The 53257-nt window shown below is 72.1% G+C and carries 41 protein-coding genes (1 of these 41 running past the window's edge); 21 read left to right on the top strand and 20 right to left on the bottom strand.

The window, feature by feature from the left end; genetic code table 11:
• Both ACFYST_RS27980 and mce read right to left on the bottom strand, forming a co-directional pair.
• The coding region (locus tag ACFYST_RS27980) for a hypothetical protein (protein WP_387866256.1) at positions 1-2913 on the bottom strand (2913 nt) is incomplete at its 3' end.
• A 388-nt stretch (positions 2914-3301) separates the two neighbouring features.
• Positions 3302-3736, bottom strand: a complete 435-nt coding sequence (gene mce, locus ACFYST_RS27975; protein WP_387637227.1) for a methylmalonyl-CoA epimerase — start codon at positions 3734-3736, stop codon at positions 3302-3304.
• A 251-nt stretch (positions 3737-3987) separates the two neighbouring features.
• Here mce and ACFYST_RS27970 point away from each other — a divergent pair, with 251 nt between their 5' ends.
• Positions 3988-5178, top strand: coding sequence for an acetyl-CoA C-acetyltransferase (locus tag ACFYST_RS27970; protein WP_387637225.1), 1191 nt, complete (start codon positions 3988-3990; stop codon positions 5176-5178).
• A gap of 77 nt (positions 5179-5255) precedes the next feature.
• Positions 5256-6209 (top strand): methylmalonyl Co-A mutase-associated GTPase MeaB, encoded by a 954-nt coding sequence (meaB, locus tag ACFYST_RS27965; RefSeq protein WP_387637222.1) that lies wholly within the window; start codon positions 5256-5258, stop codon positions 6207-6209.
• Positions 6210-6219: 10 nt separating this feature from the next.
• On the opposite strand, the gene ACFYST_RS27960 is transcribed toward meaB, so the two are convergent.
• Positions 6220-6735: a MarR family winged helix-turn-helix transcriptional regulator gene (locus ACFYST_RS27960; protein WP_387637220.1), complete on the bottom strand. Its 516-nt coding sequence runs from the start codon at positions 6733-6735 to the stop codon at positions 6220-6222.
• Positions 6736-6929: 194 nt separating this feature from the next.
• Between ACFYST_RS27960 and ACFYST_RS27955 the strand changes: the two genes are divergently transcribed.
• The 6 genes from ACFYST_RS27955 to ACFYST_RS27930 are packed head-to-tail and all read left to right on the top strand — an operon-like array spanning position 6930 to position 11956.
• Complete coding sequence (locus tag ACFYST_RS27955) at positions 6930-7922, top strand: MBL fold metallo-hydrolase (protein ID WP_387637217.1); 993 nt, start codon at positions 6930-6932, stop codon at positions 7920-7922.
• A gap of 43 nt (positions 7923-7965) precedes the next feature.
• On the top strand, positions 7966-9417 hold the full coding sequence (locus tag ACFYST_RS27950; RefSeq protein ID WP_387866253.1) for an ATP-binding protein: 1452 nt from the start codon (positions 7966-7968) through the stop codon (positions 9415-9417).
• Entirely contained in the window at positions 9414-9833 is a 420-nt protein-coding gene (locus ACFYST_RS27945) for a roadblock/LC7 domain-containing protein (RefSeq protein WP_387637212.1), read from the top strand. The genes ACFYST_RS27950 and ACFYST_RS27945 overlap by 4 nt, the downstream gene beginning before the upstream one ends.
• Positions 9830-10189, top strand: a complete 360-nt coding sequence (locus ACFYST_RS27940) for a DUF742 domain-containing protein (protein ID WP_387637210.1) — start codon at positions 9830-9832, stop codon at positions 10187-10189. Before ACFYST_RS27945 ends, ACFYST_RS27940 begins: the two co-directional genes overlap by 4 nt.
• Complete coding sequence (locus ACFYST_RS27935; protein WP_387866250.1) at positions 10167-10784, top strand: ATP/GTP-binding protein; 618 nt, start codon at positions 10167-10169, stop codon at positions 10782-10784. The genes ACFYST_RS27940 and ACFYST_RS27935 overlap by 23 nt, the downstream gene beginning before the upstream one ends.
• The gene (locus ACFYST_RS27930) at positions 10781-11956 is read left to right on the top strand and encodes a cytochrome P450 (protein WP_387866248.1); all 1176 of its coding nucleotides are present in this window, start codon (positions 10781-10783) and stop codon (positions 11954-11956) included. Before ACFYST_RS27935 ends, ACFYST_RS27930 begins: the two co-directional genes overlap by 4 nt.
• 169 nt (positions 11957-12125) lie before the next feature.
• On the opposite strand, the gene ACFYST_RS27925 is transcribed toward ACFYST_RS27930, so the two are convergent.
• From ACFYST_RS27925 to ACFYST_RS27910, 4 genes are all read right to left on the bottom strand, one after another.
• Positions 12126-12926, bottom strand: coding sequence for an AIM24 family protein (locus tag ACFYST_RS27925; RefSeq protein WP_387866245.1), 801 nt, complete (start codon positions 12924-12926; stop codon positions 12126-12128).
• A complete protein-coding gene (locus ACFYST_RS27920; protein WP_387637204.1) occupies positions 12926-13576 on the bottom strand; it encodes an AIM24 family protein in 651 nt (216 codons plus the stop codon). Before ACFYST_RS27920 ends, ACFYST_RS27925 begins: the two co-directional genes overlap by 1 nt.
• A complete protein-coding gene (locus tag ACFYST_RS27915) occupies positions 13576-14214 on the bottom strand; it encodes an AIM24 family protein (protein WP_387637201.1) in 639 nt (212 codons plus the stop codon). The genes ACFYST_RS27920 and ACFYST_RS27915 overlap by 1 nt, the downstream gene beginning before the upstream one ends.
• 82 nt (positions 14215-14296) lie before the next feature.
• Positions 14297-15070 (bottom strand): DUF2127 domain-containing protein, encoded by a 774-nt coding sequence (locus ACFYST_RS27910; protein ID WP_387866269.1) that lies wholly within the window; start codon positions 15068-15070, stop codon positions 14297-14299.
• Positions 15071-15231: 161 nt separating this feature from the next.
• On the opposite strand from ACFYST_RS27910, the gene ACFYST_RS27905 reads away from it, so the two are divergent.
• Positions 15232-15561: a DUF3817 domain-containing protein gene (locus ACFYST_RS27905; protein ID WP_387638829.1), complete on the top strand. Its 330-nt coding sequence runs from the start codon at positions 15232-15234 to the stop codon at positions 15559-15561.
• A gap of 83 nt (positions 15562-15644) precedes the next feature.
• Here ACFYST_RS27905 and ACFYST_RS27900 read toward each other — a convergent pair whose 3' ends face one another.
• Positions 15645-17294: a M4 family metallopeptidase gene (locus tag ACFYST_RS27900; RefSeq protein ID WP_387637199.1), complete on the bottom strand. Its 1650-nt coding sequence runs from the start codon at positions 17292-17294 to the stop codon at positions 15645-15647.
• Positions 17295-17751: 457 nt separating this feature from the next.
• Here ACFYST_RS27900 and ACFYST_RS27895 point away from each other — a divergent pair, with 457 nt between their 5' ends.
• From ACFYST_RS27895 to ACFYST_RS27880, 4 genes are all read left to right on the top strand, one after another.
• Positions 17752-18291 (top strand): MarR family winged helix-turn-helix transcriptional regulator, encoded by a 540-nt coding sequence (locus ACFYST_RS27895; RefSeq protein ID WP_387866242.1) that lies wholly within the window; start codon positions 17752-17754, stop codon positions 18289-18291.
• A 20-nt stretch (positions 18292-18311) separates the two neighbouring features.
• Complete coding sequence (locus tag ACFYST_RS27890) at positions 18312-18644, top strand: DUF3817 domain-containing protein (RefSeq protein WP_387866239.1); 333 nt, start codon at positions 18312-18314, stop codon at positions 18642-18644.
• 190 nt (positions 18645-18834) lie between these two features.
• Complete coding sequence (locus ACFYST_RS27885) at positions 18835-20520, top strand: methylmalonyl-CoA mutase (protein ID WP_387637192.1); 1686 nt, start codon at positions 18835-18837, stop codon at positions 20518-20520.
• Positions 20521-20700: 180 nt separating this feature from the next.
• On the top strand, positions 20701-21570 hold the full coding sequence (locus tag ACFYST_RS27880) for a sigma-70 family RNA polymerase sigma factor (RefSeq protein ID WP_387866237.1): 870 nt from the start codon (positions 20701-20703) through the stop codon (positions 21568-21570).
• A gap of 7 nt (positions 21571-21577) precedes the next feature.
• Here ACFYST_RS27880 and ACFYST_RS27875 read toward each other — a convergent pair whose 3' ends face one another.
• Positions 21578-22243: a TetR/AcrR family transcriptional regulator gene (locus ACFYST_RS27875; protein WP_387637187.1), complete on the bottom strand. Its 666-nt coding sequence runs from the start codon at positions 22241-22243 to the stop codon at positions 21578-21580.
• A 341-nt stretch (positions 22244-22584) separates the two neighbouring features.
• Here ACFYST_RS27875 and trxA point away from each other — a divergent pair, with 341 nt between their 5' ends.
• The 4 genes from trxA to ACFYST_RS27855 all read left to right on the top strand — a co-directional run bounded on the left by trxA (position 22585) and on the right by ACFYST_RS27855 (position 26693).
• Positions 22585-23565 carry a thioredoxin gene (gene trxA / locus ACFYST_RS27870; RefSeq protein ID WP_387637184.1) on the top strand — a complete coding sequence of 327 codons (981 nt, stop codon included), beginning with the start codon at positions 22585-22587 and terminating at the stop codon, positions 23563-23565.
• Positions 23566-24131: 566 nt separating this feature from the next.
• On the top strand, positions 24132-24758 hold the full coding sequence (locus ACFYST_RS27865; protein ID WP_387637182.1) for a DUF6230 family protein: 627 nt from the start codon (positions 24132-24134) through the stop codon (positions 24756-24758).
• A gap of 145 nt (positions 24759-24903) precedes the next feature.
• Positions 24904-25467, top strand: a complete 564-nt coding sequence (locus ACFYST_RS27860; RefSeq protein WP_387637179.1) for a DUF6114 domain-containing protein — start codon at positions 24904-24906, stop codon at positions 25465-25467.
• On the top strand, positions 25464-26693 hold the full coding sequence (locus ACFYST_RS27855) for a hypothetical protein (RefSeq protein WP_387866234.1): 1230 nt from the start codon (positions 25464-25466) through the stop codon (positions 26691-26693). The genes ACFYST_RS27860 and ACFYST_RS27855 overlap by 4 nt, the downstream gene beginning before the upstream one ends.
• An 87-nt stretch (positions 26694-26780) precedes the next feature.
• Here ACFYST_RS27855 and pyk read toward each other — a convergent pair whose 3' ends face one another.
• The 7 genes from pyk to ACFYST_RS27820 all read right to left on the bottom strand — a co-directional run bounded on the left by pyk (position 26781) and on the right by ACFYST_RS27820 (position 39766).
• Entirely contained in the window at positions 26781-28208 is a 1428-nt protein-coding gene (gene pyk / locus ACFYST_RS27850) for a pyruvate kinase (RefSeq protein ID WP_387637174.1), read from the bottom strand.
• 112 nt (positions 28209-28320) lie between these two features.
• Positions 28321-29526 carry an acetate kinase gene (locus ACFYST_RS27845; protein ID WP_387637172.1) on the bottom strand — a complete coding sequence of 402 codons (1206 nt, stop codon included), beginning with the start codon at positions 29524-29526 and terminating at the stop codon, positions 28321-28323.
• Positions 29523-31652, bottom strand: a complete 2130-nt coding sequence (gene pta / locus ACFYST_RS27840; protein ID WP_387637169.1) for a phosphate acetyltransferase — start codon at positions 31650-31652, stop codon at positions 29523-29525. The genes ACFYST_RS27845 and pta overlap by 4 nt, the downstream gene beginning before the upstream one ends.
• A 124-nt stretch (positions 31653-31776) precedes the next feature.
• A complete protein-coding gene (gene glgB / locus ACFYST_RS27835) occupies positions 31777-34254 on the bottom strand; it encodes a 1,4-alpha-glucan branching enzyme (protein ID WP_387637166.1) in 2478 nt (825 codons plus the stop codon).
• Positions 34255-34343: 89 nt separating this feature from the next.
• Positions 34344-35831 carry a maltokinase gene (locus ACFYST_RS27830; protein WP_387637164.1) on the bottom strand — a complete coding sequence of 496 codons (1488 nt, stop codon included), beginning with the start codon at positions 35829-35831 and terminating at the stop codon, positions 34344-34346.
• A 267-nt stretch (positions 35832-36098) separates the two neighbouring features.
• Positions 36099-37814 (bottom strand): maltose alpha-D-glucosyltransferase, encoded by a 1716-nt coding sequence (gene treS, locus ACFYST_RS27825; RefSeq protein WP_387866232.1) that lies wholly within the window; start codon positions 37812-37814, stop codon positions 36099-36101.
• The gene (locus ACFYST_RS27820; protein ID WP_387637159.1) at positions 37811-39766 is read right to left on the bottom strand and encodes an alpha-1,4-glucan--maltose-1-phosphate maltosyltransferase; all 1956 of its coding nucleotides are present in this window, start codon (positions 39764-39766) and stop codon (positions 37811-37813) included. The genes treS and ACFYST_RS27820 overlap by 4 nt, the downstream gene beginning before the upstream one ends.
• 963 nt (positions 39767-40729) lie before the next feature.
• Here ACFYST_RS27820 and glgP point away from each other — a divergent pair.
• Positions 40730-43405, top strand: a complete 2676-nt coding sequence (gene glgP, locus ACFYST_RS27815) for an alpha-glucan family phosphorylase (protein ID WP_387866229.1) — start codon at positions 40730-40732, stop codon at positions 43403-43405.
• Between the two features lie 170 nt (positions 43406-43575).
• Here the strand turns inward: glgP and ACFYST_RS27810 are convergent, their stop codons facing one another.
• Both ACFYST_RS27810 and ACFYST_RS27805 read right to left on the bottom strand, forming a co-directional pair.
• Positions 43576-45297, bottom strand: a complete 1722-nt coding sequence (locus tag ACFYST_RS27810; RefSeq protein WP_387866227.1) for an ABC transporter ATP-binding protein — start codon at positions 45295-45297, stop codon at positions 43576-43578.
• Positions 45294-47015 (bottom strand): ABC transporter transmembrane domain-containing protein, encoded by a 1722-nt coding sequence (locus ACFYST_RS27805; RefSeq protein ID WP_387866225.1) that lies wholly within the window; start codon positions 47013-47015, stop codon positions 45294-45296. Before ACFYST_RS27805 ends, ACFYST_RS27810 begins: the two co-directional genes overlap by 4 nt.
• A 217-nt stretch (positions 47016-47232) precedes the next feature.
• Between ACFYST_RS27805 and pnuC the strand changes: the two genes are divergently transcribed.
• Positions 47233-47808 (top strand): nicotinamide riboside transporter PnuC, encoded by a 576-nt coding sequence (gene pnuC, locus ACFYST_RS27800; RefSeq protein WP_387637149.1) that lies wholly within the window; start codon positions 47233-47235, stop codon positions 47806-47808.
• Positions 47805-48866, top strand: a complete 1062-nt coding sequence (locus ACFYST_RS27795) for an AAA family ATPase (protein WP_387866222.1) — start codon at positions 47805-47807, stop codon at positions 48864-48866. Before pnuC ends, ACFYST_RS27795 begins: the two co-directional genes overlap by 4 nt.
• Positions 48867-48971: 105 nt before the next feature.
• Here ACFYST_RS27795 and ACFYST_RS27790 read toward each other — a convergent pair whose 3' ends face one another.
• Both ACFYST_RS27790 and ACFYST_RS27785 read right to left on the bottom strand, forming a co-directional pair.
• Positions 48972-50804 (bottom strand): ABC transporter ATP-binding protein, encoded by a 1833-nt coding sequence (locus ACFYST_RS27790; RefSeq protein ID WP_387866219.1) that lies wholly within the window; start codon positions 50802-50804, stop codon positions 48972-48974.
• The gene (locus ACFYST_RS27785; protein WP_387866216.1) at positions 50801-52645 is read right to left on the bottom strand and encodes an ABC transporter ATP-binding protein; all 1845 of its coding nucleotides are present in this window, start codon (positions 52643-52645) and stop codon (positions 50801-50803) included. Before ACFYST_RS27785 ends, ACFYST_RS27790 begins: the two co-directional genes overlap by 4 nt.
• A gap of 308 nt (positions 52646-52953) precedes the next feature.
• On the opposite strand from ACFYST_RS27785, the gene ACFYST_RS27780 reads away from it, so the two are divergent.
• On the top strand, positions 52954-53257 hold the beginning of the coding sequence (locus ACFYST_RS27780; RefSeq protein WP_387637140.1) for a family 2B encapsulin nanocompartment shell protein. The gene runs 1106 nt beyond the window's last position; only the first 304 of its 1410 coding nucleotides appear in the window; it begins with the start codon at positions 52954-52956; the stop codon falls past the right edge of the window.

Below are 53257 nucleotides of genomic sequence, written 5' to 3'. Positions count from 1 at the left end.
GCGGTCGTAGGTGGCGGCGCTCTCGCGCAGTTCCTGGTCGAACGCGGTTGCGGCTTCGCGGAGTTCGGTGGTCTCGCGGTCGGCGACGGCCCGGAGCTCGGCCACCTCGCGCTCGGCGACGGCGCGCAGCTCGGCGGCGTCCTGTTCGGCGTCGGCCCGGAGTTCGGTGGTCTCGCGTTCGGCGACGGCGCGGAGCTGGGCGGCGTCCTGTTCGGCGTCGGCGCGGAGTTCGGTGGTCTCGCGGTCGGTGGTGGCGCGCAGCTCGCGGTCGTAGGTGGCGGCGCTCTCGCGCAGTTCCTGGTCGAACGCGGTTGCGGCTTCGCGGAGTTCGGTGGTCTCGCGGTCGGCGACGGCCCGGAGTTCCGCCACCTCGCGCTCGGCGACGGCGCGCAGCTCGGCGGTCTCCCGGTCGGCGACGGCGCGGAGTTCGGCCGTCTCCTGCTCGGCCGTGGCGCGCAGCTCGCTGTCGTAGGTCTCGGCGTCGGCGCGCAACTGCGCGGCCTCGGACCGGTCGGCGGCGGCTTCGGCGGCCAGCGCCTCGGCCTCGCCGCGGGCGGCGGCGAGCTGCTGGTCGGCTTCGGCACGGACCCGCTGGGCGTCCTGGGCGGCGGCCTTGCGGACGGCGGCGGCCTCACCGTCGGCGGCCTCGCGGATCGCGGTGGCCTCGGCCAGCTTCTCGGCGGTCTGCGCCTGCTCGCTCTCCAGGTCGGCGCGAGCTGCCTCGCGGGCGGCGGTGGCCTCGTCGCGGAGCGCCTGGGCGGCGGCCTCGGCCTGTTCGGCGAGGGTGCGGGCGGCGTCCTCGGCGGCGGCGCGGACGGCCCGGCCGGCCTCCTCGGCCTGCTCGCGGTGCTGCTCGGCCCACTGGGCGGCGTCGGCGCGGGTGGCTTCGGCGATGGCGTCGGCCTCGGCGCGGACGGTCTGGGCGGCGGCCTCGGCCTGCTCGCGGGCCAGGGCGGCGTCGCGTTCGGCGGTGGCCCGCTGCTCCTCGGCGGCGGTGTTCGCGGCGGCGAGCAGTTCGTCGCGGGCCTGCGCGGCGGTGGTGGTGAGCTTCTCGGCCTCGGCGCGGGCCCGGGTGAGGGTCTGCTCGGCGCGGCCCTGGATGGCGGCGGCCTGTTCGCGGGTCTCGGTTCGCAGCCGTTCGACCTCGGCGGCGGCGCCGGCGCGCAGCGCGTCCGCGTCGGTCTTGGCGCCGGTGAGCAGCTCCTCGGCCTGCTTGGCGGACTCCTCGATCTGGACGGCGGCCTGCCGGCGGGCTTCGGCGCGGACCCGGCCGGCCTCGGCCTCGGAGGCGGAGCGGTGTTCCTCGGCCTGCTCGCGGGCCTTGGCCGCGTCGGCCTGCATCCGTTCCAGCTGCTCGCGGATGGAGGCGGCGTCCTCCATGGCGGCGTTCTGCGCCTGCTCGACGGCCTCGCGGGCCTGCTCCAGCAGCGTCGTGGCCTCGGACTTGGCGTGCTCGACCAGCCGTTCGGCCTCGGCGGCGGCCTCGCCGCGGGTGTCCTCGGCGGCGGTGTTCGCGCGGGCGAGCACCTCCTCGGCCTGCTCGGCGGCCTGGGCCAGGCGCAGCGCGGCGTCCTTGGCGCCCTCGGCGCGGCCGGTCTCGGCGGCTTCGGCGTGCAGGCGTTCGGCTTCGGCGGCGGCCTGTTCGCGCAGTTCGGACGCGTTGCGTTCGGCGGTGGCCCAGTGCTCGGCGATCTCCTTCTCGGCGTCGGCGCGCAGCTCGTTGGCGACGGACTCGGCGGCGCCGCGCAGGCGTTCGCTCTCCTCGGAGGCGGCGGCCTTGGCGGCGTCGGCCTCGGCCTGGGCGGTGGAGGCGGCGGCCTTGATCAGTACGGCTTCGCGGGTGGCGGCGGCCACCATCTTGGCGATCTCGGCCTTGGCGGTCTGCGAGCGCTGTTCGCTGGCGGCGTCGCCGTCGGCGACCTTGCGTTCGGCTTCGGCGGCGGCTTCGGCCTGCAGGCGTTCGGCGGCGGCGAGGGCCTCCTCGCGCATCCGGGCGGCCTCGGTGCGGGCCCGTTCGGCCTCGGCGAGGGCCTCGGCGCGCAGCCGCTCTATCTCGGTCTGGGCGCCGACCAGGGCGGCTTCGGCGCGCTCCTGGTCGGCGAGGGCCTGCCGCTTGAGGGCGGTGATCTCGGCTTCGGCGGCGGCGAGCTTCTGTTCGGCGGCGGCGTGCGCCTCGGCCAGCTGCTGCTGGGCGGCGGTGGCGGCGGCGACGCGTTGTTCTTCGGCCTGGGCGCCGGTCTGCTGGGCCTGCTCGGAGGCGGCGCGCAGCAGGCGTTCGGCGTCGGACTGGGCGCGCATCAGGGCGGCTTCGGCGCGGGCCTGGGCCTCGCCGCGGGCGGCGTCGACGTCGGCGGCGGTCTGCGCGCGGGCCTGGTCGGCGAGGGCGGCGGCCTCGGCGCGGACGGCGGCCATCATCCGGTCGGCCTCGGCGCGGGCCTCCTGGAGCAGGCGCTGGGCCTCCTGCTCGGTACCGGCGCGGGTCTGCTCCGCCCAGTTGACGTTTTCGTTGACGTGGCGTTCGGCGGCGGCCCGGAACTCGGCGAGTTCCTCCTCCAGCCGGCGGCGCCGGGCGTTGAACTCGGCCTCCAGCTGGGAGGTGCGTTCGGCGGCCTCGGCCATCATCCGCTGGGTCGCGGCCTGGGATTCGCGGAGCTGGCGTTCGGCGTCCGCGCGCAGCGCCTCGGCCTGCATCTCGGCGTTGCGCAGGAGTTGTTCGGCCTGGCCGGAGACGGAGTCGAAGGCACGCGGCTGGGCGAGCTGCCGGCGGGCCTCGTGGAGCTTGGCCCGGAGCACTTCGACCTGGTAGGCGAGGTCGTCGGCGTGCTCGATCGTCTTGTCCCGCTCCTTGCGGGCCTTCTCCAGCTCGGCCTCGAACTTGGAGAGGTGATCTTCAACGCGGTCGTAGCCCCGCACTCCGCGGTCCCGCCCATCTCCTGGTCGCGTCCTCGACCGCTCCGTTCCGCCCCCTGGCCTTGCCGGGGCCGGACCGGCTCGGTCCTTGCCATCGCTCCGCCGTCCGGGTGGACTCCTGAGCGATCTGTTGCCTCTGGAGAATGGTGACAGATCCGAACGGCGACCGTTCGGCCGTGCCCGCGTCGTGGACTCCCCTGCGGTGCGCGGACCGGAGGTACCTGCGCACCTGGGCATTGTAGTGGGAGCGGTGGCGGGGGGAATGGGGGCGAGGTCCTTTTCGGAAGTTACCGCCCAGTTCGTTACCGCCCCGTCAGGTTCCGTACGGGCGTCGGCCGGGCCCTGTACCAGCCCCGTTCGGGGTCGTACGGCTCAGAGCCCGTCTGCCCGTTCAGTGCTCGCCCGGCTCCGCGCTGGTGACCAGCTCGGTCAGCACGCCGCCGCAGTCCTTGGGGTGCAGGAAGGTGATCCGCGAGCCCATCGAACCGCGCCGGGGCTCGTCGTACAGCACCCGCACGCCCTTGGACTTGATGTCGGCGGCATCCCCATCGACATCCGCCGTCCCGAAGGCGATGTGGTGCACGCCCTCACCGTTCTTGGCCAGCCACTTGGCGACCGTGGAGTCGTCCCGGGTGGGCTCCAGCAGCTGCAGGTAGGAGGCGCCGCCGTCCCCGGTGTCGTTGATCTTCAGCATGGCCTCGCGGACGCCCTGCTCCTCGTTGACCTCGGAGTGGAACACCTCGAAGCCGTAGGTGCTGCGGTAGAACTCGACCGTCCGGTCCAGGTCGAAGCAGGCGATGCCGATGTGGTCGATGCGGGTCAGCACGGGGGCCTCCGAAGGCGTTGAGGGGTGGCACTCAGTGCAGCGCATGGCGGCGACCGCACGCCAGCAGCACGCCTTGCGAGTCTGCTCACATCGGAGTTTCCCGTGGTGGAACTTCCCGGAACTGGCACGGTGTTCACTGGAAGGTGCCAGTAGCGCTGATCACATCCTCGCGGCGGTGACGCGGCGGTAACGGATCAGTACATTGACCGCATCCCCATACCCTCTGGTCCGACGCGCGAAGGGGCTCGTCCATGACTACTTCTGTGATCGTCGCAGGTGCGCGCACTCCAATGGGCCGCCTGCTCGGCTCGCTCAAGGGTTTCTCCGGCGCCGAACTGGGCGCCTTCGCGATCAAGGCGGCGCTGGAGCGGGCCGGTGTCTCCGGCGAGCAGGTCCAGTACGTGATCATGGGCCAGGTGCTGCAGGCCGGCGTCGGCCAGATGCCCGCCCGCCAGGCCGCCGTGAAGGCCGGCATTCCGATGAGCGTGCCCGCGCTCAGCATCAACAAGGTCTGTCTGTCCGGCCTGGACGCCATCGCACTGGCCGACCAGCTGATCCGGGCCGGCGAGTTCGACATCGTGGTGGCCGGCGGCCAGGAGTCGATGACCAACGCCCCGCACCTGCTGCCGAAGTCCCGCGAGGGCTTCAAGTACGGCGCCATCGAGATGCTCGACGCGATGGCCCACGACGGCCTGACCGACGCCTACGAGAACATCCCGATGGGCGAGTCCACCGAGAAGCACAACACCCGTCTGGGCATCGGCCGCGAGGTGCAGGACGCCATCGCCGCCGCCTCCCACCAGCGCGCCGCCAAGGCGCAGGCCGACGGCGTGTTCGAGGCCGAGATCGTTCCCGTCGCGATCCCGCAGCGCAAGGGCGACCCGGTGCTGTTCAGCCAGGACGAGGGCATCCGCGCCGACACCACCGTCGAGGGCCTGGCCAAGCTGCGCCCGGCATTTACCAGGGACGGCACGATCACGGCCGGCACCTCCTCGCAGATCTCCGACGGCGCCGCCGCCGTCGTGGTGATGAGCAAGGCCAAGGCCGAGGAGCTGGGCCTGACCTGGATCGCCGAGATCGGCGCGCACGGCAACGTCGCGGGCCCGGACAACTCGCTGCAGTCGCAGCCGTCCAACGCGATCAAGCACGCCCTCGCCAAGGAGGGCCTGGAGGTCGTCGACCTCGACCTGATCGAGATCAACGAGGCGTTCGCCGCCGTCGCCCACCAGTCGATGAAGGACCTGGGCGTCAGCGACGAGATCGTCAACGTCAACGGCGGCGCGATCGCGCTCGGCCACCCGATCGGCATGTCCGGCGCCCGCGTGGTGCTGCACCTGGCGCTGGAGCTGCAGCGCCGCGGCGGCGGCGTCGGCGCGGCCGCGCTGTGCGGCGGCGGCGGCCAGGGCGACGCCCTGATCGTCAAGGTCCCCGCGCAGGGCTGACCGATCCTCAAGTCCCCGTGAGGCGGCGCCTGCCGCTTCACGGGGCTCCCGTCTTTTGTGCTGCGAGGAGCAACCCGATGGCCGATGTGGCGACGCTGGTCGAGCAGGCCCGGCAGGGCCACCCCCGGGCGGTGGCCCGGCTGATCACCTTGGTGGAGAACGCCGCCCCCGAGCTGCGCGAGGTGATGGCCGCGCTGGCCCCGTACAGCGGGCGGGCGTACACGGTGGGCCTGACCGGCTCGCCCGGCGTGGGCAAGTCCACCTCGACGTCCGCGCTGGTGACCGCCTACCGCAAGCTCGGCAAGCGGGTCGGGGTGCTCGCCGTCGACCCGTCCTCGCCGTTCTCCGGCGGGGCGCTGCTCGGCGACCGGGTGCGGATGCAGGAGCACGCCACCGACCCGGAGGTGTTCATCCGCTCGATGGCCACCCGCGGCCACCTCGGCGGCCTGTCCTGGGCCGCCCCGCAGGCGCTGCGGGTGCTGGACGGGGCGGGCTGCGACGTGATCCTGGTGGAGACCGTCGGCGTCGGCCAGTCCGAGGTGGAGATCGCCGCGCAGGCCGACACCTCGGTGGTGCTGCTGGCGCCCGGGATGGGCGACGGGATCCAGGCCGCCAAGGCGGGCATCCTGGAGATCGGCGACGTGTTCGTGGTCAACAAGGCCGACCGGGACGGCGCGGACGCCACCGCCCGGGAGCTCAACCACATGCTGGGCCTGGGCGAGTCCCGGCAGGCCGGTGACTGGCGGCCGCCGATCGTGAAGACCGTGGCCGCCCGCGGCGAGGGCGTGGACGAGCTGGTCGAGGCGCTGGAGAAGCACCACGGCTGGCTGGCCGAGACCGGTGAGCTGGCGGCCCGCCGCCGGCGCCGGGCCGCCCAGGAGGTCGAGGCGATCACGCTGGCCGCGCTGCGGGCCCGGATCGGCGACCTGCGCGGCGACCGCCACCTGGACGCGCTGGCCGGTCAGGTCGCCGACGGCACGCTCGACCCGTACACCGCCGCCGACCGGCTGGTCGCCGAACTGACCGGCTGAGCGAGGCTGTTCAGCTCCGGCCGCGCAGCGCCCGCAGGTGCTCGGCGATCGGGGCGAGGGCGGCGTACATCGCGTCCAGCTGCTCGTCGGTGAGCCGGTCGACGAAGTGCTCGCGGACGCTGCGCACATGGTCGGGGGCGACCTTGCGCAGCGTCTCCCAGCCGTGCTCGGTCAGGTGTGCGTAAAGACCGCGGCGGTCTCCGGGGCACTCCTGGCGCAGCACCAGGCCGGCCGTCTCCATCCTGGTGATCTGGTGGGAGAGGCGGCTCTTGGACTGCATGGTGGAGGTGGCCAGGTCGGTCATCCGCATCCGGCGCTCGGGGGACTCGGAGAGGACGACGAGGATCTCGTAGTCGTTGATGGCGAGGTTGTGGGCCTGCAGTTCCCGGCTCAGCTGGTGTTCCAGCAGCTTGCCGACCTCCAGGTGGGCGCGCCAGAACCGCTGCTCACGCGCGTCCAGCCAGGGCGCGTCCTCCTCCGTGGGGGAGGCGGGGACCGCCGGCGCTTCGGTCACAGGAGTATTCATGTGATCGAGTATAGCCGACATTGTTCAATGTTGTACAAATTCACCCGTGGCGGAAGCGTGTAAGGACGGTGTGCTGCGGGCGGACTGATACGTACCCGCACCACCGCCCTGCCGCCTGGCCGGGGTTGAAACGAACATGCTCAATTACCGGGGTGCACTCGGCCGGTGACGGCATGTTAGGCATAATCGCGCCCATGACGACGCGGAGCGCGAACTTCCATTCGATAGCCGACGGCGTGTACGCCTGGCAGCCCGAGCAGCGCGGATGGGGCCTGGCCAACTGCGGCCTGGTCGCCTCCGGCCGCACCGCGCTGTGGATCGACACCCCGTACGACCGCAAGCTCGCCGGCCAGTTCCTGGACCGCACCCGCGGCGTCCTGCCCAAGGGCGTCACCGTCGACCGGATCGTCGTCACCCACGCCAACGGCGACCACATGTGGGGCGCCGGCGTCCTGCCCGACGCCGAACTCATCACCACCCACGAGGCGCTGCACCACATCGCCTACGAGCCGAGCCCCGAGCAGCAGCACGCCCTGCTGCAGAGCCTCGACCCGGCCACCGACACCGGCTCCTACCTGCACGAGCACTTCGGGTGCTTCGACTGGGCCGACACCCCGCCGATCCAGCCCGACACCGTCTTCACCGGCGAACTCGAACTGCGCGTCGGCGACATCCCGGTGCAGATCAGCAGCCTCCCGCCGGCCCACACCAGCGGCGACCTGATCGTCCACCTGCCCACCCGCTCCACCGTGTTCACCGGCGACATCGTGTTCGGCTCCACCGCCGACCGCCCCGGCGACCACCCCGTGCACTGGGCCGGCCCGCTCGGCAACGTCATCGACGCCGTCGAACGCGTCCTCGCCACCGGCGCCGAGACCATCGTCCCCGGCCACGGCCCGCTGCTCACCCGCTACGACCTGCGCGCGCACGCCGAATACCTCGGCCACGTCCGCGACCGCGCACACGCCCTGCACGCCGCCGGCATCCCGGCCGGCGAGGCCGCGCGCACCGTCATCGACGAACGCCGCTACCCCGAACTCGGCCTGCCCGAACGGCTGCTGATCACCATCGCCACCGAATACCGGCACCTCGACGGCAGCGAACCGCCCGCCATGATGGAGGTCTTCGGCCGGATGGCCGGCTTCGCCCGGCAGCGCGGCGCCGAAACCGCCGCCAGCACCGCCTGACCCCCGCCCCGCGCCGACGACACCCCCCGAGGACCCGATGGTCGTGATCCTGTACGTCCTGGCCGGCGCCGCCCTGGCCGCAGGACCCCTGCTCTGGCTCCTCCGCCGCGCCGCCCAGGACACCCAGGCCGCCGAACGGCGCGCCACCGAAGCCGACACCTCGGCCCGCGCGGCCACCGCCCGCACCGAGACCGCCGAACAGCGCGCCCGCGCCGCGGACAGCACCGCCCGCGCCGCCGACGCCGTCGCCTCGGCCGCCGAAGCCCGCGCCGAGGCGGCCGAGGAACGCGCCCGCGCCGCCGACACCTCGGCCCGCACCGCGGAGGCCCAGCGCACCGTCGCCGAGACCCGGTACGCCGCCGCCCTGCGCGAACTCGGCCACCTCGCGCACGAGCGGCTGCCCGCCGCCACCACCGCGCTCACCCACCCCCGGACGCCCGTCCCCGGGCCGCTCGACACCACCGGCGGCACCGAGGAACTCCACCACGCCCTGGACACCGCGCTCACCGCCGCCGTCCGGGCCGTGCTCGCCGAACGCGACCGCACCGACGCCGCCGCCCGGGCCGCGCTGCGCGGCGCCGCGTCCAAGATCCAGGCCCTGCTGATCCAGGTCCGCTCGCTGCTGGAGGAGATCCAGCTCAGCGTCGACGACCCGCGACTGCTGGCGCTCGACTTCCGCAACGAACTGACGCTGCGCCGGGTCCAGTCCCTCGCGGTGCTCTCCGGCGCCTGGCCCGGCATGACCCGGGAGGCCTCGCCGCTCGCCGAACTCTGCGTCGGCGCGCAGTCCCGGGTGGCCGGCTACGCCCGCATCGAGATCACCAACCACCTGCGCGAACCCCGCCTCGCGGTGGCCGCGCGGGCCGCCGAACCCGTCGCCATCGCGCTCGCCGAGATCCTCGGCAACGCCACCGCCTACTCCCACCCCGAGACCCGGGTGGTGGTCTCCATCGAACAGGGCAGCTCCGGCGCCCTCGTGGTGGTCGACGACATGGGCGTCGGCATGGAACCCGACCAACTGGAGCGGTCCGGCGACCTGCTGGACGGCCAGGCCGAGGTCCTGCTCACCGAACTCGGCGACCCGCCGCAGGCAGGCTTCGCCGTGATCGGCCTGCTCTGCCGACAGTTCGGCTTCGGCTGCCGGGTCGAACCGTCCCCGTACGGCGGGGTGCGCGCCATCCTGCGACTGCCCGCCGACCTGCTCACCCTGACCGACCCGGCCGCCCCGCTCTCCGCGCTCGCCCCCCGCCCGATCACCCAGACCACACCGGTGTTCGACGCCGGCGACGCGCTGCCCACCCGCAAGCGCCGCAGCCCGCGCGTCCCGCAGCAGGACGCGCCGTCCCCCCTCCCGTCCCCGGCGGGCAGCACCCCCGACCGGGCCCGATCCGCGTGGTCGGCCCTGCAGTCCGGCACCCTCGCAGGCCGCAGCGCCGTCCACCACAACCCGGGCCCCGACGGACCCGCCGCACCCGAAGGAGTCGAAGCCCCGTGACCACCCAGCTCCGCCGCCACACCGAGGACCTCTCCTGGGTCCTCACCCCGCTGCTCGACCTGCCCGGCGTGCAGAACGCCGTCATCGCCACCGGGGACGGCCTGGTCACCGGCCACTCCGCCGACCTCGGCCGGGACAGCGCCGACCGGGTCGCCGCGATGACCGCCTCGCTGCACGCCGCCGCCCGCGCCTTCACCGTCGCCTTCACCGAGGCCGACCAGGTCCGGCTCACCCAGACCGTCGTCGAGTCCGACCTCGGCTACGCCGTCGTCACCCCGGCCGGCGCCAACTCCTCGCTCGCGGTGTTCGCCGTCCCCGGCGCCGACCTCGGCACCATCGCCTACCAGATGCAGGTCCAGGTCGCCGCGCTCGCCAGAGCCCTCGCCAGCCCCGCCCGGGAGGCGAGCGGGACATGACCACACCCAGCGGACCGCACCGCCGACTCGTTCCCGCCTACCTCGCCACCCAGGGCCGCGACCTCGCGCCCGGCAAGCACAGCCTGGACCGGCTCAGCATCCTGCACGCCGCCGCCGACCTCCCCGCCGGACTCGGCGGCGAACACCGCCAGTTATGGGAACTGGTCCGCCCCGGCGCGCTGACCGTCGCCGAGGCGGCCGCCCACCTCCGGCTCCCGGTCAGCGCGACCGTCTTCATCGTCGCCGACCTGGCCGAGCGCGGCGCCCTCAAGGTGCGCGCGCCGATTCCCTCCGCCCAGCCGGTCAACCGGGACCTCGCCGAAAGGCTCCTCAGTGGACTTCGCGCCCTCAAGTAGCACGGGCAGCAGCCCCGTTTACCTCCCCGCCACCGACCCGATCCTGATGAAACTCATGGTCACCGGGCCGTTCGGGGTCGGGAAGACCACCTTCGTGCGCTCGCTGTCGGAGATCCCGACACTGCACACCGAGGAGACCATGACCGCCCAGGGCATCCCGGTCGACGACACCGCCCGGATCCCCGGCAAGACCGCCACCACCGTCGCCGTCGACTTCGGACGACTCACCCTGCCCGGCGGCGACCTCGTCCTCTACCTGTTCGGCACCCCCGGCCAGCGCCGCTTCCTGCCGCTCTGGGAAGACCTCGCCCGCGGCGCCCTCGGCGCACTGATCCTCGCCGACACCCGCCGCCTCGCCGACGCCTTCGACGCCATGGACCTCATCGAGGAAGCCGGCCTGCCCTACGCGGTCGCCGTCAACCGCTTCCCCGACACCCCGCCGATCGAACTCGACAAGATCCGCGCCGCGCTCGACCTCGACCCGGCCACCCCGCTGATCGAATGCGACGCCCGGGAACGCGCAGGCTGCCTGGACGCCCTGATCGCCCTCACCGAGCACGTCCTGGACCGCCTCCCGCAGGAGACCGCCCAATGACCCGCACCGCCCTCTACGGGCCGCAGTTCGCCGCCCAGCCGCACGCCCACTACGCCCGGCTGCGCGACCGCGGCCCGCTCGCGCCCGTCGAACTCGCCCCCGGCATCGACGCCTGGCTGGTCACCGACTACCACGTCGCCCTGGAAGTCCTCCGCGACACCGACACCTGGACCCGCGACTCCCGCGTCTGGCAGGCCACCCAGCCCGCCGACTCCCCGATCATGCCGATGCTCGGCTGGCGCCCCACCGCACTCTTCAACGACGGCGCCACCCACGCCCGCTACCGGCAGGTCATCACCGACAGCGTCGGCATCATCGAACCCCACCTGCTGCAACGCGACACCACCGCCGTTGCCGAACAGCTCATCTCCGAATTCGCGCACACGGGCAAGGCCGACATCCTCGCCCAGTACGCCTACCGGCTCCCGCTGCTCATCCTCTGCTCCTGGTACGGCATCCCCGACCAGGACCTCGACCGGATCAGCGCCGCGATGAACGACTCCTTCGAATCCTCCACCGGCGCCATTGCCGCGTACGCCGACCTGGTCGCCGTCATCACCGGCCTGGTCGCCGAACGCCGCACCGCACCCCGGCACGACCTGATCTCCGCCTTCATCAACCACCCCGCGCGACTCGGCGACGACGAGGTCGTCCGGCACATCACCCTCACCCTGATGGCCGGCCACGAACCCACCGCCAACCTCACCGCCAACGCGCTGCTCCGCATGCTCTCCGACGACCGCTACGCCGGCTCCCTGCACAGCGGCGCGCTCAGCGCGCACGACGCGGTCAACGAAGTCCTCTGGACCGACCCCCCGCTCTCGAACTTCGCCCCGCACTACACCCGGCGCAACATCGTCTTCCACGGCACGCCGATCGCCCCCGACCAGCCCGTGCTGATCTCCTACGCCTCCGCGAACGCGCAGGCCGCGCTCCCTCCCTCGGAGAGCGAGTCCCTCGGCGGCTCCTACGCCCACCTCGCCTGGGGCGCCGGCCCGCACCGCTGCCCCGCCCGCCAGCCCGCGGTCCTGATGGCCGTCACCGCGATCGAACACCTCATCAGCCGCCTCACCGACCTCCGGCTCGCCGTCCCCGCCGACCAGATCCTCTGGCGCCAGGGCCCGGTCCACCGGGCACTGGTCTCCCTCCCGGTCGAGTTCACAGCCCTGTAAGGGGGATGCACCACCAGGGGCGCGGGGAACTGCGCGAAGCGGAAGGATCCGACCGCGAGATCGCGACGCAGGACAGTGACTTGCACGTGCTCGCGACCTGACCGTGGGGCCGGCGCTTGTCGCGCAGTTCCCCGCGCCCCTGGTGGTGCTCTCCCTGGTTCTCGCGCCCTTACAGCCCGAATCGGCGGCCGAGCTCCCCGAGCCCCGGAATCGCCTGCGTGGTGTGCTGCTGGTGCGGGACCGCCGACTGTTCGCCGACGACGCCGACCGACTTCTCGGCCATCACCGTCTCCGACGATTGCATCAGCACCTGCCCGGCCCCGATGAACTCGAACTGGTGCTCCTCGCCGCTCGCGCCGCCGATCCCGGTCAGGTGCCGGATGCCGCCGAGGACGCCGTGCAGGTAGCTGTGGTCGTAGTGGTGGCAGGGGGCGGGGCAGTCGGCCCAGCCGACCAGGGCCTCGGGGTCGACCCGTAGCGGGGGTTCGACGAAGTGCACGGGGCCGTTGGACGCGGCGACGAACTTGCCGGTGCCGATCAGGGTGAGGAACCCGGGGATGATCGACTGCTTGAGTCGCAACGTCGGCTCGAAAGCCAGCAGGTTGCCGGACCGGACGGTCAGGTTGCCGTCCTCCAGGTCGTAGGAGTTGAGGTCGTACGCGCGGTCGGCGAGCAGCAGCTTGCCGCGTCCCTCGGCAACGACCCAATCCGACGCGTGCAGTGGGGAGTTGAAGTTCTGTTCGAGGACCCGGTCGAGGACTCCGCGGCCGATCCCGGAGAAGCGCATCTCGCCGTAGTAGGCGATCATCTTGCCCTTCTGCAGGTAGTACGCGCCGTTCAGGTCCACCGAGAAGCAGTACGGGTTGACGTTGTCGTTGACAGGCAGGGTGTGCGGGTCCCAGACCTGCGGGCCGTCGGCGCCGGGGGGCTGCATCAGCGGGGCGTGGGACGGGGGAGGGGGGTAGGACATCAGAGCTTCACCTCGCTGGCCTGCACGTACACCATGCCGTGTCCGGAGAGTTCGAGCTGGAAGGCCTCGCCGGAGCCGCGGCCGATCATGTCGCGCCAACCGAGCGCGCTGGAGAGCTTGTTGGTGACCTGGCCGCGGTGTGCGACGTAGGCCTGCGGGTCGACGTGGACGGGTGCTCCGGGGGAGATGGGGAGTTCGACGACGCCGCCGTGGGCGAGCATGGCGACCGCGCCCTTGCCGCTGAGCTGGGTGGTGAACAGCCCTTGCCCGGTGACCTGGCCGCGGACCACGCCCATCAGGCCGCCCTGCTGTCCCATGAACATGGTGGACTGCTGGAGGCTGCCCTCGAAGGCGAGCAGCCGGTCGGCCTCGACGTACAGGGTGTCGCCGGCCAGGTCGACGACGTGCACGTGGTGGCCGCCGTGGCCGAACATCACGGTGCCGTGGCCCTCGACGGTCATCAGTGGGGTGTCCTCGTTGGCCACCCGGCGTCCGATCATCGACATGACGCCGCCCTGGCCGCCCATCAGGTTGGGCTTGAAGGTGACTTCGCCGGTGTAGCCGAGCATCGCGCCGCGCTGGGAGAGGATCCGCTGGCCCGGGAACACCTGGGCGGAGACCATCTTGTGGTTGATCAGGGTGAAGGCCATCAGGCGTCGCCTCCGAAGGTCAGGCGCTCGGAGGGCTGGACGTAGACCAGCCCGTCGCCGGTGAACTCGACCTGCATGGCCTCGCCGCCGCCCTCGCCGATCAGCGTGGTCCAGCCGGCGCCGGACTTGAGGGCGCGGTTCAGGTTGCCGGTGTGCGCGACGTACGCGCCGGGGTCGACCCGCAGCGGCAGGCCCTGGGCGACCCGGAGTATCACCGCGGGGCCGTGCGAGGTGACGGCGGCCCAGCCGTGGCCCTCGACCTTGGTGGTGAACAGGCCGTTGCCGCTCGCCATCCCGTTCAGGCCGGTGAAGGAGGTGCCGGTGCGCAGCGACGCCTCGGTGCAGAGCAGGTTGTCGGACTCGACGAACAGCGTCTCGCCGTTCAGCCGGACCAGATTGATCTCGGTGGCCTTGTCGGCGAAGTAGCAGGTGCCCTGCCCCTTCACCTCCATGACCTCCATGCGCTCGCCGGTGAGCCGGCGGGTGACCATGCCGCGCAGGCCGTCGCCGCCGCCGGTGAGCTTCTTGAAGCCCATCTGCCCGGTGTAGGCGACCATCGAGCCGTTGCGTGCCTTGACGGTGTCCCCGGCGAGATCGACGGCGAGGACCTTTGACCCCTGGAGTCGGAACTGTGCCACGTTGGGGAATGTAGCGGCCCCCGCCCCGGTGTGGGGAGAGGGCCGGGCGAGCCGGTACGGAACCGGCACATCGGACGCGTCGTCAGGCGGCCTGCGGCAGCGCCCCGGCGGAGGTCTCGACCTCCAGCAGCGAGGCGGAGTGCCGCTCGGCCTCGAACGCGACGACGCCGCCGCGCAGGCCGAACAGCCGCTTGGAGAGCATGATCCAGAGCACCGCGGCGATGTTCAGCAGCAGCGTGCAGATCTTCAGCACGCTGACGTGCTCGGTGAGTTCGTAGACCTCCAGCGGCAGGAACGCGGCGGTGGCGACCACGGTCAGGTACTCGGCCCAGCGCTGCCCCCACCACAGGCCGAACGCCTCGACGATCTCGACCAGCGCGTAGACCACGAGCGCGGCGGCGACGTAGATCAGGGTGTTGTGCTGGTAGTCGAAGGTCTTGCGGATGGTGTCGACGATCGGCGAGTGGTCGAGGTCGTAGTGGAAGTGGTCGGTGACCGGCTTGAAGACGGTGAGGTTCTCGTCGAAGATCCGGCGCACCGCGTCCTGGCTGTTGGAGAACTTCCACACCGCCCAGGCGGCGATCACGATCAGCACGCCGCGCAGCAGCCGTTCGACGGCCAGGAAGCGCAGGATGAACAGGTCGCGCAGGGCCTTGCCGCGGGGCACCAGCGGCGCCTCGTCGGCGGGGCCGGAGCCGTGCGGCTCGCCGAGCGCGAAGTCACCGCAGCGCAGGCAGCGCCAGGCGGTGCCGAGGGCGGTGGTGGCGTGCAGCCGCTCGCGCAGGTCGGTCTCGTCGGGCGCGTAGGTGATGTGGCCGCGCCGGGCACAGGTGTGCCGGTCCCAGTCTCGTCTCAGCATAGTGTGCTTCCCCCCGTTGCTCTGCGGGCCTGCTGTTCAGGCCGCGCGCAGCACAGCAGGATAGGGGGTCCGGGGTCGGCCGCGACGGCGGGTCGGTGATAATAGGTCTGGTTTGTGCATCCGTTCACAAACCCAGCCGCCCGACGTGCCTGTGAGGAATCCCCGTGAAGAGCATCGCCGCCGTCCACCGTCTGCGCCTGGTCTCCGGCCCCGAGGGGCTGTCCTTCATCCTGCTGCTGATCTGCTCGGTGCTGAAGCGCACCACGAGCTTCAACGCGGTGCCAGTGATGGGCATGGTGCACGGCGTGCTGTTCGTGCTGTACGTGGTCTTCCTGGTGCAGGCGTACCAGGCCCGCCGCTGGGAGCCGAAGCGCGCCCTGCTGATGTTCGTGCTGTCGGTGCTGCCCACCGGCGGGTTCTTCGCCGAGCGGATGCTCGCCAAGGAGGAGCGCGGCGAGCTGGACGCGGCGAAGCCGGCCACCGCCTGACGTCAGGACAACGTGGTGCGCGGCGGTCGGGCCTCTTCGTGGGAGGCCCGACCGCCGCGAGCTTTTGTGCTACCCGGTGGGGGTCAGTTCACGTTGACGCCGGTCCAGGCCGCCGCCACCGCGTTGTACTGGGTGGAGGTGGCGCCGTACAGGTCCTTCGCCGCGTTCAGGGTCGCGGTGCGCGCGGCCTTGTAGTTGGTGGTGGAGGTCATGTAGACGGTCAGCGCCCGGTACCAGATCTGCGCGGCCTGGTCCCGGCCGATGCCGGTGACGGCGGCGCCGCTGTAGGTGGGCGAGTTGTAGCTGACGCCGTTGATGGTCTTGGCGCCGCTGCCCTCGGCCAGCAGGTAGAAGAAGTGGTTGGCGACGCCCGAGGAGTAGTGGACGTCCTTGCTGCCGACGGTGGAGGACCAGTAGTCGGCGGACGCGCCGTCCTTGGAGGGCTTGTCCATGTAGCGCAGCGGCGTGCCGTTGCCGTTGATGTTGATCAGCTCGCCGATCAGGTAGTCCGGCACGTCCTTCGACAGGTTGGCGTAGAACTCCACCATGGAGCCGAAGATGTCGGAGGTCGCCTCGTTCAGGCCGCCGGACTCGCCCGAGTAGTTCAGGCCGGCGGTGTTGGAGGTGACGCCGTGGCTCATCTCGTGGCCGGAGACGTCCAGTTCGGTCAGCGGGTGGGTGTTGGACGCGCCGTCGCCGTAGGTCATGCAGAAGCAGCTGTCGTCCCAGAAGGCGTTGACGTAGTTGCTGCCGTAGTGGACCCGGCTGTACGCGCCGACACCGTCGTTGCGGATGCCGTTGCGGCCGAAGGTGTTCTTGTAGAAGTCCCAGGTGACGGCCGCGCCGTACTGGGCGTCCACCGCCGCGGACTCCTTGTTGGAGGCCAGGCCGTTGCCCCAGGAGTTGGTGGTCTTCGAGTACAGGGTGCCGCTGCCGGAGGTCTTGCCCGCCAGCGTGGTCGTGTACTGGTTGCCGCGGGTGGCGTCCTTCAGCGTGTAGGTGCTGCCGGTCAGCGTGGTGGTCAGCGAGACGTTGCCGACGAAGACGCCGTTGCCGGTGCCGGTCGCGTTGGCGGTCTGGATCTCCTCGTGGGTGGAGAGGATCTCGCCGGTGTTCGCGTCGGTGACCAGCTTCTGGCGGCTCGGGGTGCCGTCGGCCCGCATGCCCTCGACGGTGGTGCGGTAGGCCAGGCGCGGGGCGCCGTCGGCGGCCCAGACCACCAGCTCGGAGTTGCCGGTGGCGCCGGAGACCGAGGTCAGGGCGGCCTCGTCGGCGTCCTTGGTGATGCCGACGGTGGACTGCACCGCGCCGGTCGCCTTGCCGGCGGCCTGGGCGGCCGTCAGCTTCGGGCTCAGCGAGGCGGGGGCCAGGCTGCCGGAGACGGCCTTGTCGGAGGAGCGGACCTGGCCCTTGGCGTCCTGGTGCACGACCAGGTCGCCGCCGAGCACGGGCAGCCCGTTGAAGGTGCGCTCGTAACGGAGGTGGCGGGTGCCGTCGGCGTCGACGATGGCGTCCTTGACCACCAGCTTCTCCTGGGCGCCGAGGCCGAGGGCCTTGGCGGCGGAGGGAGCCTGCCCGGCGGCCATCGCCAGCAGTTCGGCGCGCTGCTGGCCCGGGGCGTTCTGCGCGGCCGGGTTGGGGGCGGCCTGGGCGATCCCGGCACTCACCTGGATCGCACCGGCCAGCAGGGCAGAGGCAGAGAGAACGGCTCCGACAGCGAGCTTTCGCTTCACGTACGGGTTCCTTCCGGGATGAACCGCATGTGCGGTCGCACCACGTTCCGGGGCACTGGGGGTAGTGCCTGCTGGGGCGGAGGCGGGTGCTGACGTGCAGCTCCGTGCGGTCTGGCGACGTCGCCGGTGGGGTGGGCCGGCTTGTCGAACGGGGCTGGGCAGAAGCATGACAATCGTTCAAATCCCGGAACAGGACCCCGGCAACAATTGGCAAACTCTCGCCAGACCCCCGGCAATGGAACGGTCAGGAAATCGGAGGTTTCGCCGCGAACCATGCGGTGCGGGCTGGGACTCGGCCCAACTCCCGTGTTTTCACTGAATAGTGACGGATTATCCGGTGTTAATTGCGGGAGTACGGTGGCGGTTGTCTGTTTGGCGTGATCCCGCCAACGGGTGGCCTTGTTCAGCATCGTGGACACCTGCTACCCGCGCCCCGGACCGCAGGTACGGTGGGGTCGTGCCCAAGCCCCTCGCTCTCGACTTCGACCCGATCGCCCGCGCCGACGAACTCTGGACCCGCCGCTGGGGCAAGGTGCCGGCGATGGCGGCGATCACCTCGGTGATGCGCGCCCACCAGATCCTGCTGGCCCGGGTCGACGCGGTGGTCAAGCCCTACGGCCTGACCTTCGCCCGCTACGAGGCCCTGGTGCTGCTCACCTTCAGCCGCTCCGGCGAACTCCCGCTGTCCAAGATCGGCGAGCGGCTGATGGTGCACCCCACCAGCGTCACCAACACCGTCGACCGCCTGGAGCGCGCCGGACTCGTCGCCCGCCGCCCCAACCCGCTCGACGGCCGCGGCGTCCTCGCGGCCATCACCGGGCGCGGCCGCCAGGTCGTCGAACGCGCCACCCGCGACCTGATGGCCGTCGAGTTCGGCCTGGAGGGCTACGACGAGGACGACTGCCGCGAGGTGTTCGAACTGTTCCGCCCGCTGCGGGTGGCGGCCGGCGACTTCGACCTGCCACAGCCGCAGGGCCACGACCGGGAGCACCCGTAGGGCCGGTTACCCTCGATGGCATGAAGCAGAGTGTGCTCACCCGCTACCGTGCCATGGCCTACATCACCGGCGTCCTCCTGATCCTGCTCACCATCGGGGTGATCGCCAAGTACGCCCTGGACATGTCGGGCGCCGCCGGCTTCACCACCGCCGTCGGCGTCGCGCACGGCTGGCTGTACGTGATCTACCTGGTGCTCGCCTTCGACCTCGGTACCAAGGCCAAGTGGCCGATCGGCAAGCTCGCCTGGGTCCTGCTGGCCGGCACCATCCCCACCGCCGTGTTCTTCGTCGAGCGCAAGGTCAGCCGCGAGGTCGCCCCGCTGATCGCCGCGCCGGAGCCCACCGCCGCCTGACCGCCACCGCGCGCACCAGCTCTGCCGGGCGCCCCTCCCCACACCGGGAGGGGCGCCCTTTCGCGTTTCGGACTGCCGTTCGGAGGACGGGCATCGACAGGTAGTAGGACGTCCGAGTAAATTAGTAGGACATCCAAGTAGTTGTGCCGCCCACCCACCGGGGCGGCCGCACGGAGCGGAGTCGGAGCCGATGGACGCCGAGCAGATCGAAGCCGGCCGGCAGCGCTGGCAGCAGCGGTACGACAAGGCGCGCAAGCGCGACGCCGACTTCACCACGCTGAGCGGCGAGACCGTCGAACCCGTCTACGGCCCGCCCGCCGGTCAGGAGGTCGAGGGCTTCGAGCGGATCGGCTGGCCCGGCGAATACCCCTACACCCGCGGCCTGCACCCCACCGGCTACCGCGGCCGCGCCTGGACCATCCGCCAGTTCGCCGGCTTCGGCAACGCGCAGCAGACCAACGAGCGCTACCGGATGATCCTCGACGCCGGCGGCGGCGGCCTCTCCGTCGCCTTCGACATGCCGACCCTGATGGGCTACGACTCCGACGACGCCAAGTCGCTCGGCGAGGTCGGCCACTGCGGCGTCGCCATCGACAGCGCCGCCGACATGGAGGTGCTGTTCGCCGGCATCCCGCTCGGCGAGGTCACCACCTCGATGACCATCTCCGGCCCCGCCGTCCCGATCTTCTGCATGTACCTGGTCGCCGCCGAACGCCAGGGCGTCGACCCCGCCGTCCTCAACGGCACCCTGCAGACCGACATCTTCAAGGAGTACATCGCGCAGAAGGAGTGGCTCTTCGCCCCCGAGCCCCACCTGCGCCTGATCGGCGACCTGATGGAGCACTGCGCCAAGGGCATCCCCGCCTACAAGCCGCTCTCCGTCTCCGGCTACCACATCCGCGAAGCCGGAGCCACGGCCGCCCAGGAACTCGCCTACACCCTCGCCGACGGCCTCGCCTACGTCGAACTCGGCCTCTCCCGCGGCCTCGACGTGGACGTCTTCGCCCCCGGCCTGTCGTTCTTCTTCGACGCCCACCTCGACTTCTTCGAGGAGATCGCCAAGTTCCGCGCCGCCCGCCGGATCTGGGCCCGCTGGATGCGCGACCACTTCGGCGCCAAGACCGACAAGGCGCAGTGGCTGCGCTTCCACACCCAGACCGCCGGCGTCTCGCTCACCGCCCAGCAGCCGTACAACAACGTGGTCCGCACCGCGGTCGAGGCCCTCTCCGCCGTCCTCGGCGGCACCAACTCGCTGCACACCAACGCCCTCGACGAGACCCTCGCCCTCCCCAGCGAGCAGGCCGCCGAGATCGCGCTGCGCACCCAGCAGGTGATCATGGAGGAGACCGGCGTCACCAACGTCGCCGACCCGCTCGGCGGCTCCTGGTACGTCGAGGCGCTCACCGACAAGATCGAGGCGCAGGTCGAGGAGATCTTCCAGCGCATCCTGGACAAGGGCAGCGCCGAGCACCCGATCGGCCCGATGACCTCCGGCATCCTGCGCGGCATCGAGGAGGGCTGGTTCACCGGCGAGATCGCCGAGGCCGCCTTCCGCTACCAGCAGGGCGTCGAGAAGGGCGACAAGCGCGTGGTCGGCGTCAACTGCCACCCCCGCAGCGTCACCCCCGAACTCGAAATTCTCCGCGTCAGCCACGAGGTCGAACGCGAGCAGGTCCGCGTCCTCGGCGCCCGCAAGTCGCAGCGCGACGAATCCGCCGTCCGGGCCGGCCTCGACGCGATGCTCGACGCTGCCCGCTCCGGCACCAACATGATCGAACCGATGCTCCAGGCCGTCCGCGCCGAAGCCACCCTCGGCGAGATCTGCCACGCCCTGCGCGACGAGTGGGGCACGTACCGCGAGAACGCCAGCTTCTGAGTGGAGCAGGCAAACAGGGGCGCGGGGAACTGCGCGCAGCGGGAGGCACCCACCAGCAAGATCGCGACGCAGGACAAGGACCTGCACTTGCTCGCGACCTTGCGGATGTGACTTGCGCTTGTCGCGCAGTTCCCCGCGCCCCCGGTTGTGCTCCGGCTGCCTTCGGAAGGAACGTGACGAATGACCGCAGAAACACTTCTCGCCGCGCGTTTCGAGTCGCACCGGCCCAGGTTGCGGGCCGTCGCGTACCGGATGCTGGGCTCGCTGGGTGAGGCCGAGGACGCGGTGCAGGAGGCGTGGTTGCGGCTGGACCGCCATGCGGAGGAGGTGGAGAACCTCGGCGGCTGGTTGACCACGGTGGTGTCGCGGGTGTGTCTGAACGAGCTGCGCAGCCGCTCGCGGCGGCGGGAGGAGGAGCTGGACACCCAGGTGCCGGATCCGGTGCTGGCCGCGCCGGAGCGGGACGATCCGGAGACGGCGGCGCTGCTGGGGGACCAGGTCGGGTTGGCGTTGCAGGTGGTGCTGGGGACGCTGGGCCCGTCGGAGCGGCTCGCGTTCGTGCTGCACGACCTGTTCGCGGTGCCGTTCGAGGAGATCGCGGCGCTGTTGGAGAAGTCCCCGGCGGCGGTGCGGCAGCTCGCGAGTCGGGCGCGCAAGAAGGTGAAGGAACAGGCGCCGGAGCCGGACCGCGACCCGGCGGCCCAGCGCGGCGCCGTGGAGGCGTTCCTGGCGGCGGCCCGGGAGGGTGATTTCGACGGCCTGGTGCGGGTGCTGGCGCCGGACGCGGTGCTGCGTTCGGACGGCGGCGCGCTGGCGGAGCTGACCAGGGTGCTGCGCGGTGGCGCGGCGATCGCCGCCTCCGCGGTGGGGTTCCGGAAGCTGGCGCCGTTCGCGCGGCTGGTGCTGGTGAACGGCGCCTACGGCGTGCTGACGGTCCGGGAGGGCCGTCCGGTGTCGGTGATGGCGTTCACCGTGGTGGGCGGCCGGGTGGCGCGGATCGACGTGCTGATCGACCCGGAGCGGCTGGCGTCCCTGGAGCTGCCGGGCTGAGCGTCCGTCAACGCAGCAGCCCCGGGAAGGGGTTGAGCAGCAGGGTGGTGAAGCGGCGGATCCAATCCTCGGTGACGGGTTCGCCGCTGACCAGCAGCCGGTGTTCGACGGTGCCGGCGATGATGTCGAAGACGATGTCGGTCTCCTCGTCGGCGCTGGCCGGGTCCCGGTCGGGGTCCATCTCGCCGCGGGCCTGGGCGTTGGCCCGGCCGAGCTGGACGAGGACCTTCTGCGGCTGGACGATCCGTTCCCGGATGCGGCGGCGCAGTTGGAGGTCGCGGGAGCCCTCGGCGAACAGGGCGAGCAGGGCGGCCTGGGTCTCGGGGCGGTTGAGGAGCTCGGCGAACCGGGCGACCACGGCCTCGATGTCGGCCTGCAGGCTGCCGAGGTCGGCGCATTCGAGCTGGTCGAAGAGGCTGGCGATGGCGTCGACGACGAGTTCGCTCTTGGACGGCCAGCGGCGGTAGAGGGTGGTCTTGGCGACGCCGGCGCGCTGGGCGACGTCGCCCATGGTGAGTCCGCCCCAGCCGAGTTCGGCGAGTGCCTCGCGGGTGGCGTCCAGGATGGCCTGGTCGGCGGCGGCGCTGCGGGGGCGGCCCTTGCCGCGGGTGGGCGGCGGGGTGACGGCCGGTGGGTCCGGCTGCTCGGCGGGCTGCCGGGTGGTGGGGGCCACCGCGCCTCCTCAGCGAATTTACTCAGAAGTAACTTGGTGGCCCCACGGTAGCGACCTGCGGCGCTGCCCGATACCCGCCCCGGGTCGGAAAGTGGGGCAGCTCACGCTCCGGGAGGGCGGTTGGGGCTTGCGGGGGGAGCCCGTCCGGCAGATACGCTACGACCAGTAGCGAAAGAGCGACGACCAACGCGCCCTGCCCTCTGGGATCGGGCTGGCGCGGGGCGCGGATGGGGATCCGCGCCCGAACGGACCGGGCTCCGCCGGGAGAGGCGGGCGTCCCGGTTTCGGCATTTCCGGGCGGATGGCGTCCGGTACCGGCTCCGGCGGGGGAGGATAGAGCCATGCAGTCACGGAATTCGCGTCTCAACAGCTCCGCCCTGCGCGGTGCGGTGGACCTCGCCGCGGTGAAGGCGGCCGGAGAGGCCGCCCAGAAGGCGGAGCAGACCCGGGCCGAGCGGGCCCGGCAGGCGGCGGCGGGCGACGGCCCGGCGCTCGCGGACTACCCCCTGGTGCTGGACGTCACCGAGGACACCTTCGAGTCGGAGGTGGTCCAGCGCTCGGCCGAGGTCCCCGTGGTGGTGGACTTCTGGGCCGAGTGGTGCGGCCCGTGCAAGCAGCTCAGCCCGATCCTGGAGCGCCTCGCCGAGGAGTACGCCGGCCGGATCGTGCTCGCCAAGATCGACGTGGACGCCAACCCGCTGATCGCCCAGCAGTTCGGCATCCAGGGCATTCCGGCCGTGATGGCCGTGGTCGCGGGCCAGCTGGTGCCGCTGTTCCAGGGCGCCGAGAACGAGTCGAACGTCCGCAAGGTGATCGACCAGCTGATCGCGGTCGCCGAGCAGCGCTTCGGCATCGTCGGCGGCTCCGGTGCGGGCGCTTCGGACGCCGAAGCCGCCCCGCGGGTGCCGGCCGACCCGGCGCTGGAGGCCGCGCACGACGCGCTGGACCGGGGCGACCTGGGCGGCGCGGTGCAGGCGTACCGGAACGTGCTGAGCGAGCGGCCCGGCCACGTCGAGGCCAAGCTCGGCCTGGCCCAGGCGCAGCTGCTGCAGCGGGTGGAGAAGCTCGACCCGCAGCAGGTGCGCGCGGACGCGGCGGCCGACCCGAAGGACGTGCAGGCCCAGCTGCGGGCGGCCGACCTGGACCTGGTCGGCGGGCACGTCGAGGACGCCTTCGGCCGCCTCGTGTCCACCGTCGCGAAGACCTTCGGCGACGACCGGGACGCCGCGCGGCTGCGCCTGCTGGAGCTGTTCGAGGTGATCGGCCCCGACGACCCGCGCACCGTGGCGGCCCGTCAGGCGCTGGCCCGGGTGCTGTTCTGACAGCCGTTCCGACGGCACTGGGTGACACGTTCGGTGACCTGCGGTGTCGTCGGTGATTTGACGACTTTCACGGGTAATCCGGGCAGGTTTACCAAATCTTGATAACACCCCTCCTTCGTCACGGCGAGTGATGAAGGAGGGGTGTTTTGCCTTCGTTTGCCAGGGTCACGGCTCTGGCGGCCTGCGTCTTCCGTCACTCTGCGCAGTCGCGCCTTCGATCCCCTGAGCGAACGCGTTCACTGTTGGATTACCCGTCAGTAACGCACCCCTTGTGCTCCGCCCGGTATTCGAGCACGATCGGCGACGCCCGGTCCCTTCGTCACGAAGGGTCCCCACCGGGTGAGGGCAGGGGGGTAACCGCAGATCCCACGCGGCGGTTCCTGGCCTCGGCGGTCGCGCAGCCCGCGCGTTCGCACGGTTGTCGCTCGGGGGTGATCGCCGACGCCGTCCCCACGGCATCAGGCGCTCTCCGCTACCGAGGACGTAGCTCTCTCCCATTTCGGGCCGAACCATGTGCGGGACGCACCGGACCGGCCGGAGATGTACGTCCTAGAAGGAGGACTCGCATGTCCACGTCTTACGGCAAGACCCGCTGGAAGCGCTTCGCCCTGGTGATGGTGCCGAGCGTCGCGGCCACCGCCGCGATCGGCATCTCCCTGGCCAACTCCGCGCTGGCGGCCTCGTTCGCGGTCTCCGGCCAGCAGTTCAAGGTCACCGTCGACCAGCTGCACGGCGAGAACTTCTCGCAGTTCGGTGGCGTCGACATGGAGGCCAACCACACGCCGCACCCGGTCGCCATCTCGGCGTTCGACCACGCGACCCTGCAGAACCTGTGCCAGTCGGTCGTCACCGACCTCGGCCCGCTCGGCAAGTGGACCCTGGTCCTCAAGGCCGGCGACCAGAAGCCGGTCGACGCGCAGCAGCTGCTGATCGACATGAACCAGCTGAACGCCGACGCCGAGTTCCACAGCATCAACATCGGCCAGGACGCCAGCACCCTGCAGGGTACGGCCATCGACAAGCTGAAGAAGGACGGCGGCTCCCTGCCGTCCGGCGCGCAGGGCTTTGCCCAGTCCGCCAAGTCCGCGGACCTGTCCAAGGTCCAGCAGACCGCCTGGGCCACCTCGGCGGGCACCTTCACGCTGCCGAACCTGCACCTGAACATCAACCAGGGTGTCAACGAGTGCTACTAGTCCGTGACTGACGGCCCGTCAGTCGGGCCGGACGGCGGACCCCCGGTCCGAGGGAGCGGCAGCGCGCCGCTCCCTCGGGCCGCACCCCGGCATACCCGGGGCCATCCGTATTTCCCCCTCGGACCCACCATCGAGGAGTCGCACCATGTCCAGCGCAACCGTCGAGGCCTGGCCCGAGGGCCCGGCCGGCTTGGCCAGCCGAGGCCGGCGAGGGTTCCGCGCCTGGCGGCGCACCCGGCCGTTCTGGGGTGGCCTGCTGGCCGTGTTCGCCGGCGTCCCGATCCTGTACTTCCCGTACGCCCATCTCAGCCTGAACGGCCTGACGGTGGCGATGGCCACCACCGCCGGCGCCGGCTCGCTGCTGATCGGCATCCTGATGATGGTGCTCGGCATCACCGTCTGGTTCCAGCCGATGGTGCGGATCTTCTGCGGGGTGGCGACCACCATCCTGGCGCTGATCTCCATCCCGGTCTCCAACCTGGGCGGCTTCGGATTCGGCGTGGTGCCCGGCCTGATCGCCGGTGGCCTGCTGGCCTCCTGGGCGCCGCTGCCGGAGCCGGCCGCCGGGCCGGAGACCGCCGAGATGGCGGCCGAGGCGACCGTCGCGGACGCCGCGCCGACCGCGCAGCTGCCCGCGCAGGCCGTCGCCGAGCAGCCGCCGGCGCAGGGCACCACACCGACAGCGAGTCCGGAGGGGGAGCGGCCGTGACCGACTCGGAGAAGCCGGCGGTTCCCGGCCCGCGGCACGCGGTGCCACGGGAGGGCGTGCGGTCCCGGCTGCGCGGGCGGGCGCTGGCGATCGCCGCCGTGCCGACCGCGCTGCTGGTCGGCGCCGCCTACACGCCGACCCTGGCGGTCGCGGCCGACCCGCAGTCCGGCGCCTGCGCGAGCAGCCCGGACACCGTGCTCAAGGAGACGCCCGTCCCGAAGAGCGAGATCAAGGTGCAGCCGGACTCCTCGGTGAGCGAGGCGGCGGTCGTGCAGTCCGGGCAGGCGCCCGCGGGCAGCGCCGCCGCGGTGCCGGCGGTGTTCACCGGCTCGGCCGGTGTGCAGTCCGCCGCCTTCGTGACGCCCAGCACCGGCGGCGCGGCCGGCGGCGGGGTGCAGCAGGCCGGCGTGATCGACGACTGGTGGAACAAGCTGACCCACCCGAGCACCGCCCCGTCGGCCACGCCCGGGGCCGCGACCACCGCGCCCGCCACCCCGAGCCCCAGCGCGAAGCCGTCCGCCGAGCCGAGCCCCTCGGCGACCGGGCAGCCGGCCGCCGAGACGCCCGGCACGCCGGAGGCCCCGGCCACCGAGGGTTCGAAGGCGCCGACCAAGGCGCCGTCGACCAAGGCGCCGTCCACCAAGGCGCCGAAGCCGTCCAGCTCGGCCTCGGCCTCGGACGACCCGAACTGCCTGGTGAGCACCCGCGGCCTGGCCGCGAAGGCCGCGCCCAAGGGCCACGTGGTGCCGGACCAGAACTGGGTGCTGCACTCGACCCGGCTGGCGCTGCACGGCTCGGTGTTCAACGGCGTCTACGACGTCACCACGGAGAGCGGCACCAAGCGGGTGCTGAAGTTCACCACCGACAGCGTCGACATCGAGAACCTGGACATGTCGACCATCCAGATCCCGGGCCTGACCTTCCACGTGAAGAGCCGTCAGGGATCGACCTCCACCATGCGCAACGGCCCGATCACCATGTACGTGGAGAGCCTGTCCGGCCACCTGGCGGAGATCTACGGCCTGCCGATACCGATCGACCTGGGCCAGATCACGCTGACCCCGGACACCCTGCCGAAGTGGCTGTGGGACCTGCTGGGCGCGGTGCCGATCCCGCTGGACCTGACCCTCACCGGCGCCAAGACTGTGCAGGCCGGCCAGTTCGGTGGCGACCTGAACATTCCGGGCATGCGGCTCTTCAACGACAAGGAGCCGTACGACGGTTGAGCCGTCGTCACAGTTGTCGCGCGGACGCCCGCAGGGGCGGGACCCGGTCTCCCGGGTCCCGCCCCTGCGGGTTTTCCGCGCTGCGGCTCAGCGGCCGCGGGTGCCCAGGTGGTGGACCTGGACCATGTTGGTGGTGCCGGGGACGCCGACCGGCACGCCGGCGGTGACGATCACGGTGTCGCCCTCGGTGAGGCGGCCGAGCTTCACCAGCTCGCGGTCGACCTGCTCGACCATCGCGTCGGTGGTGGCCACCTGCTCGGTGACGTACGCCTCGACGCCCCAGCTCAGCGAGAGCTGGTTGCGGGTGGCGACGTCCGGGGTGAACGCGATCACCGGGATCGGCGAGCGGTAGCGGGACAGCCGGCGAGCGGTGTCACCGGACTTGGTGAAGGCGATCAGCGCCTGGCCGTTGAGGAAGTCGCCCAGCTCGCACGCGGCGCGGGCGACCGAGCCGCCCTGGGTGCGCGGCTTGCGGCCCGGGTTGAGCGGCTGGAGGCCCTGCGAGAGCATTTCCTCCTCGGCCTTCTCGGCGATCCTGCTCATGGTCTTGACGGTCTCGACCGGGTACTTGCCGACGCTGGACTCGGCGGACAGCATCACCGCGTCCGCGCCGTCCAGGATCGCGTTGGCGACGTCGGAGACCTCGGCGCGGGTCGGGCGCGAGGCGTGGATCATCGACTCCATCATCTGGGTGGCGACGATCACCGGCTTGGCGTTCCGGCGGGCCAGGGTGACCAGCTGCTTCTGGACCAGCGGCACCTTCTCCAGCGGGTACTCGACCGCCAGGTCGCCGCGGGCCACCATGATCGCGTCGAAGGCGAGGACGATCTCCTCCATCGCCTCGACGGCCTGCGGCTTCTCGATCTTGGCGATGACCGGCACACGAATGCCGACCTCATCCATGACCTTGTGGACGTCCTCGATGTCCGCGGCGTTGCGGACGAAGGACAGCGCGATCATGTCGACGCCCAGTCGCAGGGCGAAGCGCAGGTCGTCCTTGTCCTTCTCGGACAGCGCGGGCACGTTGACCGCCGCGCCGGGCAGGTTGATGCCCTTGTTGTTGGAGAGCACGCCGCCCTCGACGACCACGGTCTTCACCCGCGGGCCGTCGACGCTGACGACCTCCAGGGCGATGACGCCGTCGTTGATCAGGATCGGGTCGCCGGGCTTCACGTCGCCGGGCAGGCCCTTGTAGGTGGTGCCGCAGATGTGCTGGTCACCGGGGACGTCCTCGGTGGTGATGGTGAACGTGTCGCCGTTGTCAACGGTCACCGGGCCGTTGGCGAAAGTCGCCAGACGGATCTTGGGGCCCTGCAGGTCGGCCAGCACGCCGATGGTGCGGCCGGTGTCCTCCGACACCTGGCGGACGCGGCGGTACCGGTCCTCGTGCTCGGCGTGGGAGCCGTGGCTCATGTTCAGTCGGGCGACGTTCATGCCCGCTTCGACGATGGCCTTCAGCTGTTCGTAGGAGTCCGTGGCAGGACCCAGGGTGCAGACAATTTTCGCTCGGCGCATATCCGTCAGTCTATCCGTTCGTGTTATCGGTGTATTCGACTCGAATCGTCAGATATCGCCAACGAACATTCCGAGGGATGGGATACTGACGGGTAGTCATCCCGCGTCGGCCCTATACCTCGTGGACCAGCGCGAACGTCTGCTGGGCGATCTCCAGTTCCTCGTCGGTGGGCACCACGGCGACGGTCACCCGGCCGTAGGACGGCGAGATCGTCCGGGCCCGGCGCGAACGCGTCGCGTTCAGCTCCGGCTCCACCGAAATACCGAGTTCCTCCAGATTGGCACAGACCGCCGCCCGGACCTCCGCGGAGTTCTCCCCGACACCCGCCGTGAATGCCACCGCGTCCACCCGGCCCAGTACCGCGTAGTAGCCGCCCAGGTAGCGGCGGATCCGGTGCACGTACGAGTCGAAGGCCAGCTTGGCATCCTCATCGCCGCCCTGGGCGCGCCGCACCACCTCGCGCATGTCGTTGTCGCCGCACATGCCGAGCAGGCCGCTGCGGCGGTTCAGCAGGTCGTCGATCTGATCGATGCTCAGACCGCCCACCCGGTGCAGGTGGAACACCAGGCCCGGGTCCACGTCGCCGGAGCGGGTGCCCATCACCAGGCCCTCCAGCGGGGTGAGGCCCATGGAGGTCTCCACGCAGACGCCGCCGGCCACCGCCGACACCGACGCGCCGTTGCCCAGGTGCAGCACGATCACGTTCAGCTCGGCCGGGTCGCGGCCCAGCAGCCGGGCGGTGGCCCGGGAGACGTACTGGTGCGAGGTGCCGTGGAAGCCGTAACGGCGCACCCGGTGCTCGTCGGCGGTCCGCCGGTCGATCGCGTACCGGGCCGCGTACTCCGGCAGAGTGGCGTGGAAGGCGGTGTCGAACACCGCGACCTGCGGCAGGTCCGGGCGGATCGCGCGGGCCACCTCGATGCCGGTGATGTTCGCCGGGTTGTGCAGCGGCGCCACCGGGATCAGCCGGCGGATCTCCGCCACCACCGCGTCGTTGATCAGCGTCGGCCGGGTGAAGCGCAGCCCGCCGTGCACCACCCGGTGGCCGATCGCCGCCAGCTCGGGCGAGTCCAGGCCCATCAGGTCCGCGGCCAGCTCGTCGGCGACCGCCCGCAGCGCCCCGTCGTGGTCGGCGAACCGCCGCACCTGCTCGCGCGGCTCCCCGGCCAGCGGCAGGTGCAGCAGCCGCCCCTCGCTCTCGCCGATCCGCTCCACCAGGCCGGACGCCAGCCGGGCGCCGTCCAGCATGTCGATCAGCTGGTACTTCACCGAGGACGACCCGGCGTTCAGCACCAGGACACGGGTACCGGTGCTCACTGCGCGTCTCCCTCGGCGGACTGGGTCTGGGACTGGATCGCGGTGATCGCCACGGTGTTGACGATGTCCTCGATCAGGGCGCCCCGGGACAGGTCGTTGACCGGCTTGTTCAGACCCTGGAGCACCGGGCCGACCGCGATCGCGCCGGCCGAGCGCTGCACCGCCTTGTAGGTGTTGTTACCGGTGTTCAGGTCCGGGAAGACCAGCACGGTGGCCCGGCCCGCCACCGGCGAGCCCGGCAGCTTGGTCGCCGCGACGTGCGCGTCCACCGCCGCGTCGTACTGGATCGGCCCCTCCACCAGCAGGTCCGGACGCAGCGCGCGGACCAGCTCGGTGGCCTTGCGGACCTTGTCGACGTCCGCGCCGGAGCCCGAGGTGCCGGTCGAGTACGACAGCATCGCCACCCGCGGCTCCACCCCGAACTGGGCGGCCGTCTCCGCCGACTGGATCGCGATGTCGGCCAGCTGCTGAGCGTCCGGGTCCGGGTTGACCGCGCAGTCGCCGTACACCAGCACCTTGTCGGCCAGGCACATGAAGAACACCGAGGAGACGATCGACGCCCCCGGCGAGGTCTTGATCACCTCGAACGCCGGGCGGATGGTCGCCGCCGTCGAGTGCACCGCGCCGGACACCATGCCGTCCGCGATGCCCTCCTGCACCATCAGGGTGCCGAAGTACGAGACGTCGGTGACCACGTCGAGCGCCCGCTCCACCGTCATGCCCTTGTGCGCCCGGGCCTTCGCGTACAGCTCGGCGAACTGCTGGCGCAGCGGGCTGGCCGCCGGGTCGACGATCCGCAGCTGCGCGCCGGACTCGCCGGCCTGCGGGAACTCGATGCCCAGCGCGGCGGCCCGGCGGTGCACCGCCTCCGGCTCGCCGAGCAGGGTCAGGTCGCAGATGTTGCGGCGCAGCAGCACCTCGGCGGCGCGCAGCACCCGCTCCTCGGTGCCCTCCGGCAGCACGATGTGCCGGCGGTCGGCGCGGGCCCGCTCCAGCAGCGCGTGCTCGAACATCATCGGGGTCACCCGCTCGGAGCGGGTCAGCTCGATCCGGCTGGTCAACTCGGCGGTGTCGACGTGCAGTTCGAACAGGCCGAGGGCGATCTCCGCCTTCCGCGGGCTGTCCGGGCCGATCCGTCCCTCCAGGTGGGTGAGCGCCGCGGCGGTCAGCCAGGAGCCCTCCGTCACCTCCGCCACCGGCGTGCCGGGCGCGAGCCGGGACGCCAGCGCCATCACGTCCGGGCCCGGGTGCTGACCGAGCGTCAGCAGCACGCCCGCGATCGGCGGGGAGCCCGCGGCGTGCGCGGCCAGCGAGCCGATCAGCAGGTCCGCCCGGTCGCCCGGGGTCACCACCAGCGCGCCCTCGGTCAGTGCGTTCAGGAAGGTCGGCAGCATCGCGCCGCCGAACACGAAGCCCCGCACGTCCCGGGCCAGGCCCGCCGCGTCGCCCAGCAGCACCTGCGCGCCGGTCGCCTCCACCAGCTGCGCCACGGTCGGCGCGGCCAGCGCCGGTTCCTCCGGGACGACGTACACCGGCACCGGCAGCTTCTCGGTCAGCGCCCGCTGCACCTGCTGCTTGGCGCCCGGCGCGACCCGGTTGGCGATCATCGCCAGGATCGAGCAGCCCAGGTCCCGGTACGCCCGGTGCGCGTTGCGGACCTCCGCGATCACCGTCTGCGGGTCGTCGTGCTGGCCGCCGACCACCGGCAGCACGGCCGCCCCGAACTCGTTCGCCAGCCGCGCGTTGAAGGCCAGCTCGTCCGGGATGTTGGTGTCCGCGTAGTCGGTGCCCAGCACCAGCACCGCCTGGCAGCGGCGCGCCAGCTGGTGGAACCGGTCGACCAGGACGGAGACCAGCTCGTCCTGGCCGCGGGCCGCCTGCAGGGCCGCCGCCTCGTCGTACGTCAGCCCGTACAGTTCGGCGGTCGGCAGGTCCAGCCGGTACCGGCTGCGCAGCAGTTCCACCATGTGGTCGGTGGCCGGTGCCGCCCCGTCGGGTGCGTGCACCAGCGGGCGGAACACCCCGACCCGGTCCACCTGACGGGTGAGCAGTTCCATGACCCCGAGTTCCACGGCCTGCCGGCCGTCCCCCCGGTCGATCCCGGTCACGTACACGCTGCTCGCCACGGTGGAACTCTCCGTCCGTCTTTCTCAGGCTGAGGTCATCTTGACCATACCTTCGTATGACATTCGGACTGGGCTGCGGCACTGCCGTTCGGGCTGCTCGGGGGGCCGGAGGTCCTCGGTTCGATCAGGTGGTGCGGGCCGGGCGCAGCCAGACGGTGGCCAGCGGCGGCAGCACCAGTTCGGCCGAGCGCGGCTGGCCGTTCCACTGCGTGCCCTCCGCCTTCACCGGCCGGGAGTTGGCGATCCCGCTGCCGCCGTACCGCTCGGCGTCGGTGTTCAGCGCCTCCTCCCAGAGCTGCTCGCGGCCCTCCAGCCGGGGCAGACCGACCCGGAACCCGCGCCGGACCACGGGGGAGAAGTTGCTGACCGCGACCAGCGGGCTGCCGTCGGCGGCGAACCGGACGAAGGAGAACGCGTTGTCGTCGGCCGCGCCGCCGTCCAGCCAGCGGAAGCCCGCCGGGACGGTGTCCTGCTCGTACAGCGCGGGGGTGGCGCGGTAGACCCGGTTCAGGTCGCCGACCAGGCGCTGCACGCCGCGGTGGTCGGCGTGCGCCGCCCACGCCTCGTCGAGCACCCACCACTGCGGGCCGCTCTCGTGCTCCCACTCCGCGCCCTGGGCGAACTCCTGACCCATGAACAGCAGTTGCTTGCCCGGGTGGGCCCACATGAAGCCCAGGTAGGCGCGGTGGTTGGCGCGCTGCTGCCACCAGTCGCCGGGCATCTTGGAGACCAGCGCCTGCTTGCCGTGCACCACCTCGTCGTGCGAGATCGGCAGGATGTAGTTCTCCGACCAGGCGTACACCATCGAGAAGGTCATCTCGTTGTGGTGGTACCTGCGGTGCACCGGCTCCTTGGACATGTAGACCAGCGAGTCGTGCATCCAGCCCATGTTCCACTTCAGGCCGAAGCCCAGGCCCCCGGAGTCGGTGGGCCGGGTGACGCCGTCCCAGGCGGTGGACTCCTCGGCAACCGTCAGCACGCCCGGGCAGCGCCGGTAGACGGTGGCGTTCATCTCCTGGAGGAAGGACGCCGCGTCCAGGTTCTCCCGGCCGCCGAACTGGTTGGGCGACCAGTCGCCGCCCTCGCGGGAGTAGTCGAGGTAGAGCATCGAGGCGACCGCGTCCACCCGCAGGCCGTCCACGTGGAACTCCTCGCACCAGTACACCGCGTTGGCGACCAGGAAGTTGCGCACCTCGGTACGGCCGTAGTCGAACTCCAGCGTCCCCCAGTCCGGGTGCTCGGCGCGCTGCGGGTCGGCCGGCTCGTACAGCGGCTCGCCGTCGAACCGGGCCAGCGCGAAGTCGTCCTTCGGGAAGTGCGCGGGCACCCAGTCGACCAGCACGCCGATGCCGTGCCGGTGCAGCGTGTCCACCAGGTACCGGAAGTCGTCGGGGGTGCCGAGTCGGGCCGTCGGGGCGTAGAAACCGGACACCTGGTAGCCCCAGGAACCGCCGAACGGGTGCTCCATCACCGGCATGAACTCGACGTGGGTGAAGCCGAGTTCGCTCAAGTAGCCGGGCAGCACCCCGGCGATCTGCCGGTAGGACGTCAGGTCGGGCCGCCAGGAGGCCAGGTGCAGCTCGTAGACCGACATCGGGGCGCGGTGGTGGACGGTCTGCGCGCGCGCCGCCATCCACTCGGCGTCCTGCCACTCGTGCCGGGAGACCGTCACCACCGAGGCGGTGTCCGGCGGGCACTGCGCGGCCCGGGCCAGCGGGTCGGCCTTCTCCACCACCCGGCCGGAGCGGGTCAGGATCTGGTACTTGTACTGCGCGCCCTCGCCGAGGCCCGGCACGAACAGCTCCCACACGCCGGACGAGCCCAGCGAGCGCATCGGGTGCGCGGTGCCGTTCCAGTGGTTGAACGAGCCGATCAGCCGCACCCCGACCGCGTTCGGCGCCCACACCGCGAACGACGTGCCGGCCACCCCGTCCACGGTGCGCACGTGCGAGCCGAGCGCGTGCCACAGCTGCTCGTGCCGGCCCTCCGAGATCAGGTGCAGGTCCAGCTCGCCGAGCGTCGGGGCGAACCGGTAGCCGTCGTGCTGCTCCAGCGGCGTCCCGCCCGGGTACGTCACCCTCAGCGTGTAGTCCGGGAACCGCTGGCCGGTCAGCAGGCCGGTGAACAGTCCCGCCTGCTGGTGGGTCAGTTCGGCCGGGCCGAGCGCGGTCTCCACCACCACCCGCTCGGCGAACGGGCGCAGCACCCGGATCGCGGTGCCCGTCGGCAGCGCGTGCGCACCCAGCAGGGCGTGCGGGTCGTGGTGCGCGCCGGAGACCAGGCGCTCCACCTCGGCGGGCGGCAGCGGAGCCTCCGGCAGCCGCAGCGCCGCGCCCGGTGCGGGCCGGACGGGCGCGGGGCGGGACTTCGCCGGGCGCCCGGCCTTCCCGGAAGCGGGGGCGTTCGCCGGCTTGGCCGCCGGGCTCTTGGCCACCGGGTTCTTGGTCGCCGCCGGACGGGGCGTCGCGCCGGACGGCCGTGCGGGCTTCGCCGGGGGCTGCCAGCCGGCCCCCCTGCCGCGCTCGCCGTTCCGGAAGGTGGCCGGGACGGCCGGTTGGCGGTCGGCCGGAAGGGGCGGGTCGAGCGGACCGAGCGGGGTCACGGCGGAGGCCTCCAGGATTCCTGCGAACGGGTCGGGGTTAGTGCCGGGAGAACGGACCGCCCGGCTGGGGTGCCCGGCCGGGCGGAGGGTCAGACGGAGTCGGCCAGCCGGTTGATCGCGGCCAGCGGGATCGGCAGCCAGCTGGGCCGGTGCCGGGCCTCGTACACCACCTCGTACACGGCCTTGTCGATCTCCAGGGCGCGCATCAGCTCGGGCGACTCGGACGGGTCGCAGCCGCCGCCCGCCGTGTAGCCGGCGCAGTACGCGGCCCGGTTGCGGGCCGCCCAGGCGGAGGCCAGGTGGGCCAGTTCGGGGTCCTGGGCGGGGGCGCCGGCCAGCAGGTGGGCGGCCGCGTAGTCGAAGGAGCGCAGCATCGCGGCGACGTCCCGCAGCGCGGGCTGCGGCAGGCGGCGTTCGGCCAGCGGTTTGGCGGGCTCGCCCTCGAAGTCCAGCAGCACCCAGCCCTGCGGGGTGCGCATCGCCTGGCCGAGGTGCAGGTCGCCGTGGATGCGCTGGACCAGCAGCCCGTCCAGGTGGGCGGCCGTCAGCTGCTGGAAGGCGGAGCGCAGTGCGGAGCGGTAGCGCAGCAGGCCGGGGACGGCGGTGACGGCGGAGTCCAGCCGGTCGGCCATCGCGCCGGCCAGTTCGGCGATCCGCGGCCGGTCCAGCCGGGTGGTGGGCATCGAGCGGGCCAGCACCCGGTGCACCTCGGCGGTGGCCCGGCCCAGCCGGTGCGCCTCGATCGCGAAGTTGCCGGGCGACGGATCGCCCTTCAGCCGGGCGACCTGGTCGAGCGCCAGTTCCCAGCCGTCCTCGGCGTCCGGCAGGTAGCGCTGCAGCAGGCCCAGGGTGGCGGGCTCGGAGCGTTCCAGGCGACATTCGAACCAGGCGGCGACCCGGGGAATGCGGGTCGAGCCGGCCCGGGACAGCGCCAGCGACAGTTCCAGGTCGGGGTTGGTCCCGGGACTGATCCGGCGGAACAGCTTCAGGATGAACGCGGTGTCGTAGATCACCGAGGAGTTGGACTGCTCGGCGGTGGACGCCCGCCCCGGCAGGTTGCCCGGCAGGCCCGGGCCCGGGGTGCGGCGGAAGCACAGCGAGCCGAACCGGTCGCCGGTGGCCAGGTGTTCCAGCAGGCGGCCCGTCAGCTCGGGGTCGTGCACCGCGTCGTAGAGCACCGCGCCGTCGTAGGTGCCACCCGCCAATCGGCCCAGCACCGCCCGCTGCCCGACCGCCGCGGGCCGGTCCGAGCGGATGCCCAGCAGCAGTTGGTACACGTCACCGGGGCCGGTGGCCGCCCCGCCGTGCTCCACCCGCAGCAGCAGGTGCAGCAGCGCGGGGTCGCCGACCTGGAGCGGCGTGCCGATCACGGGGGTGAGGGCGGCGATCGGCCGGCCCTTGCCGGCGTACCAGCGCTGGGTGGGAAGCCATTCGGCGATCAGCGGCAGGGCCGCATGGACCAGCTCGCTGACTCCCGCGGCGGTTCTCCGGACCCCCGGCGTCCGCGTCCCGACCGGCGCCGGGGCGGCGGACGGATCACGGTGCAGGTGGGCTTGAGAACGGGAGGTTTCGGACATGACTCCCTTTCCCCGGAAGCGGGCGACTGCCCGACGGGATCGTGGCCGGGCCCTTCACTCTTCCGGATTTCGACGGCGCGTCGGCGACGGCACGCGAGCCGGGGCCCGGTGTCACGCCTTCGTGTGGATGGCCGTTGGGCTGTTCTCCGTACGCGGTGGTGCGAAGACCTCCGGGGGCGCGCGGAGCAACTCGCGCGCCCGCGGAAGAGGTGTCCCGGATCGGGGCCCGGTGAATCGCTGGTGCGTGGGCGTGTCGGCCCCCGCGTGCTACTTCGCGGACGCCTTCGCCGGGGACTGGCGCAGCTGGAACCAGTAGAAGCCGTGGCCGGCCAGCGTCAGCAGGTACGGCCATTCGCCGATGGTGGGGAAGCGCACGCCGCCGATCAGCTCGACCGGGTACCGCCCCCCGTACTGCCGCAGGTCCAGTTCGGTCGGCTGCGCGAACCGCGAGAAGTTGTTCACGCACATGACCAGGTCGCCCTCGTACTCGCGCACGAAGGCCAGCACCGCGGGATTGCTGGAGGGCAGCTCGGTGTAACTGCCGAGGCCGAACGCGGGATTGAGCTTGCGGATCTCGATCATGCGACGCGTCCAGTGCAGCAGCGAACTCGAACTGCTTTGCTGCGCTTCGACGTTGGTCACCTGAAAGCCGTACACCGGGTCCATGATGGGCGGCAGACTGAGCCTGCCCGGGTCGGCGGAGGAGAAACCCGCATTGCGGTCCGGCGTCCACTGCATCGGGGTGCGTACGCCGTCCCGGTCGCCGAGCCAGATGTTGTCGCCCATGCCGATCTCGTCGCCGTAGTACAGCACCGGGCTGCCCGGCAGCGAGAGCAGCAGCGCGGTGAACAGCTCGACCTGGTTGCGGTCGTTCTCCAGCAGCGGGGAGAGCCGGCGGCGGATGCCCACGTTGGCCCGCATCCGCGGGTCCTTCGCGTACTCCGCGTACATGTAGTCGCGCTCCTCGTCGGTGACCATCTCCAGGGTCAGCTCGTCGTGGTTGCGCAGGAAGATGCCCCACTGACAGCCCGAGGGGATCTCGGGGGTCTTCGCCAGGATCTCGGAGACCGGGTGGCGGGCCTCCCGGCGGACCGCCATGAAGATCCGCGGCATCACCGGGAAGTGGAACGCCATGTGGCACTCGTCGCCGCCGGAGCCGAAGTCGCCGAAGTAGTCGACCACGTCCTCCGGCCACTGGTTGGCCTCCGCCAGCAGCACGGTGTCCGGGTAGTTGGCGTCGATCTCCTTGCGGACCCGGCGCAGGAAGTCGTGGGTCTCCGGCAGGTTCTCGCAGTTGGTGCCCTCGCGGGCGTACAGGTACGGCACCGCGTCCAGCCGGAAGCCGTCGATGCCGAGGTCCAGCCAGAACCGGAGCGCCGCCATCACCTCCTCCTGCACCCGCGGATTGTCGTAGTTGAGATCCGGCTGGTGACTGAAGAAGCGGTGCCAGTAGTACTGCTTGCGGACCGGGTCGTACGTCCAGTTGGAGGTCTCGGTGTCGACGAAGATGATCCGGGCGTCCGGGTACTGCTTGTCATCGTCGGCCCACATGTAGAAGTCGCCGTACGGGCCCTCCGGGTCGCTCCGGGAGGCCTGGAACCACGCGTGCTGGTCGCTGGTGTGGTTCACCACGAAGTCGATGATCACCCGCATGCCGCGGGCGTGCGCCGCGTCGACGAACTCCACGAAGTCGGCCAGGTTGCCGAACTCCGGGAGCACCGACTGGTAGTCCGAGACGTCGTAACCGCCGTCCCGCAGCGGGGAGTTCATGAACGGGGGGAGCCAGAGGCAGTCCACACCCAGCCACTGGAGGTAGTCGAGCCGCGAGGTGAGCCCCTTGAGGTCTCCGACGCCGTCGCCGTTGCTGTCCTGGAACGAACGCACCAGGACCTCGTAGAAGACCGCGCGTTTGAACCACTCGGGGTCGCGGTCCCGGGCGGGGGTGTCGGCGAAGGTGTCGGGGACGGGCTCGTTGACTGTCACTGCGGGTTCCTCCGAACCGTGAGGAGGTGGGCCGGCCCGGAAGAGGGATCGAGCCGGACGTAGTTGTGACGGCCCCAGGCGTACGTCGCGCCGGTCAGCTCGTCGTGCACCGTCAGCGGCCCCGGCACGTCGAGCGTGACGGTGGCCTCCTGGACGTGGTGCGGGTCCAGGTTGACCACGCAGATCACCTGGTCCTCCAGGCCGTCCTCGGTGACGGCGCACTTGGAGAACGCGATGATCCGCTCGTTGTCGACGGGGTGGAAGCGCAGGTCCCGCAGCTGCTGGAGGGCGGGATGCCGGCGGCGCAGCCGGTTCAGGGCGGTCAGCAGCGGCGCGAGGGAGTCCTGCCGGGTCCAGTCGCGCGGCCGCAGCTCGTACTTCTCCGAGTGCAGGTACTCCTCCGAGCCGGGCTTCGCGGGCTCGTTCTCGAACAGCTCGAAGCCCGCGTAGATCCCGAAGGTCGGTGAGAGCGCCGCCGCCAGCACCGCTCTCACCGCGAACGCCGCCGGGCCGCCCTGCTGGAGGTACTCGGGCAGGATGTCCGGGGTGTTGGCGAAGAAGTTCGGCCGCATCCAGGCGGCGGCCTCGCCGGTCAGCTCGGTCAGGTACTCCGTCAGCTCGGCCTTGGAGTCGCGCCAGGTGAAGTACGTGTAGGACTGGTGGAAGCCGACCTTGGCCAGGGTGTGCATCATCGCCGGACGGGTGAACGCCTCCGCCAGGAACAGCACGTCCGGGTCGGTGCGGGCGATGTCCGAGAGCACCTTCTCCCAGAAGTTCACCGGCTTGGTGTGCGGGTTGTCGACGCGGAAGATCCGCACCCCGTGGCCCATCCAGAACCGCAGGATCCGCACCGTCTCGCGGACGATCCCGTCGAAGTCCTGGTCGAAGTTGACGGGGTAGATGTCCTGGTACTTCTTCGGCGGGTTCTCGGCGTACGCGATGGTGCCGTCCGCGCGGTGGCTGAACCACTCCGGGTGCTTGTGCACCCACGGGTGGTCCGGCGAGCACTGGAGCGCGAAGTCCAGCGCCACCTCCAGGCCCAGCGCGCCCGCCTCCGCGACGAAGTGGTCGAAGTCCTCCAGGGTGCCCAGGTCCGGATGGACGGCGTCGTGGCCGCCCTCGGGGGAGCCGATCGCCCACGGCGAGCCGACGTCCTGCGGGCCGGCCTCCAGCGAGTTGTCCGGACCCTTGCGGTGGGCCCGGCCGATCGGGTGGATCGGCGGCAGGTACACCACGTCGAAGCCCATCGCGGCCACCGCGGGAAGCCGCTCGGCGGCCGTCCGGAAGGTGCCGGAGACCGGCGCCTCCACACCGTTCGGGTCCACCACCGCGCCCTCCGAGCGCGGGAAGAACTCGTACCAGGAACCGAACAGCGCCCGCTTGCGGTCCACCTGGAGCGGCTGCGGACGGGTCGCCGAGAGCAGCTCGCGCAGCGGGAAACGGGCCAGCAGCGCCGTCACCTCCGGCACCAGCGCCGCCGCGTAGCGGCTCAACGGCGGCAGGCCGGAGTCGCGCAGCGCGTCCACCGCGGCCAGCACCTGGGCCCGGCCCTCCTTCTTCGGCACCCCGGCCGCCGCCCGCTCCAGCAGCTGGGCGCCCTCCTCCAGCACCAGCGCGGTGTCGATCCCGGCCGGGAGCTTCACCGCCGCGCGCTTGCGCCAGGTCGCCACCGGGTCGCCCCACGCCTCCACCAGGTACGACCAGCGGCCCGGCGCGGTCGGCGTCACGTACGCGCCCCAGCGGTCGCTGCCCTCGGACAGCTCGCGCATCGGCGTCCACGGACCGGAACGGCCGCGCGGGTCGCGCAGCACCACATTGGCCCCCACCGCGTCGTGGCCCTCGCGGAACACCGTGGCGGAGACCAGGAAGCGTTCGCCCTCCACGGCCTTGGCCGGACGCCGGCCGGCGTCGACGAGCGGGGTGACGTCAAGCACGGGGATGCGGCCGATCACGGTGTCGCTCTCTGTCGTGGTGCGGGTGGGGCGGGTCGGTGATTTACGCGGGGACGACGTGGTGCCGGGGGCAGGCGCAGTGGGTGCGGTGACGGCGGTGGCCGATGGGGCGCCGGAGGGCGGGGCCGCGGCGGACCTGACGGTGGTGGTCCGTTTCGACGCGGCCTTGCGCGGGGTGCCCGCACGTTTCGTCGCCGGTGCGGCCGCCCGCTTGCGGGCCGCCGCGGTGCGCGGGGCCGGCACCGGGGGTTCCCCGGTCGACGGTCCGTCAGGGGTGTGGTCCGTCGGTACCGTGGACTGGTCCCGCGTGTCGCCGTGCATGCCAAGCTCCTGCCCGAGATCGGCGGCAGCTCTGCCCGGCGGGCGACGCCGGGAGAGTACCGGGAGGACTGCTGGGTGAGGAAGGACGCGCGGCCGGAGCCGGCCCCGCGCCGACGGACCCGGCCACCCCGCCCGCCGACCGCCGCAGCGGGACCCGCCGCGGCGAACGCACGTGTCCCGGCGCGCGTCGCTCGGTGCGCGCCCCCGCGTGACCCAGCCCACCGGAAAACGACCGGTCGGGGAATGAGGACACGCAAAGACACGCCTACTGAGGCCGAATGGGCTAAGGGGAAGTGAGGGCACGTCAAAACCGGACCTGCACCAGCCGGAGGCAGCGGGGGGACGACCGTCCGATCGTGCACCAGCGGCACCCACGACCTTGTTGCATCCTCGCACCACGGGCAAGAGGACCGGGCGGGCAAGCGCGTGGTTTCAGCCGGTATACAAGGGTGAAACAGGCCCCCGCAACACCTCGGATCCCAGGAGTTCACACCCGACGGCGCATGTTTTACCTGCTTGCGCCCTACGTGCGCCGTGATTTGCCACCACGCGCCCGGAACGATCTCAACGCTGCTCCGAACGGGTGTGGCGCCCGCAAGTTGACGCCCAGTCAGGCGAAAGGTCGGGACTACCCTTCAAGCCGTGAAGGCAATCCGCAGGTTCACCGTCCGCACCGTCCTGCCCGAACAACTGCAGCCACTGCACGAGCTCGCGCTGAACCTCCGCTGGTCCTGGCACCCCGAGACCAGAGAGCTGTTCCGCTCCGTCGACCCGGACGTCTGGGCCGCCGTCGGAGAGGACCCGGTCCGACTGCTCGGCGAGGTCCCCGCGGCCCGGCTCGCCGCCCTCGCGGGCGACCGGCGATTCCTGCGCCGGCTCGGCGACCTCGCCGACGACCTGCGCGACTACCTCACCGGCCCGCGCTGGTACCAGTCGGCGAACGACGCCGAGAGCGAGCTCCCCGTCGGCGTCGCCTACTTCTCGCCCGAATACGGCATCGCCGCTGCCCTCCCGCAGTACTCCGGCGGCCTCGGCATCCTGGCCGGAGACCACCTCAAGGCCGCCTCCGACCTCGGCGTCCCGATCATCGGCGTCGGACTCTTCTACCGGCACGGCTACTTCCGGCAGTCGCTCAGCCGGGACGGCTGGCAGCAGGAGCGCTACCCCCTGCTCGACCCCGACGCGCTTGCCGTCACCCTGCTCCGCGAAACCGACGGCACCCCCTGCCGGATCGACCTCGCCCTGCCCGGCGGCCGCACCCTCGCCGCCCAGGTCTGGCGCGCCCAGGTCGGCCGGGTCCCGCTGCTGCTGCTCGACTCCGACATCGAGGCCAACAGCCCCGCCGAACGCAACGTCACCGACCGCCTCTACGGCGGCGGCAGCGAACACCGGCTGCTGCAGGAAATACTGCTAGGCATCGGCGGCGTCCGCGCCGTCCGCACCTACGCCCGGCTCACCGGCCACCCCGCACCCGAGGTGTTCCACACCAACGAGGGCCACGCCGGCTTCCTCGGCCTGGAACGCATCGCCGAACTCACCACCGAACACCCCGGCCTCGGCTTCGCCGACGCGCTGGAAGCCGTCCGGGCCGGCACCGTGTTCACCACCCACACCCCCGTCCCCGCCGGCATCGACCGCTTCGACCGGGACCTGGTCGCCCGCCACTTCGGCGGCGACGCCGCACTGCCCGGCGTCCCCGTCGACCAGGTGCTCGCGCTCGGTGCCGAGAGCTGGGCCGGCGGCGACCCCAAGCTGTTCAACATGGCCGCCATGGGCCTGCGGCTCGCCCAGCGCGCCAACGGCGTCTCCACCCTGCACGGCGCCGTCAGCCGGGAAATGTTCAGCGGCCTGTGGCCCGGCTTCGACGCCCCCGAAGTCCCCATCACCTCGATCACCAACGGCGTCCACGCCCCCACCTGGATCGACCCCGCCGTGGTCCGGCTCGGCGCCACCGAGATCGGCCAGGAACGCGCCGACGAGGCCATGGCCGTCGGCACCACCGGACAGTGGACCGGCCTGGAACGCATCGGCAACGCCGAAGTCTGGGAACTGCGCCGCACCCTGCGCGCCCAACTCGTCGACGAAGCCCGCCGACGGCTGCGCGCCTCCTGGCAGCAGCGCGGCGCCGGCGACGCCGAACTCGGCTGGACCGGCACCGTGCTCGACCCCGACGTCCTCACCATCGGCTTCGCCCGGCGCGTCCCCTCCTACAAGCGGCTCACCCTGATGCTCCGCGACCCCGCCCGGCTGCGCGCCATGCTGCTGCACCCCGAACGGCCCGTGCAGATCGTCGTCGCCGGCAAGGCGCACCCCGCCGACGACGGGGGCAAGCGGCTCATCCAGCAACTCGTGGCCTTCGCGGACGACCCCGCGGTGCGGCACCGGATTGTCTTCCTGCCGGACTACGACATGGCGATGGCCAAGGCGCTCTACCCCGGCTGCGACGTCTGGCTGAACAATCCGCTGCGCCCGTTGGAGGCTTGCGGCACCTCCGGAATGAAGGCCGCGCTGAACGGCTGCCTCAACCTGTCCATCCTCGACGGCTGGTGGGACGAGTGGTACGACGGCCAGAACGGCTGGGCCATCCCCACCGCCGACGGCGGCACCGGCGAGGGCGTGCTCGACCCGGAGAGCCGGGAGGCCGAACGGCGCGACGACATCGAGGCCGCCGCGCTCTACGACCTGATCGAGCACCAGGTCGCCGCCCGCTTCTACGACCGCGGCGCGGACGGGCTGCCGCACCGGTGGATCTCGATGGTCCGGCACACGCTGGTCACCCTGGGGCCGAAGGTGCTGGCCGGGCGGATGGTCCGGGAGTACGTCGAACGGCTCTATGTTCCGGCTGCGGGCGCGCGACGGCGGCTGGCGGGTTCGGCTTCGGACTACGCCGGGGCGAAGGCGCTTGCGGGCTGGAAAGCGACGGTCCGTGACGCGTGGCCCTCGGTGCGGGTCGAGCACGTCGAGGCGGACGGGGTTGGCGAGGCGCAGGAGCTCGGGGCGACGCTGGCGCTTCGGGTGCAGGTGGCGCTCGGGCGGCTCGGGCCGGAGGACGTCGAGGTGCAGGTGGTTTCCGGGCGGGTGGACGAGAGTGACCGGATCTCCGAGGCGACGACGCTGGCGCTGAAGCCGGCGGTGGGCGGGCCGGACCTGGACGGGCGGCTGCGGTACGAGGGGCACCTTGAGCTGGCACGGACCGGGCCGTTCGGGTACACGGTTCGAGTGCTTCCCGCGCACGCCAGGCTCGCGTCGATCGCGGAGCTGGGGCTGGTGGCGGTGCCGGTGGAGCTGGGGGGACTGGAGGCGGGCGTGCTCAGGTAAGTGCATTTAGGGGCCCGGGGAACGGCGGGGCCGAGTTGTGGGTGGTCGGAGAAGGGGACCCGAAACTACGGGACCTTTCGCGCCCTGTTGATCACCCGCAGACTCGGCCCCGCCGTTCCCCGGGCCCCTGGGTGCGCACCTTCCGGCCCCTGGATGCGCACCCGCGAGTGCTAGCCCTGCCAGGAGTGCCAGAGGCGGGCGTACGGGCCGTCCGTTGTGACGAGCGTCTCGTGGGGGCCGAGGTCGGTGAGGTGGCCCTGGGTGAGGACGGCTACGCGGTCGGCGTCGTGGGCGGTGTGGAGGCGGTGGGCGATGGCTATGACGGTGCGGCCGGTGAGGGTGGCGGCGAGGGCACGTTCGGTGTTGCGGGCGGCGGTGGGGTCGAGGAGGGCGGTGGCCTCGTCGAGGATCAGGGTGTGGGGGTCGGCCAGGATGACGCGGGCGAGGGCGAGTTGCTGGGCCTGGGCGCCGTCGAGGCGGTGGGTGGGGCCGAGGTCGGTGTCGAGGCCGTGGGGCAGGTCGTGGTGCCAGCCGACGGCGTCGAGTGCGGCGGTGAGGGTGGGGTCGTCGGCGTCGGGGGCGGCGATCCGCAGGTTGTCGCGGAGGGTGCCGAGGAAGACGTGGTGTTCCTGGGTGACCAGGACGACCTGGCGGCGCAGCCTCTCGGGGGAGAGGTCGGCGAGCGGGACGCCGCCGACGGTGATGGTGCCGGTGCGGGGCCGGTCGATGCCGGCGAGCAGGCGGCCGAGGGTGGTCTTGCCGGAGCCGGACGGGCCGACCACGGCGAGGCGTTCGCCGGGGCGCAGGTCGAGGTCGAGGCCGTGCAGCACGTCGGGCCCGTCCGGGTACGCGTAGCGGACGTCGGTGACCCGGATGCGGTCGTCGGTGGGTTCGCGGTCGGCGGTCGGGGTGGGCGCGGGGGCGGCGGCGAGGCCTTCGACGCGGGCGTACGCGGTGGTGCTGCTCTGCACGGATTCGAGCAGGACGACGATGGTGTCGAGGGGTTCTTCGACGCGTCGCAGGTACAGGACGGCGGAGATCGCGGCGCCGAGGGTGACGGTGTGGTGGGCGACCAGCAGGGCGCCGAGGGGGAGGACCAGGACGACGGGGACGGTGTACGAGAGGTTGATGACGGCGAAGAAGCGCAGCCGCAGGTTCAGGGTGCGCAGCCGGGCGAGGTTGGCGGTGTCGACGGCGTGGCGGCCGGCGTCGAGGCGCTGCTGCTGGAGGCCGAGGGCGTCGATGGTGCGGGCGCCGTTCGCGGTGGCGGAGAGGGTCTCGGCGAGGCCGGCGTTGGCGGCCCGGTCGGCGAGGTAGGCGGGACGGGCTCGGCGCAGGTACCAGCGGGCGCCGAGGACGACGCCGACGACCCCGAGCAGGCCGCAACTGCCCAGCAGGGGGCTGACGGTGAGGATCGCGACGAGGATGAACAGGGCCTGGGCGGCGGCCACGAAGAGTTCGGGCGCGACGTCCCGGAGGGTTTCGCCGACGGCGGTGGCGTCGGTGGTGCCGCGTGAGGTGAGGTCGCCGGTTCCCGCCCGTTCGGCGGTGGCGGCGGGCAGTGCGAGGACCCGGTCGAGGAGCTGTTCGCGGATGCGGGCGGCGGCCCGTTCGCCGAACCGGTGGGCCAGGTAGCGGGCCTGGCGGTTCATCAGGACCTGCGCGGTGGCGCAGCCGAGCAGCAGCAGGCCGAGGCGGTCGATGTCGGCGGTGGTGGCGCCGTGGGTGACCCGGTCGATGATCCGGCCGAGCAGCCAGGGCCCGGCCAGGCCGAGCAGGGCGGCGAGGCCGTTGAGGGCGAGGACGGTGGCGAATGCCCGGCCGTCCTCGCGGACCAGCCGGGTGGCGGCCTGCCGGACCTGGCGGGCGGTGGCGATCGGCAGGGTGCTCATTCGGCCACCTCGGCGGGGGAGTTGGAGCCTCGGGTGACCAGGGCGCGGTAGCCGGGCTGGGTGCGGAGCAGTTCGCGGTGGGTGCCGCTGGCGGCGACCTTGCCGTCCACCAGGTAGTGGACGGTGTCGGCCTGGTCGAGCAGCAGCGGGGAGGTGCTGGTGAGGGCGGTGGTGCGGCCGGCGCGGGCGGCGCGCAGTCCGGCGGCCATCGCGGCCTCGGTGTGGGCGTCCACCGCGGAGGTCGGTTCGACGGCCAGCAGGACGTCCGGTGCGGCGGTCAACGCGCGGGCGAGGCGCAGGCGTTGGCGCTGTCCGCCGGACAGGTTGCGGCCGTCGGGGGCGATCGGGGCGTCGAGCTTGCCGCCCAGGGAGCCGAGCACGTCGAGGGCGGCGGCGGCCTCCAGGGCGACCAGCAGGGTGTCGTCGGGGGCGTCGGTGCGGCCGCGGACGGTTTCGCGGAGGGCGCCGGCGAACAGGGTCGCCTCGTTCTCGGCGAGGGTGATCCGGGCCCGGACGCCGGCCAGGGGCAGGTCGGTGAGCGGGGTGTCGCCCCAGTCGGCGGTGGTGGCCGGGGCGAGCCGGGCGAGGCGTTCGGCGACGGCGGCGGTGTCGGCCGGGCGGGCCGCAGCGAGCACCGTGAGTTCGCCGGGGGCTATTCGGACGCCGGACTCGTGGTCGATCAACTCGGCGGAGGAGGCCGGGAGTTGGGCGGAGCCGTGATCCGGGTCGGGGGCCAGGTTGAGGAAGTCGGTGACCCGGCGGGCGCAGACCAGGGCGCGGCCGATGTCCTGGCTGTTCTCGATCAGGAAGTACACCGGGGCGACCAGCACCGCGGCGTACGCGAACACCGCCGTCAGCTGGCCGGGCGTCAGATCGCCCTCGACGGCGAGCCGGGCGCCGAGCCAGGTGACGGCGGCCAGCAGCAGCGTCGGGAGGCCGCCGCCCAGTGCCTGGATCCAGCTGACGGCCGCGCCGACCCGGTAGCCCTCGGCGCGCAGCGCCTGGGAGTCGGACCGGTATCGGGCCGCGTACACGTCCTTGCCGCCCAGGCCGTTCAGCACCCGCAGGCCGCCCGCCAGATCCTCGAACCGGGCGGTCAGGCGGCCCTGGTGGTCGCGGAAGCGGCTCTCGGCGACCTGCTGACGGGACATCAAGGGCCGCAGTGCCAGGGCGAGGAAGGGTAGTCCGAGCAGCACGATCAGGGCCAGCAGCGGGGCGAGGGTGAACAGGATCGCGGCGGTCGTCAGGTAACAGATCACCGCGCCCACGCCGGGCCCGATGAAGGTGAGCGCCATGGCGATCTTGGACACGTCGGAGATGCCGATGGTGACCACCTCGCCGGCCGTCACCTGGCGGGGCAGCGCCGCGCCGAGCCGCACGCCGTGCCGCAGCACCACGGTGATGGTGCGGAAGGACGCGTCGTTGCGGACCATCGTCATGGTGCGGTGCCGGCACCAGGCCAGCACCAGGTTCAGCAGGCCGAAGCCGAGCATCGCCGCCGACCAGCCGAGCACCGCCACCGTCCGGCCCGGGCGCAGGCCGTCGTCGACGGCGCGGGAGAGCAGATAGGGCTGGACGGTCAGGCCGAGCATCCAGGCGGTGCCGTAGAAGGTGCCCGCCAGCGAGCGGCGGCGCTGGCTGCGGACCAGCCACCACAGGAAACGGAGCGGGCTGCGGGCGTCAGGGGGGCCGGCTCGGCCGGCGGTCGGGTCGTCCACGGACCGAGGCTAGTGGCGGTGGCCGGAGCGGGTCGATCGGTTTCCGGTGCACCTGGGTGCCGGGCCCCGGCGGTGGGGCGGGGCCCGGCGGTGAGTCGGTTGATGGGTGGCGGGCTGACGGGCGGGGCGTTTTTCCCAAGTCATGGGAAACGCGGTTGTGCGGGTGGGGCGGGGATGGTTATCGTCACTTCGACGTAAAGCCTGGAGGAGGGCACACATGACGGAGTGGCTGGGGTTCGTCACCGGCGCGATATGCGTATGGCTGACGGTGCGGACCAATGTGTGGACCTTCCCGGTCGGCATCGCCAACAACGTGTTCTTCCTGGCGGTGTTCGGCACCGCCGGCTTCTACGCGGACGCGGGCCTCCAGGTGGTCTTCCTGGCGCTCGGCGCGCACGGCTGGTGGCAGTGGCTGCGCCGCGGCGCGGACGGGGAACGGCTGGTGGTGCGACGCGGCGGGTTGGGCGTCGTCGGCCTGGCGCTCGCGGCCGTGGTGCCGGTCACCGTTCTGCTGACGTGGCTGCTGACGGTTGTGGGTGATGCCGCGCCGTTCTGGGACGCGCTCACCACCGCGCTCTCGCTCGCCGCCCAGTGGCTGCTGAACACCAAGCGGATCGAGAACTGGTACCTGTGGATCGTCGCCGACCTGATCTACATCCCGATGTACGCGTGGAAGGGCCTGTACCCCACCGCCGCCGTGTACGTGCTGTTCCTCGGCCTGTGCCTGTACGGCCTGCGCACCTGGCGCCGTGAACTCGGCGTCCGCCCGGGCGGGTTGGCGGTGGCCGCATGAGCCTGTTCCGGCATGCCCTGGTGATCGGCAAGTTCTACCCGCCGCATGCCGGGCACCACTTCCTGATCCGCAGCGCCGCAGATGCCGCGGAGTGCGTCACCGTGGTGGTGATGGCCGCTGATGCCGAGACGATGTCGCTCGACGATCGGGTCCGCTGGATCCGCGAGGTGTGGCAGGGCGAGGCGCATGTGCGGGTGGTCGGGACCGTCGACAACATCCCCATTGATTACGAGGACCCGGACATCTGGGACGGCCACGTCGCGCTGATGCGGGAGGCGCTGCGGCCGGGGGAGACCGTGGATGCGGTGTTCTCGTCCGAGGACTACGGGCACGAACTCGCCCGCCGCTTCGACGCCGCACCCGTGGTGCTCGACGTCGACCGGGCCACGTTCCCGGTGTCCGGCACCAAGGTGCGGGCCGACCCGGCCGCGTACTGGGCGGACCTCGAACCGGCCGTCCGGGCCGGGCTGGTCCGGCGGGTGGTCGTCCTCGGGGCCGAGTCGACCGGGACGACGACGCTCTCGCGCGACCTCGCTCGCGCGATGCGGGCACGGGGCGGCGTGCACGCGCTCACCGGGTGGGTCGCCGAGTACGGGCGGGAGCTCACCGCCGCGAAACTCGCTGTCGCGCGGGGGAAAGCGGCGATGGCGGGTGCGGAACTGCCGACCGTCGATCAACTGGCGTGGGACGGGCGGGACTTCGCTCTGGTGCGGAAGCGGCAGGCGGAGGCCGAGGAGCGGGCCGCGAGGGCCGGAGGGCCGGTGCTGGTCTGCGACACCGACCTGCTGGCGACGGCGGTGTGGGAGGAGCGGTACTGCGGGGGCACGACGGCGGAGACGTGGGCGGCGGCCGAGGCGCAAGTGCCGCGGGCGCTGTATGTGCTGACGTCGCACGAGGGCGTCGCGTTCGAGGACGACGGGCTGCGGGACGGGGAACATCTGCGGGAGTGGATGACGGGGCGCTTCCGCGAGGTGCTCATTGCCTCGGGGCAGCGGTGGATCGAGGTGCGGGGGGACCGGGAGGAGAGGGTGGCTGCCGTGCTGCGGGAGATCGGTTGATCGGGGGTCGGGTCAGAGACGGGGACCAGAAACGGCGGGACCTCTTCGCGCCCTGCTGATCGTCAGCAGACTCGGCCCCGCCGTTCTCCCCCAGCCCCTGAAAACTCACACCAGGCTGTCCTTCCAGGTCTGGTGGAGCGTCGCGAAGCGGCCTTCGCCGGCGATGAGGGTGCCGGGGGTGCCGTCTTCGACGATGCGGCCCTGGTCCATGACGAGGACGCGGTCGGCGATCTCGACGGTGGAGAGGCGGTGGGCGATGATCACGGCGGTGCGGCCGGCCAGGACGGTTTGCATGGCGTGCTGGACGGCCTGTTCGCCGGGGACGTCGAGGGAGGAGGTGGCTTCGTCGAGGATGAGGACGGCGGGGTCGGCGAGCAGGGCGCGGGCGAAGGCGACGAGTTGGCGCTGGCCGGCGGAGATGCGGCCGCCGCGCTTGCGGACGTCGGTGTCGTAGCCGTCGGGGAGGGCGGTGATGAACTCGTGGGCGCCGATGGCCCGGGCCGCGGCTTCGATCTCGGCTCGGGTGGCGTCCGGCTTGCCGACCGCGATGTTCTCGGCGACGGTGCCGGAGAACAGGAAGGACTCCTGGGTGACCATCACGACGGCGGCCCGCAGGTCGGTGGTGGTGAGGTCGCGGAGGTCGACGCCGTCGAGGGTGACGGCGCCGGCGGTGGGGTCGTAGAAGCGGGCGAGCAGTTTGGCGAGGGTGGACTTGCCGGCGCCGGTCGCGCCGACCACGGCGGTGGTCTGTCCGGCGGGGAGGACGAGGTCGAACTCGGGGAGGATCTCCTTGCCGTTGGCGTACGCGAACCGGGTGTCGCGGAAGGCGACTTCGCGGCCCTTGCCGGTGGCGGCGGGCAGCGGGGTGGGCTCGGTGGGCTCGGGGACGGAGGGCTCGTGGGCGAGCAGGCCGGCCATCTTCTCCAGGGCGGCGGCGGCCGACTGGTAGCTGTTCAGGAACATCGCCAGCTGGTCGATCGGGTCGTAGAGCCGGCGCAGGTACAGCACGAAGGCGGTGAGGACGCCGAGTTCGAGGCTGCCGTCGCTGACCAGCAGCGCGCCGAGGACGACCACGCCGGTGATCCAGGTGTTGGCGGTGACCCGGGACAGGAAGACGTACCGGGCCATCTCCAGCAGGCCGTCCGCGGTGGCGGTGGCGGACTGCTGGTTGACGGTGTCGAAGGCCTTGTTGTTGGCGGACTCGCGGCGGAAGGCCTGGACCGGGCGGATGCCGTTCATGGTCTCGGTGAAGCGGACGATCAGTCCGGCGGTGACGGTGCGGGAGCGGCGGTAGACCTGCTGGGAGCGGCGCCGGAAGGACCGGATGATCAGGTACATCGGCAGGAAGGACACCAGGGCGGCGAGGCCCAGGCGCCAGTCCATCAGGATCAGCACCACGGTGATGTAGCCGACCGATAGGCAGACCATCAGGAGTTCCTGGAGGCCCTCGGCGAGCAGTTCGCGCAGGGTGTCCACGTCGCTGGTGGCGCGGGAGATGATCCGGCCGGAGGTGTAGCGCTCGTGGAAGTCCAGGCTGAGGCGCTGCGCGTGCTTGAAGATCCGGCCGCGCAGGTCGAGCAGGATGTCCTGGTTGATCCGGGCGGCGACCCGGATGAATGCTCGTTGCAGCAGGGTGGCGACCAGCGCGCAGCCCAGGTACGCGGCGGTGACGGCGATCAGCGGGCCGGAGTCGTGGCCGCGCAGCGCGGGGATGCCGCGGTCGATGGCGTAGGCGACGAGGAGCGGCCCGGCCTGCAGGGCGGCCTGCTGGACCAGGACGGCGAGCACGGCGACGGCGATCCGGCGGCGGTGCGGGGCGAGCAGCGAACCGAGCAGGGCGCGCGGGGCACCGGGCGGGACGGGGATGTCCTGGTCGTCGGTGGCCGCGGGAACCAGGTCGTCCTCTTCGACGGCGGGTTCGGCGACGGCGGTGGTCATCGGGCCAGCGCCCCTTCCAGGTCGGATTCGCCGGACATCAGGGCCCGGTAGGCGGGACAGGACTGCAGGAGTTCCTGGTGGGTGCCGACGGCGGTGATCCGTCCGTCGGCGAGCAGCGCGACCCGGTCGGCCAGCAGCACGGTGGACGGGCGGTGCGCGACGACCAGCGCGGTGGTGTCCGCGAGGACCTGCCGCAGGGCGCGCTCCACCAGTGCCTCGGTGTGCACGTCGAGCGCGGACAGCGGGTCGTCGAGGACCAGGAAGCGGGGTTCGCCGACCACGGCGCGGGCCAGCGCGAGGCGCTGGCGCTGGCCGCCGGACAGGCTCAGGCCCTGCTCGCCGACCTCGGTGTTCAGGCCCTCGGGGAGCCGGTCGACGAAGCCGGCCTGCGCGGTGTCGAGGGCGCGGGCGAGCCGCTGCTGGTCGGCGTTCGGGGCGCCCATCAGCACGTTCTCCCGGACGGTGGCGGAGAACAGGGTGGGTTCCTCGAAGGCGACGGCGACCTCGCGGCGGAGTTCCTCGCGGGACAGGTCGCGGATGTCGGTGCCGTCCAGCGTGATCGAGCCGGCGGTGGGCTCGTACAGGCGGGGGAGCAGTGCGGTGAGGGTGGTCTTGCCGCTGCCGGTGGCGCCGACCAGGGCGAGGGTCTCGCCGGGGCGGATGTGCAGGTCGATGCCGGACAGCAGGTCGGGGGTGCCGGCCGGGGCGTCGGGGTAGCGGAAGCGGACGCCGGTGAAGCGGATGCCGCGGTCGTCGGTGGGGCTTTCGCCGGAGGGCGGGTCGGTGGGCTCCGGCTCGTCCATCACCTCGAAGTAGCGGTTGGTGGCGCTGGCGGCCTCGGCGGCGAAGCCGAGCAGCCAGCCGATCGACTCGACCGGCCAGCGCAGGGCGAGCGCGGTGGACAGGAAGGCGACCAGGGTGCCGGCCGAGAGTTCGTCGTGGGCGACCAGGTAGACGCCGGTGGCGAGGGCGCCGCCGAGGGCGAGTTCGGGCAGGCCGACGATGACCGCCCACAGGTCGCCGAGCAGGCCGGCCTTGCGGAGTTCGGTGTCGCGCAGGTCGGCGCTGTGCCGGCGGAACTCCTCGGCCATGGTGCGGTGCCGGCCGAAGGCCTTGAGGATGCGGATGCCGAGCACCGACTCCTCGACCACGGTCGCGAGGTCGCCGTTCTGGTCCTGGGCGAGCCGGGAGGCGGCCGAGTACCCGGCCTCGAAGCGGCGGGTGAAGATCATCAGCGGGATGGCCGGGATCAAGGTGATCAGGGCGAGCCGCCAGTCCAGCGCGAACATCAGCGCGGTGCCGGTCAGGAAGACGGTGGAGTTGACCACCAGGAAGACCAGCGGGAAGGCCAGGAACAGCCGCATCACGAACAGGTCCGAGGTGGCCCGGGAGAGCAGCTGCCCGGACGGCCAGCGGTCGTGGAAGGAGATCGGCAGCCGCTGGAGCTTGGCGAACAGGTCGCCGCGGAGCTTGGTCTCCACCTTGGCCAGCGGACGGGCCACGATGATCCGGCGGATGCCGAACAGGCCGGCCTCGGCGAGGCCGAGCAGCAGCAGGGCGACGGCCAGCGGCCACAGCCCGGCCAGGTCGTGGTGGGCGACCGGCCCGTCCACGATCTTGCGCAGCACGATCGGCACGGCCAGCACGCTGAGCGAGGCGAGCCCGGCGGCGGCCATCGAGCCGAAGATCCGCCAGCGGGCCTCCCGGGCGTACGGCCACAGGCGCAGCAGGGATCGCACCGGTGATCGGGGTACCGATTCGGGCGAAATTCCGGTGTCGTCCGTTGACGGAGTGTTCGAATCCGCGGGGGTGGGCGGAGCGGGGTTCTGGTTCTCGGCCATCGCCGAGAGGGTAGGCGCTGCCACCGACATTTCTCATCCGGTTTTTTGCCCCTGTCGGCGAGATCCGGCCAGGCCGGACGGGGCGTCAGGCCGGCCGAAGGCGCTCCCCGTTGCGCCGTTCGGGTCGCTCGGAACGGTGTGCGCCGCCTCCGGGCGCAGGGAGCGCGCAACCATCGGAGACCGGCGTGAGGGGGCGCGGACCGGCCGACAACACGCAACGAGCGCCTCCTTGCAGGCCCCCGGGCACCGGGGTGTGTGATCTGGCCCGAGTGATCGCGGTGGATCACCGGAGCAGCCAGGAGACCCGCATGTCGGTCGAGACCGAGCACGCCCCCGAAGTCCAGGCCCCGGCACAGCAGAGCCTGAGCACCGCGGCGGCGCGCAACCTCGCCACCACGACCAAGTCCAAGCCGCAGATGCAGGAGATCAGCTCGCGCTGGCTGCTGCGCAAGCTGCCCTGGGTCCACGTCTCGGCCGGCACCTACCGGGTCAACCGGCGGCTCTCCTATGCGGTCGGCCGCGGCCGGGTGAGCTTCGTGCAGACCGGCCGGGAGGTCAAGGTGCTGGCGCCCAGCCTGCGCGAGGTCCCGGTGCTGCGCGGCTTCGAGGACC

The sequence above is a fragment of the Kitasatospora sp. NPDC004614 genome (assembly GCF_042873675.1).
Classification (GTDB): Bacteria; Actinomycetota; Actinomycetes; order Streptomycetales; family Streptomycetaceae; genus Kitasatospora.
Note: the sequence above shows the minus strand (reverse complement) of the source record. Positions and strands in the feature narration are given on the sequence as shown.

Excerpts from the sequence above, each read along its gene's own strand:
- ACFYST_RS27970 (WP_387637225.1), top strand. The coding sequence starts at position 3,988 with ATGACTACTTCTGTGATCGTCGCAGGTGCGCGCACTCCAATGGGCCGC.
- meaB (WP_387637222.1), top strand. The coding sequence starts at position 5,256 with ATGGCCGATGTGGCGACGCTGGTCGAGCAGGCCCGGCAGGGCCACCCC.
- ACFYST_RS27960 (WP_387637220.1), bottom strand. The coding sequence starts at position 6,735 with ATGAATACTCCTGTGACCGAAGCGCCGGCGGTCCCCGCCTCCCCCACG.
- ACFYST_RS27955 (WP_387637217.1), top strand. The coding sequence starts at position 6,930 with ATGACGACGCGGAGCGCGAACTTCCATTCGATAGCCGACGGCGTGTAC.
- ACFYST_RS27940 (WP_387637210.1), top strand. The coding sequence starts at position 9,830 with ATGACCACACCCAGCGGACCGCACCGCCGACTCGTTCCCGCCTACCTC.
- ACFYST_RS27930 (WP_387866248.1), top strand. The coding sequence starts at position 10,781 with ATGACCCGCACCGCCCTCTACGGGCCGCAGTTCGCCGCCCAGCCGCAC.
- ACFYST_RS27925 (WP_387866245.1), bottom strand. The coding sequence starts at position 12,926 with ATGTCCTACCCCCCTCCCCCGTCCCACGCCCCGCTGATGCAGCCCCCC.
- ACFYST_RS27920 (WP_387637204.1), bottom strand. The coding sequence starts at position 13,576 with ATGGCCTTCACCCTGATCAACCACAAGATGGTCTCCGCCCAGGTGTTC.
- ACFYST_RS27890 (WP_387866239.1), top strand. The coding sequence starts at position 18,312 with ATGAAGCAGAGTGTGCTCACCCGCTACCGTGCCATGGCCTACATCACC.
- ACFYST_RS27885 (WP_387637192.1), top strand. The coding sequence starts at position 18,835 with ATGGACGCCGAGCAGATCGAAGCCGGCCGGCAGCGCTGGCAGCAGCGG.
- ACFYST_RS27880 (WP_387866237.1), top strand. The coding sequence starts at position 20,701 with ATGACCGCAGAAACACTTCTCGCCGCGCGTTTCGAGTCGCACCGGCCC.
- trxA (WP_387637184.1), top strand. The coding sequence starts at position 22,585 with ATGCAGTCACGGAATTCGCGTCTCAACAGCTCCGCCCTGCGCGGTGCG.
- ACFYST_RS27865 (WP_387637182.1), top strand. The coding sequence starts at position 24,132 with ATGTCCACGTCTTACGGCAAGACCCGCTGGAAGCGCTTCGCCCTGGTG.
- ACFYST_RS27860 (WP_387637179.1), top strand. The coding sequence starts at position 24,904 with ATGTCCAGCGCAACCGTCGAGGCCTGGCCCGAGGGCCCGGCCGGCTTG.
- pyk (WP_387637174.1), bottom strand. The coding sequence starts at position 28,208 with ATGCGCCGAGCGAAAATTGTCTGCACCCTGGGTCCTGCCACGGACTCC.
- ACFYST_RS27830 (WP_387637164.1), bottom strand. The coding sequence starts at position 35,831 with ATGTCCGAAACCTCCCGTTCTCAAGCCCACCTGCACCGTGATCCGTCC.
- ACFYST_RS27810 (WP_387866227.1), bottom strand. The coding sequence starts at position 45,297 with ATGAGCACCCTGCCGATCGCCACCGCCCGCCAGGTCCGGCAGGCCGCC.
- pnuC (WP_387637149.1), top strand. The coding sequence starts at position 47,233 with ATGACGGAGTGGCTGGGGTTCGTCACCGGCGCGATATGCGTATGGCTG.
- ACFYST_RS27795 (WP_387866222.1), top strand. The coding sequence starts at position 47,805 with ATGAGCCTGTTCCGGCATGCCCTGGTGATCGGCAAGTTCTACCCGCCG.
- ACFYST_RS27790 (WP_387866219.1), bottom strand. The coding sequence starts at position 50,804 with ATGACCACCGCCGTCGCCGAACCCGCCGTCGAAGAGGACGACCTGGTT.
- ACFYST_RS27785 (WP_387866216.1), bottom strand. The coding sequence starts at position 52,645 with ATGGCCGAGAACCAGAACCCCGCTCCGCCCACCCCCGCGGATTCGAAC.